This window comes from Xylophilus sp. PBN-3R, assembly GCF_057747805.1.
Map to the genome: position 1 here is coordinate 1340737 of NZ_CM173225.1, position 56057 is coordinate 1396793.

The following is a 56057-nucleotide window of genomic DNA, read 5'->3' on the forward strand; positions in this document are numbered from 1 at the left end:
GTGCCGGCCGGCATGGCGCTCAGGGCGACCTTGTGGCCCTGCGGCACACGTTCGTGCAGGACGGTGCCGTCCGGCAGCACCGCGCCGGCGTCCAGGCCGCCGTCGTTGGCGACGATGGCAACGTTGTCATTCGGATGCATGCTGATCGCATGCGGGGGGCGTGCAGGCTGTGCAGTGGTCATGTTTTTTTGAAAGCGTGGGGCAGGGGGGGCGGCGGTCGTGAAGGCCTGCCGAGGAAGGCGAATCGGTTTTTTTAGCGATATCGGGCGATACGCGGCCAGATTAAACCGGTGTATGAACCTCTGCCTTTAACGACGCTTCGTCTCCGTCTTCTTATGGGGGTTAGTCGTATGTTGTCGTACAACGTATTGGCGCATTATCATCAGGCCATGGTCAGCCCGTCAACCGTAATAACGCCATCCGCAGCCGGAGTGTCCGAGCCGGCGGTCCAGTCTTTCCTGCCGCCGGCCCGGCCGCGTTCGCGCAGCCTGGCGCACGGCCTGGTGGACGACCTCAGCGGCCGCATCCGGGGTCAACTGCTGAAGCCCGGCGACAAGCTGCCCACCGAGTCGGCCATCATGCAGAGCTATGGCGTCAGCCGCACCGTGGTGCGCGAGGCATTGTCCAAGCTGCAGGCGGCCGGGCTGGTCGAAACCCGGCACGGCATCGGCACCTTCGTGCTGGCCACCCGGGCCGGCGGCATCTTCCGGCTCGACCCGGCGGACATGACCAATTCCATCGACGCCATCGCGGTACTCGAGCTGCGCATCAGCCTCGAGACCGAGTCCGCCGGCCTCGCGGCCCATCGCCGAACGGACGCCGACCTGCTGGCCATGCGCGAATCGCTCACCGCATTCGCCGCCGCCTTCGCGGCCGGCACCGATACGGTCGCACCGGACTTCCGATTCCACCTGGCCATCGCCAAGGCCACCGGCAACCGCTATTTCGCCGACATCCTGGACCACCTCGGCGCGACCATCATTCCGCGCACCCGCATCACCGCCACACGCATCCCACGGGAAGACCAGTCGCATTACCTGCAACGGGTGAACCGGGAACACGACGAGATCCTCGAAGCGATTGCCCGCAGCGATGCCGAATCGGCCCGGGCCGCCATGCGTGTGCACCTGACCAACAGCCGCGAACGGCTGCTGCGTGCCCGCGAGGCGGCGCAGGCCGCGTCGGCGGCGACAGCAGTGGTTCCGTCCGAATCCGCCTGAACTCCGGGTTTCCGCGTAGTTCGCCAGTCTGGACATCCTTTGGCTTTTAGTTGTACGATGACTGATCTCTTAAGCAGAGCAAGCCGCTGATCGCGCCAACCAGAAGAGTGGAGACAAACCGCATGAACCCGATTTCGATCACCCGCAGCCGCCGCGCCGCCATCGCCATGGGCGTTGCCCTGGGTGCCACCCTTGCCGTCGGCTCTGTGCAGGCCGCCGACCCGTGGCCTTCGCGGCCGCTGAAGATCGTCGTGCCATACCCGCCGGGTGGTTCGTCGGACATCATCGCCCGCTCCATCAGCCAGCCGCTGTCCGAAGCGCTCAAGCAGCCGGTCATCGTGGAGAACCGCCCTGGTGCCAACGGCAACCTGGGTGCCGACCTGGTGGCAAAGGGACCGACCGACGGCTACACGGTGCTGCTGTGCGACGTCGGCGCGCTGTCCATCAGCCCGTCGGTCTACACCAAGCTGTCGTTCGACCCGTCGAAGGACCTGCGCGGCGTGACCATGCTGGCCTATTCCCCCCACCTGCTGGTGGTGCATCCGTCGGTCAAGGCCAACAACCTGCAGGAACTGGTGGCGCTGTCGAAGAAGGAAGACCTGAACTTCGCGGTGACCGCTTCGGGCAGCGCCCCGCACCTGGCTGGCGTGGCGCTGGAGCGTGCAGTGGGCGCCAAGTGGACCTACGTTCCCTACAAGGGCGGCTCGCAGTCCATCTCCGACACGGTCGCCGGCCAGACCCAGATCCTGATGAACGGCATGCTGGCCACGCTGCCTTTCGTGCAGAGCGGCAAGCTGAAGATCCTGGCCGTTTCGAAGGGCACCCGCATGCCGATGATCGGCGACGTGAAGACCATCGCCGAACAGGGTGTGCCCGGTTTCGAGTCCGGCACCTGGCAAGGCGTGATGGTCTCCCGCAATACCCCCGATGCGGTCGTCCAGAAACTCAACCAGGAACTGATCCGCGTGATCCGTTCCCCCGAGGTGCGTTCGCGCCTGGCAGGGCAGGGCGCCGAAGTGGTGACCATGGCCCCGACCGAACTCGAAGGTTTCTTCAACAAGGAACGTGCCCGTTGGGCCAAGGTCGTGAAGGAAGCCGATATCCGGCTCGACTGATCGACCCCGTCCTTGTTCTTTTATTCAATCAATCGCAACCCACTCTGACAAGACCATGAGCTTTTCGCCCCAAGAACTCAAGACCATCATGGGCTCCGGCCTGCTGTCCTTCCCCATCACCGACTTCAAGGCCGATGGCGATTTCGACAAGGCGAGCTACCAGAAGCGCCTCGAATGGCTGGCCCCCTACGGCGCCACCGCACTGTTCGCAGCCGGCGGCACCGGTGAATTCTTCTCGCTGACCGCCGAGGAATATCCGGAAATCATCAAGACCGCGGTGGACACCTGCCGTGGCACGGTGCCGATCATCGCCGGCGCCGGCGGCCCGACACGCCAGACCATCCAGTACGCACAGGCTGCCGAAAAGGCCGGCGCCCACGGCATCCTGCTGATGCCCCATTACCTGACCGAAGCCGGCCAGGAAGGCCTGTTCCAGCACGTCAAGGCCATCTGCGAAAGCGTCGATTTCGGCGTGATCATCTACAACCGCGCACAAGCCAGGTACAGCCCCGACACGCTCGCCCGCCTGGCCGACGCATGCCCGAACCTGGTCGGTTTCAAGGACGGCGTGGGCGACATCGAAGCCATGGTCTCGGTGTACCAGCGCATGGGCGACCGCTTCAGCTACCTGGGCGGACTGCCCACCGCCGAAGTCTATGCAGCCGCCTACAAGGCGCTGGGCACCCCGGTGTATTCGTCGGCCGTCTTCAACTTCATCCCCAAGACGGCGATGGAGTTCTATGAAGCGGTCCGCACCGACGACCTGGCCACCCAGCATCGCCTGCTGAAGGATTTCTTCATGCCTTACCTGGACATCCGCAACAAGTACCAGGGTTATGCGGTTTCCATCGTCAAGGCCGGCGCCACCATCGTCGGCCACAGCGGCGGCCCGGTGCGCCCACCGCTGAGCGATCTCAAACCCAATGAAGTCGAAGAACTGCGCGCCCTGATCGAAAAGCTCGGCCCGCAATAAGCAATACCGCCGCGAGGCGGTTTCCACGGGCCCTTCGGGGCCTTTTTCATGTCCCCAAAACCATTTCTACAGAGACAAGAACCATGATCCGCAAATCCGCACTCGTACTCGCCTGCGCCATCGCCCTGTCTGCCTGCTCGATGATGCCGCCCTCACCGGCCGGGACCACCGAATCAGCTGCCGCCGCCGCCGAAAAGCTGCGCCTGGCGATGGTCGACCCCGACCGCGCCGCGCTCGACGCGCTGGTCGCCGACGACCTGACTTACGGCCATTCCGGCGGCAAGGTCGACACCAAGTCCAGCTTCATCGCCGACTTGCTGAACGGCAATTCGGACTTCGTCACCATCACCATCAGCGACCAGTCGGTGAAAGTGGTGAAGGACATCGCCCTGGTGCGCCATACCCTGTCGGCTCAGACCAACGACGGCGGCAAGCCCGGCACCGTGACCATCAAGATCCTGCAGGTATGGCAGCAGCAGAACGGCCAGTGGCGCCTGCTGGCCCGACAGGCCGTGCGCGCCGCCTGAGTCAGCCCTGTGGCAGCGGGGGCCTGAACGGGTGTTAAGGTTTCGGCCCCTGAAACGACCCAGCCTCACTTTCTTTTCGCAAAAAAAAGAAAGTGACTGCCCCGGGCATAAGCGGTTCACCCCCGCGGATGGGTAGCAGAAAGGCAAGAAGGCAATCAGGTGCCCTCACCCGGATGATCAAAAAAAACCCCAACCCGATTAACGAACCGTGCGAGCCACCCGCCGCCGCGCAAACCGCACGACCGTCACCCCGGCCCGCGCCTGCCGAATGGAAGGCATCACCAGCACACAGTCGTCGTACGGCGTAACGATGGGCACCCCCGCGTCGTGGCCGATCACCGTACCGGCCTTGGCGATCACTTCCAGCCCCTGGTAGGGCTCGACAAACCGCACATCCCGCCCGGTGGCGACCACGCCGCCGGTGACTTCCAGCAGCCACTGCTGCGCTGCGTCCGGCAGGCGCCAGCCAGGCAGCAGGTCTTCCAGGGTCTTGCCGTTCACGATGCCGGACAGGGCCAGGAACCGGGCGCACTGGTCCTCGGCCACCGCACGGCTCGCGGGGTCGCCGTGGAAACCGCATTCCACCAGCACCGAACGCGCACCTGCGGCAATGCCTTCCTCGGTACCGAAGCGGCCGAAGTCGCGCATACGCACCCCGTCCTTGTGGCCGGCATCGGCCACGATGGTTTCCGGCGCAGCCATGGCGACCGCCAGCGCCTCGTTCAGTGGCGACAAACCGACCAGTGCCAGCGGCAGGCCGGGCTCGTGCATCGAATGCAGGTCGAGCAGCCAGTCGGCTTCGGACACGAAGGGCGACAGCGCCAGGGCGCGACGGCGTTCCAGCGTCTCGCCCGAAGTCATGCGTTCCACCGACCACTGCCGGTTCATGTCTTCCTCGACGAAACGCGACGGGTCGTGGTCCAGCGGGTCGAAGGTGGCGAATGCGTCGAGGTTGCAGAACATCAGCGTCAGTTTCCCGACTGCCGGTCGCACACCGGCTTCGAGCAGGCCCTTCAGCGCCCAGGCGCCGCACAGTTCGTTGCCGTGGACCAGCGCGGTGATGAGCACATGCCGGCCCGGCAACCCGGAGTCGAATTTCCACACGCCGCGTGTGCCGGTGTTGCCCTCGGCCAAGGCGCCGATTTCCGGTTTTTCCAGTTTGAATTCCATTGCTTTTCTCTCGGTGCTCACTCGTCGGTAATGTGGGCGAAATCGACGATCTTGCGGTACTTGGATGTTTCGCTGGCCATGAAGGCAGCCATGTCGGGCTGGGCCGCCGGCACCACCGAACCCGACGCTTCCATGCTCTTGCGGAAGTCCGAAGCCTTCAGGATGTCGTTCACCGCGGCCTTCAGTTTGGCCTGGATGGGTTCGGGCAGGCCGGCCGGGCCGAGCAGGGCGAACCACACGTTGATGTCCACATCCTTCAGCGCCGGGTTTTCCGACAGTGCGGGCACTTCGGGCGTGACCGGCGAACGTTTGTGTTCGGACGTGCCGATGGGAATGATCTTGCCGGCCTTGATGAGCGGCAGGGCGCTGGACAGCACATACACGCCGTATTCCAGGTTGCCGCCGATCAGGTCGTTGGTCAGCGGACCGGTGCCACGGTAAGGGATGTGGGTCATGAACAGGCCACCGCTCTGCTTGACCATTTCGCCGGTCATGTGCAGGGCGGTGCCCACGCCCGAGCTGCCGTACGAATACGCGCCCGGCTTGGCCTTGACTGCCTTCAGGAATTCGGCTGTGGTCTTGATGCCGGTGGCTGGAGAGGTCGTCAGCACCATCGGCTGGGTGGCCAGCAGCGACAGCGGCGTGAAGTTCTTCGACTGGTACTTCACCGATTTGCGCACCAGCGCGTTGATGGCGAGTTCGTTGTTGGCACCGACCAGCAGGGTGTAGCCATCCGGCTGGGCCAGGGCCACCTTCTGCGCGCCCAGCGAGCCGCCGGCGCCGCCGACGTTCTCGATGACCACCGGCTGGCCGAGGCGCGACGAAAGGTCGGTCGCCAGGGTGCGGGCCACCAGGTCGGTGCTGCCGCCCGCGGGGTAGCCGACGACCAGGGTGACAGGGCGTTGCGGCCACGCGCCAGCCTGGGCGTATGCACTGCCGACGGAGGCGGAAAGGCAGGCCAGGGCGCAGGCCGCCAGGGTGGCGCGGCGGGTGAAAGTGTTGCGGTTCATCGGGGTTCCTCGGTTGGCGTGAGCGGATTCTTGAACCTCGGCGATTTCCGACTGGTGCCGTATCGGCACAATGCACTGCTGTTTTGGCACATGGGCGGCACGTCATGCACTTGAAGTGGCTGGAAGATTTCATCGCGCTTGCCGAGACCGGCAATTTCAGCCGGGCCGCTGAACTGCGCCATGTCACCCATCCCGCTTTCGGGCGGCGCATCCAGCAGCTGGAGGAATGGGCGGGCACTCCGCTGGTCGAGCGCGGCAAGAGCCCGGCACGGCTCACCGCTGCGGGTTCGAGGCTGCTGGAAACAGCGCGGCAGATGGTGAGCGGGCTCGAGGGTTCGCGAATCGAGCTGCTGGGCGAGGCGGGACGGCAGGCCCGCACCGTGACCATCGCCACCGGGCGAACCCTGGCGCGTACCGTGCTGGCGGACTGGTTGGTGCGGCTGCAGCCCATCGTGCGGGACGCGCAGGTGCGGATCCTGACGCTGAGCACCGCCGATTCGGTCAAGGTGCTGGAGGGCAACGAGGCGGATTTTTCGCTGGTGTTCCACCATCCGGCGCTGGCGGTCCGGCTGGACGGGCGGCAGTACAGTTTCGTTTCGCTGGCGTCGGACAAGCTGGTGCCGGTTTCTCGCGCCGATGCGCGCGGGGAGCCTCTCTATCCCATCAAGTCCGGCAAGCCTGTGCCTTTGTTGAGTTACGGGCATTCCCTGGCGATGGGGCGTCTGCTGGAAGACCATCTGGCCCACAACCCGCATGCGCCGGCTGTCGTGCGGCGTATCGAGTGCGACTCTGCGGATGCGCTTCAGGAATACGTGCTGAAGGGCCTTGGGATTGCCTGGCTGCCCTGGTCGATGGTGCAGGCGGAGTGCAAGGCGGGGCGGATGGCGCTTGCCGGGGACCGGAAGATGGAAGTGCGGTTCGAGGTGCGGCTGAATCGGCCGAAGCGGCGGTTGCATGCCTTGGCCGAGGCGGTGTGGGCTTCTGCCGTGCCGCGCTGATATCCGTTCTTTTTCGTGGGCTCGTCCTTAGGCCATAACCACCAAAGATGCTTCCCATCGCCAGATAACAGCCACCGCCCGCAAGCCGCGCCGGACAATGCAGGCCGCATGCAGACCGACCCGAACCCAAACCAGAATCCAAAGCCTGAAGACGCCCACCAGCACTGGCGCGGCAACCTGATCGTCTGCATGTTCGGCTCCTTCACCACCATCGTGGCGATGACCTTGCTGCTCCCTTTCCTGCCTCTCTATGTAGAACAGCTAGGCGTAAGAGAGCACGCAGAAATAGTCCAGTGGTCCGGAATAGCCTTCGGCGCCACCTTCGCCAGTGCGGCACTCGTGGCTCCACTCTGGGGAAGACTGGCCGACCGCCACGGCCGCAAGCTGATGCTCATCCGCGCCAGCCTCGGCATGGCCGTGGCAATGGCCCTGATCGGCCTCGCACAGGACGTCTACCAGCTGGTGGGCCTGCGTCTGCTGGCGGGCCTGCTGGGCGGCTACGCCTCGGGCTCGATGGTGCTGGTCGCCACCCAGACGCCGAAGGACCGCACCGGCTGGGCGCTCGGCACCATGTCGTCGGCCATCATGGCCGGCAATCTGGTCGGCCCGCTGGTCGGCGGATTCCTGCCGCCGCTGATCGGCATCCGCTGGACTTTCTTCGGCGCCGGCGCGGCGATCTTCATCGCTTTTCTGGCGACGCTTTTCCTGATCCGCGAAGAACGCCGACCGACTGGCAAAGCCCAGGAAAAACAGCCGGGCGGCTGGGCCTGCGTGCCGGACAAACGGCCGCTCGTCGCCATGCTGTTCACCGGCATGCTGCTGATGCTGGCCAACATGTCCATCGAGCCGATCATCACGGTGTATGTCGCGCAACTGGTGGCCGATCCGGCGCGGGTGACGGTGATGGCCGGTTTCGTGATGTCGGCCGCCGCGCTGGGCAGTATCTTGTCGGCCGCCCGCCTGGGGCGGCTGGCAGACCGGGTGGGCCACTGGAACGTGATCATCGGCTGCCTGGCGGTGTCTGCGGTGTTGCTGATACCGCAGGCCTTCGTCACCGCAGGCTGGCAGCTGGTGGTGCTGCGCTTTCTCATGGGCCTGTCACTGGGCGGGCTGCTGCCCTGCATCGCGGCGGTCATCCGCCACAGCGTGCCCGCCGCAGTGGCGGGCAGCATGCTGGGTTATTCGATTTCGGCGCAGTACGTGGGCCAGGTCGCCGGCCCGGTGCTGGGCGGTTTTGTCGGCGGGCACTACGGCATGCGCAGCGTGTTCTTCGCCACCTGCGTGCTGATGGCGCTGGGCGCCGGCTGGAACCGGTGGGCGCAAAAGGTCAGGAAGACGGCGGAGACCCCAGCGGCGGCGCGCTAGGCTGGCCCGACAGGATCTGCGCCGGCCGCCGCAACGAGACGTCGAACGGATTGACCTTGAAGCCGATGGCCGAAGCCTCGCGTTTGAGCAGCTCGACGACGGTGGGCAGGCGCTCGGCGTTCAGGCGGTCGGCTATGGTGCCGACCGACAGCGCCGCAACGGCCCGGCCCTCGCGGTCGAGAACCGGCACCGCCACACCCGCCATGCCGTCCAGCATGCCGCTGCTGCGTCCGGCGAAACCGTTCAGGCGCACCCTGTCTATTTCGGTCCGCAGCTGTACCTCGTCGTAGACGCCGTATTCGCGCACACGCGGCAGGTTGAAGCGGATCACCTCGTCGCGCTCGACCTCGGGCAGAAAGGCCAGGATGGCCAGCGCGCCCTGGCCGGCACCCAGCGCCACCCGGCCGCCCACATCGCCGGTGAAGGTGCGGATCGGGAAAGGCCCTTCGCTGCGGTCCAGGCAGACGGCATCGAAGCCGGCGCGCGCGAGCAGGAAGATGCTGTCGCCCAGGCTGGCGCTCAGCCGCAGCAGCGCAGGGCGGCACAGCGTTCGCAGGTCGCCCGGATTGCCGGCCTGCGCCGCCAGCGCGAAGAAGTCGATGGCCAGGCGGTAGCGTTTGCTGCGTTCGTCCTGTTCGACCATGCCCTCGGCCGCCAATGACTGCAGCAAACGGTGCACGGTCGCCTGCGTCAGGCCGACGTCACGCGCCAATTGGGTGACCCGGCCGCCCTCGGATTGAACCCTGGTGAGCGCACGCATCACCAGGAACAGCCGTTGCACACCGCCGGCTGCTGCATTTGAATCGGTCAAGGTTCCAACTTCTGAAATTTATGAATTGATTCAACGCATGATATTTCATTCAATGAAATAAATGACAAAAACATTCCGATGTGCGGAAGACCCGGATCGAACGGGTCCGCTACTTGCAATAGATTCGAACGCATCGGGCACGGCAAGTGCCCCTCAGTCTTCATCTCTGGAAAGCGGGTCCGTCCATGTCATTTCTCCAGCTCACCGGCGTCACCAAGTTCTACGGCGACACCTGCGCCGTGGCCGACATGAACCTGACGGTCGAAAAAGGCGAGTTCGTGTCGCTGCTCGGCCCGTCGGGCTGCGGCAAGACCACCACGCTGCAGATGGTGGCCGGCTTCGAGGCGGTGACGCGGGGCCGCATCGAACTGGACGGCCGCGACATCACCCATGCCAAGGCCAACAGCCGCGGCCTGGGCATCGTCTTCCAGACCTATGCGCTGTTCCCGCACATGACGGTGAAGGACAACGTGAGTTTCGGCCTGGAAATGCGCAAGTGCCCCAAAGCCGAACGCGCCGAACGGGTGCGCGACGCGCTGGGGCTGGTGCATCTGGAAGCCCACGCGAACAAATATCCCCGCGAGCTTTCCGGCGGCCAGCGGCAGCGGGTGGCGCTGGCGCGGGCGCTGGTGATCGAGCCGCCGGTGCTGCTGCTGGACGAACCGCTGTCCAACCTCGACGCCAAGCTGCGCGAGGAGATGCAGTTCGAGTTGCGCCAGATCCAGCGCAAGGTCGGCACCACCACGGTGATGGTGACGCACGACCAGAGCGAGGCCATGTCGGTGAGCGACCGCGTGGTGGTGATGGAGGGCGGCCGGGCGACGCAGATCGACAAGCCCTATGAGGTGTACGAACATCCGCGCACCCGGTTCATCTCGACCTTCGTCGGCAAGGCCAATCTGCTGGAAGGCCGGGTCGAGGACGGTGGCGAGCAGCAGTTCGTGCGGGTCGGCGGCTTGACCGTGGCGCTGCGCGAGCCGGGTTTCCGGCCCGGCGCGGCGGTGCTGCTGACCATCCGGCCGGAAAAACTGCAGTTGGTGGCGGCCGGTACCGGCCGGCTGGACGGTGATGTGGTCGAGCGTTTCTTCCTGGGCAGCCAGTGGCTGTACCGCATGAAGACCTCGGTCGGCGAACTGACCGTGCTGTGCGCCAACGACGGCCGCCCCATGCTCGAGGAAGGCCAGTCGGCCGGCATCGACTGGCCAGACAGCTGCACCCGCGTGCTGGCGCTCGAACAGCCGGTGGCGGCATGAACCAGTCGTCTGCCCGCAAGGCGACGCCGTGGTGGCTGACAGGCCCCGCGCTGCTGCTGTTCACGCTGTTGCTGCTGGTGCCCCTGGCGCTGACGGCGGTGCTGTCCTTCAACGTCTACGACCCGGCGACCGGGCCGAAGGCGGGCGAGTTCACGCTGGAACATTACCGGCTGGTGTTCGGCGACAGCTATTACTACGCCATCTTCTGGCGCACCTTCTGGATATCGGCCGTGGTGGCGGCGATCTGCGTGGTGATCGGCACCGCCGAGGCCTACGTGCTGAGCCGCATGGGCAACCCGTGGCGCTCGATATTGCTGCTGGTGGTGCTGGCGCCGCTGCTGGTGTCGGTGGTGGTGCGGGCCTTCGGCTGGAGCATGCTGCTGGGGCCGGAAGGGTTGGTCAACGGGCTGTTGCAGGCGCTGGGAATGAGGCCCGTCAAGCTGCTCTACACCGAGACCGCCATCGTCATCGCGCTGGTGCATGTGATGCTGCCCTTCATGGTGATCCCGGTGTGGACCTCGCTGCAGAAGCTGGACCCGGGTGTGCAGAACGCTGCGCTCTCGCTGAGGGCTTCGCCGTTCACCACGCTGCGGCGCATCGTGCTGCCGCAGGTGATGCCCGGCATCCTGTCGGGCAGCCTGATCGTGTTCGGCCTGTCGGCCAGTTCGTTTGCCATCCCGGGCCTGCTCGGCGGGCGCCGCCTGAAGATGGTCGCGACGGTGGTCTACGACGAATACCTGCACGAGCTCAACTGGCCGCTGGGCGCCGCGGTGGCGCTGACCCTGCTGGTCGCCAACCTGCTGGTGATGCTCAGCTACAACCGGCTCGTAGAGGGCCGCTACAAGAAATCACTGGGTTGAAACCATGAGCCAGATGAGCAAGAACGGGCCGATTGCCCTGACCTTCAACGCGCTGGTGATCGCCTTCATGCTGGCGCCGCTGGTGGTGGTGTGTGTGGTCGCCTTCACACCCGAGAACACGCTGACGCTGCCGACCACCGAGTTTTCGCTGCGCTGGTTCCGGGCGGTGTTCGTGCATCCGGACTTCATGCAGTCGTTCTGGAACAGCCTGTGGCTGGCGCTGGCCTCGGCCACCATCGCAACCGTGATGGCGGTGCCGGCGGGGCTGGCCATCACCCGCTACAGGTTTCCGGGGCGCGACTTCCTCAATGCGCTGTTCCTGTCGCCGCTGATCATCCCGCACCTGGTGCTGGGCGTGGCGCTGCTGCGGCTGTTCGCGCTGGTCGGCGGAACCGGGAGTTTCGGGTTCCTGATCCTGGCGCATGCGCTGATCGTCACGCCGTACACCTTGCGGCTGGTGGTCGCGGCGCTGGTCGGTTTCGACCGCAGCGCAGAACATGCCGCGCTGTCGCTGGGCGCTTCGCAGTCGACCGTGTTCACCCGCATCACGCTGCCGATGATCCTGCCGGGCGTGACCGGCGGCTGGATGCTGGCCTTCATCAACAGCTTCGACGAGGTGACCATGTCGATCTTCGTCACCTCGCCCAGCACGGTGACGCTGCCGGTGCGGATGTACATGTACGCCACCGAGTCCATCGATCCGCTGATGGCGGCGGTGTCGGCGCTGATGGTGGCGGTGACCGCCTGCGCGATGGTGATCCTGGACCGGCTGTACGGCCTGGACCGCATCCTGGTGGGCAAACACTGATGCAACGCCTGGCCGAAACCGAACGCGCCAGCGTGCGTTTCACTGTCGACGGCCGGCCGGCCACCGCGCTGGTCGGCGACACGGTGCTGACCGCCGTGCTGACCCAGGGCGCTCAGCACGGCCACCTGCGCCACAACGAGTTCAGCGGCCAGCCGCGCGCCGGTTTCTGCCTGATGGGCGCCTGCCAGGACTGCTGGGTGCGCACCGCCGACGGTGCTGCGCTGCGGGCCTGTTCGACCTTCGTCACCGAAGGGCTTGCGGTGCTGACCGGCCCGGCGCTGCCATGACGAGTGCTCCTGTCATCGTCGGCGCCGGGCCGGCCGGCATCCGCGCCGCGCAGACCCTGGTGGCGTACGGGCTGCGACCGGTGCTGCTGGACGAAGCGGCGCGGTCGGGCGGGCAGATCTATCGCCGGCCACCGCTCAATTTCAAGCGTCCGGCCGATAAGCTGTACGGCACCGAAGCCGGCCGCGCGGTGTCCGTGCATGCGGCCATCGACGGTGTGATGGACCGTATCGACTACCGGCCCGACAGCCTGGTGTGGAACGCACAGGCGGGCAGCCTGGATGTATTGCACGCACCCACCGCCGTCACCCGGAGCGTGCCGTGGCAAAGGCTGATCGTGGCCACCGGCGCGACCGACCGCATCCTGCCGATCCCGGGGTGGACGCTGCCCGGCGTCTACAGCCTGGGCGGGTCGCAGGTGGCCTTGAAGTTCCAGGGTTGTGCCATCGGCTCCAAAGTCGTTTTCATGGGTAGCGGGCCCCTGCTGTACCTGGTGGCCTACCAGTACGCCAAGGCTGGCGCGGAGGTGGTCGCGGTGCTGGACACCTCCGGCCTGATCGACCAGGCCATCGCCTTGCCGGGGCTGCTCACCCAGCCGGCGACATTTGCCAAGGGCCTGTATTACCTGGGCTGGCTGCGAACGCATGGCGTACCGGTCCATCGGGCGGCCAAGCCGGTGCGGATGCTGGGCGAGCGACATGTCGAGGCCGTGGTGTTCGAGGACGGGCGCACTGAAAGAACGCTGGCCTGCGATGCCGTCGGCTTCGGCCATGCGCTGCGGTCTGAAACCCAGTTGGCCGATCTGCTGGACTGCCGCTTCGGTTATTCGCCGGTTCAGCGTGCCCATCTGCCCGAGCGCGATGCGGCAGGGCGCAGCAGCGTAGAGGGTGTGTACCTGGCGGGCGACGGCGCCGGCATCATGGGTGCGGACGCGGCGGAGTGGGCGGGCGAGCGTGCCGCGCTGGCGTTGCTGGCCGACGAAGGTATTGCCGTCGATACGGGCCGTGCTGCGCGACTCGAAAAGAAGCTGGCCGGGCTGATGCCGTTCCGGCGCGGCCTCGAAAAAGCCTTTCCTTTTCCGGTCGGATGGGCCGCACGGGCGCCGGACGACCTGGTGGTCTGCCGCTGCGAGAACATCACCGCCGGCGAGTTGCGCCAGGTGGTAAGGCAGACCGGCGCGCAGGAAATGAACCGTCTCAAGGCCCTTTCGCGCATCGGCATGGGCCGCTGCCAGGGCCGCATGTGCGGAGTGGCCGCGGCCGAGCTGCTCGCCCATGCCGCGCAGGTTCCCGTCGCGCAGGTCGGCAGGCTGCGGGGCCAGGCGCCAATCAAGCCGATCCCGATGGCCATGACGGTCTCCGCAGGAGACGAAACCGCATGAACAAGACGCTTCACGCGGATGTCGCCATCGTCGGCGGCGGCATCGTCGGCACATCGGCCGCACTGGCGCTGCGGCGCATGGGTTTCACCGTCGCCTTGCTGGAGCGAGACCTGTGTGGTTCGCGTTCCAGCGGCGTGAACTACGGCGGCGTACGCCGCCAGGGCCGGGCGCTGGGGCAGATGCCGCTGACGCAGCGGGCGCACGGCATCTGGGCACGGCTGCCGGAGCTGATCGGCATCGACGGCGAATACCTGCGCACCGGCCATTTCAAGATCGCCCGCAGCGAGGCCGACATGGCGGCGCTGGAACGCTACCGCGACATGACTCGCGATTTCGGCCTGGACATCGAACTGTGGTCACGTGAACGGCTGCGACGCGAATGTCCGTGGCTGGGCGAGCGGGCGGTCGGTGGTTCCCTGTGCCCGGAAGACGGCCAGGCCAATCCGCGCCTGGTGTCGCCCGCCTTCGGCCGCGCGGCGCGGGGCGCCGGGGCGCATATCTTCGAGAACTCGCCGGTCGACGAGGTGCAGTTCGACGGCATCCGTTTCTGCCTGCGTTCCGCCGACCGGCTGGAGGTGTTCGCGCCGCACCTGCTCAATTGCGCCGGCGCCTGGGCCGGCAGGCTGGCGGAACAGTTCGGCGAACCGGTGCCGTTGAGCTCCGGACATCCGGCGATGGCGGTGACCGCGCCCATGCCCTTCTTCATGAACTGGAGCCTGGGCGTGGAGGGCGGCGGCGTGTACGGCCGGCAAGTGGCGCGCGGCAATCTGGTGCTGGGCGGCGGCCCGGGCCTGGCGCTGGACGCCGACCGGGCGCGCTCCAGCCAGCAGGCCATCGTGTCGCTGACCGGGCAGGCGATCGAACTGATTCCGCAGCTGCGCAATGCCCAGATCATCCGCACCTGGAGCGGCACCGAAGGCTACCTGCCGGACCGCCAGCCGGTGCTGTCGCGCAGCGCCACCACGCCGGGGCTGCTGCACGGATTTGGTTTCTCAGGCGCGGGCTTCCAGATCGGGCCGGCCGCCGGCGAAGTGCTGGCCGAGCTGGTGCGGGACGGCGCCAGCAGCACGCCCATCGACACGTTTTCCATCGGGCGGTTCGCGCCCGTTCCTGCTTCTTCGATACCCGTATCAACCCAAGGATGAAACATGACCTTCGCTGATTTTTCCTTTCGCCGGAGCGGCGTCCGCCGCAGCCTGCTGGCCCTTGCCGCCGGCCTGAGCCTGTGCGGCGCGGCCGTCGCCCAGACCAAGACGCTCTACATCGGCATGAACGGCGGCACGATGGAGAAGGCGTACACGCAGTACGTGTTCCCGGCCTTCGAGAAGCAGAACAACGTCAAGGTGGTGGTGGTGCCGGGCACTTCGTCGGACATCCTGGCCAAGGCCACCGCCAACAAGGACAAGCCCCAGATGCATGTGATGTACCTGGACGACGGGGTGATGGTGCGCGCCATCGGCATGGGCCTTTGCCAGAAGCAGCTGCCCAACCCCAACCTGAAGGACCTGTATCCGGCCGCCCGCTTCAAGGACGACATGGCGAGTTCGATCAGCCTGGGCATGACCGGCCTGGCCTACAACAAGAAGATGTTCACCGAGAAGGGCTGGGCGCCACCGACCTCGTGGATGGACATGGCCGACCCCAAGTACAAGGGCAAGCTGGTGTTCCCGTCGATCACCTCGTCGTCTTTCGGCCTGCACGGCTTTCTGATGTTCAACCGCATCCAGGGTGGCACCGACACCAACGTCGAACCCGGCTTCAAGGCCTGGCCGACCACGGTGGGCCCGAACGTCCTGGAGTACATCCCGAGCGCGGCCAAGATCTCCGAGATGGTGCAGACCGGCGAGGCCGCCATGTTCCCGCTGACCCCGAGCGCGGTGGCGGCGCTGAAGCAGCGCGGCATTCCGGTCGAATACGCCCAGCCCAAGGAAGGCTCGGTGCTGCTGATGGTCGCCCAGTGTGTCATCGCCAACAACAGCGAACCCGAGCTGTCGCAGAAGCTGGCCGAGTTTCTGCTGAGCCCGCAGGCGCAGGCCAACATGCTCGAGCACGGCAACATCGTGCCTACCAACCCCAAGGCTCCGGTGGTGAAGGACGGCGTGGCGCAGGTCGCACAGATCACCGCCTGGCTGAAGAACGCGGTGACGGTCGATTGGGTGAGCATCAACGCCAATCGGCCGGCCTGGAACGCACGCTGGAATCGGACGATCGAGCGTTGATCGACGGCTGCCCCGGGACGTGATTTACCGGGGGCTACATGGGTTGGCTAAGCTAGCCGCCCATGACTTCCGACGTACCCACGAATCGCAGCCGCAAGGTCGCGCTGCTGGTGGCCTCGGCGTTCTTCATGGAGAACTTCGACGCCACCGTGATCGCCACCGCCGTGCCCGCCATGGCGGACAGTTTCGGGGTGGCGCCGGTGGCCTTGTCCGCCGGGGTCAGCGCCTATCTGCTGGCGTTGGCGGTGTTCATTCCGGTGAGCGGCTGGGTGGCCGACCGCTTCGGGCCGCGGCCAGTGTTTGCCACCGCGGTGCTGGTCTTCACGCTGGCGTCGGTGGCCTGCGGGTTGTCGCAAAGCCTGCCGATGTTCGTGGCGGCGCGCATCCTGCAAGGCATCGGCGGCGCGCTGATGGTGCCGGTGGGGCGCATGGTGGTGCTGCGGACCACACCCCGCGAAGGCATCGTGAAAGCCATCGCCACCATCACCTGGCCCGGGCTTGCGGCGCCGTTGCTGGGGCCGCCGCTGGGCGGCTGGATCGCCAGCACCTGGAGCTGGCACTGGATCTTCTTCATCAACCTGCCGCTGGGCCTGGCGGCCCTCGTGCTGGCTCTGCGATGGATCGACGGCGAGGCAGGCGGCAGGCGGCCGTTCGACTGGCTGGGTTTCGTGGCCAGCGGCACCGGGCTCGGCGCGGTGATGGTGGCGCTGGACCTGGTCGCGCAGCAGGCGCCGGATGCGTGGCTGGTGACATCGACGGCCGCCGCCGGGCTGTTGCTGATGACATTCGCCATATGGCATTTCCGGCGCTCGTCGCATCCCTTGCTGAACCTGTCGGTGTTCGGTGTGCCGACCTTTCGGGCGTCGGCGGTGGGCGGCAGCCTTTCGCGTATCTCCATCGGCAGCGCGCCGTTTCTGTTGCCCTTGATGTTCCAGCTGGGTTTCGGTTTCGGCATGGTGCAGTCCGGGCTCCTGATGCTGGCGCTGTTCGCCGGCAACCTGGGCATCAAGCCAGCCACCACCTGGGTGCTGAGGCGCTTCGGTTTCCGTTCGACGCTGCTGGGCAACGGCCTGCTGGCGACGCTGGGTTTCGTCGGTTGTGCCTTTTTGTCGGCCGACACACCGCTGCCGCTGATGGTGGTGGTACTGGTCTTCGGCGGCATGACCCGTTCGATGCAGTTCACCGCCGTGGGCACCCTGGCGTTTGCCGATACCTCGAAGGATCAGGCGGGCGGGGCCAGCACCCTGTTCAGCATGTTCCAGCAACTGAGCGCCGGCCTGGGCATTGCGCTGGGAGCGCTGGCGCTGCGTTTCGGGGAAGTACTCACCGGCCATTCCGGCATGCCGGGCGCCACCGACTTCCGGGTGGCGCTGCTGGTGATGGCCTTGCTGACCTTGCTGTCGCTGGTCGACGCGTGGCGCCTGCCGGCGGATGCCGGGCAGCGGGTGAGCGGGCACAAGCCGGCCTGAAAGCAAAAAGCCCCTGGCGTTGAAAACGCGCCAGGGGCTTCTGCAAGATTCAGCAGAGGGCTGGATCAGCGACCGAAACGGCCGCCGCCGCTACGGCCGCCACCGCCGCCGCCGAAACCACCGCCACCGCCGCCGCCGCCGCCGGAGCGACGGCCGTAACCGCCACCACCGCCGCCGTTACCGCCGCCGCCACCCGGACGACGGCCGCGACCGGCCATGCTGTCCACGCTGGTGCGCAGGGGATCGGGCTGGCCAGCCATGCCCACGTTGCCAAGCGATTCGGCGCGGCGATGGGCCAGTTGATCGGCTTGCGACGGGCTGATGGCGTTGCCGTGATGGCGCGGCTGGCGTTCTTCACGCGGGACCGGGGGCTGGCTGTCGAAATCGCGATCGACACGCGGACCACGGTTCTGGCCGTTGAAGCCGCCACCGTTGTTGCCGAAGTTGCCGCCACCGAAACCGCCGCCCTGACCCTGTCGAGGACCGCCCTGGCGCGGACCCTGGCCCTGGCGAGGACCCTGTCCGCCGCCACCGTTGCCGCCGCCACGGCGGGGGCCGGGCTGGCCGCCACCGTTTCCGCCGCCATTGCCACCAGCGCCGCCAGCACCCTGGCCGGCCTTGTTGTCGCGGATGCGCTGCATCATTTCGGTACGGGCAGCCTTGGCCGCAGCGGCCATGACCTCACGGCTCGGCGGCTTGCCGGCGCCACCCCAGATGGTCTGGCGACCCATGGCGATGGGTTCGGCGCGTTCGCCTTCTTCAGGGCCGAAACCGTCGACCACTTCGACCGCGATCTTCTGCTTGCTGAAGCGTTCGATCTCGTACATGAAACCTTCTTCGTCCATGCAGACCAGGCTGACGGCGGCACCGTCGTTGCCGGCACGGCCGGTACGGCCGATGCGGTGCACGTAGTCTTCCGGGACGTTGGGGATTTCGTAGTTGACGACGTGCGGCAGTTCGTCGATGTCGATGCCGCGGGCAGCGATGTCGGTGGCAACCAGCGCGCGGATGTCGCCGCTCTTGAAGCCCGCCAGCGCCTGGGTACGGGCCGACTGGCTCTTGTTGCCGTGCAACGCCATCGCGGTGATGCCGTTCTTCTCGAGGAACTCGGCTACGTTGTTGGCGCCGAACTTGGTGCGGGTGAACACCAGCACCTGGCTCCAGTTGTGCAGGTTGATGATGTGCGCCAGCAGAGCCTTCTTCTTGCCGCGGCCGACCGGGTGGATCACTTGCGTGATGCGCTGCACGGTGGTGTTGGAAGGCGTGACCTGGATGCTTTGCGGGTTCTTCAGCAGGCCGTTGGCCAGTTCGCGGATCTCGTCGCTGAAGGTGGCCGAGAACAGCAGGCTCTGCTTTTCCTTGGGCACCAGGGCCAGGATCTTCTTGACGTCGTGGATGAAACCCATGTCGAGCATGCGGTCGGCTTCGTCGAGGATCAGAACCTGGACGGTGGACAGGTCGAGGTGCCCCTGCTGCTGCAGGTCGAGCAGGCGGCCGGGGGTGGCCACCAGGATGTCGACACCGCTGCGGATGCGGTCGATCTGGGGGTTCATGCCCACGCCGCCGAAGATGACGGTGGAGCTGAGCTTGAGGTATTTGCCGTAGGTGCGGACGGATTCCTCGACCTGCGCCGCGAGTTCGCGGGTGGGGGTGAGCACCAGTGCGCGCACGCCCTTGTTGCCGTGGCGGTTCTTGGCGGGTTCGCCGTCGGCCAGGCGCTGCAGCAAGGGCAGCGTGAAGGCGGCGGTCTTGCCGGTGCCGGTCTGTGCGCCGGCCAGCAGGTCGTGGCCTTGCAGCACGACAGGAATGGCTTGCGCCTGAATAGGGGTGGGCGTGGTGTAGCCCTGCTCGGCCACGGCTTGGAGAATTGCCGGGGCCAGGTTCAGTTCGTCAAAGGTCATGTTGTGGTGCCCCAACCAGGGCACGAGGACATCGGCCTGCCACGATGCTGAAGTAAGCAAGGGGCCAGTATTAGGCTGATGTGTCTTCGAGAGTGGGAGCCGGAAGGCGATTGCGGCCCCTGTCTGGGTCCGCTGCCTTCGTCATCCCCGGCAGGTTGCCGGCGCCGTGGGTAACTGTGCCCGGCGGCGAACCGGCATTGTCGCATGAACTCCGGGCCTGCCAGCGATGGAATTGGTCCGTTCGCACGCACGGGCCGGACCTTGCCGCCGCGACGGACGCATGCGGTCATTCGGCTCCGAGCGATTCGAGCATCCGGCGGTCGAGCCGCCGCCACCTTTCCGCGCCGAGCACACCCCCTGCCGCAGTGTCTGCAGCCCGCAGCTGCGCCTGGCGACGTTTCAGGTCGTTGCGCCACTCCGACAGTGTTTGGCGGTCCACGAGGCTGTTGCCGGACAGGTCGGCGAAAGCCGCGCATCCGAGCTGGTTGACTGCCGCCAGATGTGTCAGCACGTGCCGCGCCACGGCGGGCGGCAGGCGGGGAAGCACGCCACACAGCGCGGTCTGCACGATGTCGAACGACTTGCGGTCGCTCCAATGAGGCCCGATGGCGGCTGCCAGCACCACCAGTTCCTGCACATGGCGGTCGCGCGCCGCGTTGTCCCGGAATGCACGTTGTAGTACCACCACCGCATGCCGGACCAGCCGTGTGCCGTGCTGGTGGCGGGCACTCGGCTGGAATGCAGCGGACAGATGCGCCCGGGCGGTCGGCACTGCAAAGTTGCACAGATGGGAGTCGACACGGGTCATCGCATGTTTGTCGCGCAAGTCCGCCAGCGCATGGATGCGGGCCCACAGCTCGGCCGGCAGCAATTGGTCAGAGGCGACCGGCGGACCCTTCAACAGCGCATCGGAACGGCTCTGGCTGGCTGCGGAGGCGGCGGACGCGCCGGTCTGCAAAGCGGCTGGGAACATGAGGTTGATTCCTTTTTCGAGAATGTGACAAGGCTGGCGGTACCGGCGGTCGGCGGTACTGTCGGATCGGCATCATTCGGCTTTCGCTAGGGCCGCGCCGGTCCGGTGCACGAACGCATGGGAGGATGGCCGAAATTCGATTCAAAGCCTGTGCATGGCCGTGGCCGTGTCGATGACGCAGCCGCCCGTGAGAAAATGCCGGCATGGCCGCAATGGCCGTCACGCAACCGTCAACCGCTGCCCAGCCAGCCGCAAGAAACACCCAAATCACATGGCCCAGTACGTCTACACCATGAACCATGTCAGCAAGACCGTGCCGCCCAAGCGGCAGATCTTGAAGGACATATCCCTTTCGTTCTTCCCCGGCGCCAAGATCGGCGTGCTGGGCCTGAATGGCTCCGGCAAGTCGACGCTGCTGAAGATCATGGCCGGCATCGACAAGGAAATCGAAGGCGAGGCATTGCCGATGCCCGGCCTGTCGATCGGCTACCTGCCGCAGGAACCCAAGCTCGACCCCACCCATACCGTGCGCCAGGCGGTCGAGGAAGCCATGGGCGAAGTCAATGCCGCCAAGGCACGACTCGAAGAAATCTACGCGCTCTACGCCGAGGAAGACGCCGACTTCGACGCCCTCGCCACCGAGCAGGGCCAGCTCGAGGCGGTGATCGCCGCGGCCGGAACCGACTCCGAGCATCAGCTCGAAATCGCGGCCGACGCGTTGCGCCTGCCGCCCTGGGACGCCAACATCGGCGTGCTGTCCGGCGGTGAAAAGCGCCGCGTTGCGCTTTGCAAGCTGCTGCTGTCCAAGCCCGACATGCTGCTGCTCGACGAACCGACCAACCACCTGGACGCCGAATCGGTCGACTGGCTGGAAGTGTTCCTGCAGCGCTTCAGCGGCACCGTCGTCGCCATCACCCACGATCGCTACTTCCTCGACAACGCCGCTGAATGGATCCTGGAACTCGACCGCGGCCGCGGCATTCCGTACAAGGGCAACTACACCAACTGGCTGGAGCAGAAGAACGCCCGCCTGGAAGGCGAGCAGAAGAGCGAAGAGGCCCATGCCAAGGCCATGAAGAAAGAGCTGGAGTGGGTACGCCAGAACGCCAAGGGCCGCCAGGCCAAGAGCAAGGCGCGTATCGCCCGCTTCGAAGAACTGTCCGACTACGAATACCAGAAGCGCAACGAAACGCAGGAAATCTTCATTCCTGTGGCCGACCGCCTGGGCAGCCAGGTGATCGAGTTCCACAACGTCAGCAAGAGCTTCGGGGACCGCGTGCTGATCGACAACCTGAGCTTCACCGTTCCGGCTGGCGCCATCGTCGGCATCATCGGGCCGAACGGTGCAGGTAAATCGACGCTGTTCAAGCTGATCGCCGGCAAGGAAACCCCGGATTCGGGTGAGGTCGTCAAGGGTTCGACGGTCAAGATGGCGTTCGTCGACCAGCATCGCGACGAACTGGCCAACGACAAGACCGTCTGGGAAGACATCTCCGGCGGGCTCGACATGATCAACATCGGCAAGTTCCAGATGGCCAGCCGCGCCTATGCCGGCCGGTTCAACTTCAACGGCAGCGACCAGCAGAAGAAGGTCGGCAGCCTGTCCGGCGGGGAGCGTGGTCGCTTGCACCTGGCCAAGACGCTGATCGCCGGCGGCAACGTGCTGATGCTCGACGAACCATCGAACGACCTGGACGTTGAAACACTGCGCGCGCTGGAAGACGCGTTGCTGGAGTTCGCTGGAACCGTCATGGTCATCAGCCATGACCGCTGGTTCCTGGACCGCATCGCCACCCACATCCTGGCCGCCGAAGGCGACAGCCAGTGGACCTTCTTCGATGGTAACTATCAGGAATACGAAGCTGACAAAAAGAAGCGTCTTGGTGAGGAAGGCGCCAAGCCCAAACGGGTGCGGTTCAAGGCCCTGGGCTGATATAAACAAAACAGGTTGTCCAGATTCTGCCGGCGGCCCAGAAAAAACCATCCATGAGTCAGCCCTACGCATCCTCGGTCACCCGCAACCCGCTGGACATCTGCATCGACGATGCGGTGTCGCACAGCGGGGTCCTGATGGCCGAACTCGTTGCACGCGCTCGTAAGAGCCTGTATGAGCTGGCGCACCGCAGCGGCCAGGGCGACGTGGTGGCAGCCATCGCCAGCCAGGCGCGGCAACTGCTGGCAGAGAAATCCGATTTCTTCGAAGGCGAGTTCCCGGCTGCCTTGCTGGCGGCGATGCGTCAGCGGCAATTGCAGCTGGATCGATCGGACGAAACACCCGTGGTGGTGCCGGCATTCGAAGCCTGGCAAGACCCCTTGCGGGAGTTCGCGGCCCTCGCATCGGGTGCGCTGGGTTTTCGCGAGCCGCGTCTGGATGCCAGTCCGTTGACGCCGGAAACGGTTGCGCGGGCGGTACGGTCGGTGGCCGAGCGAGCGGGTGTGAACGAGGCCGTGCGCAGTCTCTGGATGGAGCATTTCAGCATGGCCCTCGGGCCCGAGCTGGCATCCGAATACCGACGATTGTCGCGCCTGCTGCGCCAGGCCGGGGTGACTCCTTCTGAGCCCGACGCGCTTCCAGCGGCCGTGCCGCCCGTGTTTCCCGTGCCGGCGGCCAGCCCTCACCAAAACAGCGCATTGCAAGCCGGCGAAGCGCAGCGCATCGCCGCCGAGATCGCGTCCTGGCCCGAGATCGAAGGTGTGCCCGCGTCGGTGCGCGAATTCGTCATGGGTCCCTGGTCGGAAGTCATTGCCCAGGCGCAGACCCATTCGGGTATGGGCGGGGCCAACGATCCCGACGGGTATTTCGCCTTGGTCAAACCCCTTTTCTGGAGCTCTCAGCCGACGCTTGGAAAGGCCGATGTCCAGCGTCTGCTGGTGACCATGCCCTCGCTGCTGTCGCGCTTGCGCTCGGGGCTGCAAAGTATTGGTTATCCGGCGGATCAGGCCAGTGCTTTTTTTCGCACCCTGGAGGAACTGCACGGCACGGCAGTGGGAGGGGCCGGTGGATCTTTTGCCACCCGCCGCGAACCGCGCCAGATGGAGGCCTCGATCGGCGGTAGCCTGCCGGCACCGATGGAGGCGACTGCCGTTGCATTCGACGAAAACGCGTTTCCGGCGTCGGCGCGTGTATCGGCCGCGGCGGCTTCGCTGGTACTGATGCCGGGCGTTCGCCTGGCAGCCTGGCAGGCAGGCCGCTGGGAGCAGTGGGAACTGACCTGGAGCAGCCCCAAGGGCCGCCTGCTGCTGTTCAGCACCGAGGACGGTAGCAGCGAGTCTATGAGCCGGGCCGGATGCATCCGCCGCATCATCGAGCAGCGCATGCATCTGATCCCGGACTTCACTTTCTGAACATCTTCTACGCCAGGGCCTTGGCGTGGTGGGCCAGGTGGTCTGCCATGAAACTCTGCACGAAATAGTAGCCGTGGTCGTATCCGGCGTGGCGGCGCAATGTCAGGGGCTGCCCGATGTGCTGGCAGGCTTCTTCGAGTGCGCCTGGGAACAATTGCTCGGACAGGAACTTGTCATCCAGGCCCTGGTCGACCAGTATGCCGGCTGGATAGGGCACGTTTGCCTGTGCGCGCATGAGCGCGCTGGCGTCATGCTTCAACCAGCGCTCGCGATCCGGGCCGAGGTAGCCACCGAACGCTTTTTCTCCCCATGGGCACTGGCTGGGTGCGCATATTGGGGCGAAAGCCGATACCGACCTGAAAACACCCGGATGGCGCAGGGCCAGCGTCAGCGCGCCGTGCCCGCCCATCGAATGGCCGAACACGCCCAGGCGACCGGCCTTCAAAGGCAACTGTGCCGACAGCAACGGCAGCAGTTCGGCCATCAGATAGCTTTCCATGCGCCAGTTCGTGGCCCACGGTGCTTCGGTGGCGTCGAGGTAGAACCCGGCACCGATGCCGAAATCCCAGCTGGCGTCCTGTCCCGCGACGTCGGTCCCGCGTGGACTGGTGTCAGGCGCGATCAGGGCAAGACCCAGCTCTGCCGCCATGCGCTGGGCGCCAGCCTTCACCATGAAGGTCTCTTCGGTGCAGGTCAGCCCGGCCAGGTACATCACGGCCGGCACCGGGCCTTGCTGGGCTTGCGGCGGCAGATAGACGGAGAACTTCATCGGCAGGCCGATTTCATGCGAATCGTGCCGATAGAAAAGCTGCTCGCCGCCGAAGCAGCCGTGGCTGGCGAGCCTTTCGATGGAGGAGGGCGTGGACATGTCGTGCCGGTCCTCAGGCAGCGAACTTGACGACCGAGCGGATCGACTTGCCTTCGTGCATCAGGTCGAAGGCTTCGTTGATGCCTTCCAGGCCCATGGTATGGGTGACGAAGGGTTCGAGCTGGATGCGGCCGGCCATCGCGTCTTCCACCATGCCGGGCAGTTCGCTGCGGCCCTTGACGCCGCCGAAGGCGGAACCCAGCCACTTGCGGCCGGTGACCAGCTGGAAGGGCCGGGTGGAGATCTCCTGACCCGAACCGGCCACACCGATGATGACCGACTGGCCCCAGCCGCGGTGCGCGCATTCGAGTGCGGCCCGCATCACATTGACGTTGCCGATGCATTCGAAGCTGTGGTCGACACCCCAACCGGTCATTTCGACGATGACTTGCTGGATGGGCTTGTCGAAGTCGTTCGGGTTGATGCAGTCGGTGGCACCGAAGGTCCTGGCCAGTTCGAACTTGGAAGGGTTGAGGTCGATCGCGATGATGCGGCCCGCCTTTGCCAGTTGTGCGCCCTGGATCACCGCCAGGCCGATGCCGCCCAGACCGAATACGGCCACGGTGTCGCCCTCCTGAACCTTGGCAGTGTTCTTGACGGCGCCCAGCCCGGTGGTCACCCCGCAGCCCAGCAGGCAGACCTGTTCCGGGTTGGCGTCCGGGTTGATTTTGGCCAGCGAGACCTCGGCCACGACCGTGTATTCGCTGAAGGTCGAACAACCCATGTAGTGGTAGAGCGGCTGGCCGTTGTACGAGAAGCGGGTGGTGCCGTCGGGCATCACTCCCTTGCCCTGGGTTGCCCGCACGGCCACACACAGATTGGTCTTGCCGCTCTTGCAGAACAGGCATTCGCCGCATTCGGCGGTGTACAGCGGAATGACGTGGTCACCCGGCTTCACGCTGGTCACGCCCTCGCCAACCTCCACCACGATGCCGGCGCCTTCATGGCCCAGCACCACCGGGAACAGACCTTCCGGGTCGTCGCCGCTGAGGGTGAAGGCATCGGTGTGGCACACGCCGCTGTCTGTGATGCGCACCAGCACCTCACCCTTCCTGGGTGGAGCCACGTCGATTTCGACGATTTGCAGGGGTTCTCCGGCCTTGAAGGCCACGGCAGCTTTGGATTTGATGGTCATGGTGTCGAGTCTAAAAGAGGGAGGATGGCCGGCGCTTCGAGTCGGGCTCCAAAAAGGGTGTTATCGAGCAGATGGAGGGGTGACAATGGGCGCATTAGAAATTCCAGGCTGTAACGCGGCCAGTTCAGGCCCATGAGCGTCCAGCTTCGCAACAACGTCCATACCACGGGCACCGGACCTGCAACACTCTTCTTTGCGCATGGTTTTGGATGCGACCAAAACATGTGGCGCCTGCTGAAGCCCGCCTTTGTCGAACGTTTCAAGACGGTCTTTTTCGACCTGGTGGGGGCGGGCAACTCGGACCACGCCAGCTTCGACCGCCGGAAGTACGGAACGCTGCAAGGCCATGCAGACGACCTGCTCGAGATCGTGAAGGAGTATGCGGAAGGCCCGGCAATCGTCGTGGGACATTCGGTAAGCGCCATGATAGGCATGCTGGCTGACCTCAAGGAGCCTGGCCATATCTCGGGCCACGCGATGATCGCCCCGTCACCGTGTTACGTGAACGACGGTACCTACGTTGGCGGTTTCTCGCGCAAGGACATCGATTCGCTGCTCGACACCCTGGGAAACAACTATCTTGGCTGGTCTAGCGCGATGGCTCCGGCCATCATGGGCTCGCCCGAGCAGCCCGACCTGGGACAAGAACTGACCAACAGTTTCTGCCGCACCGACCCGGAAATCGCAAAGCACTTCGCCAGGGTCACATTCTTGTCCGACCATCGTGCGGACCTTTCCCGGCTGCACACACCGTCGTTGATCGTTCAGTGCGACGAGGACTTCATCGCGCCAGTGGCGGTCGGGGAGTACATGGTCGACCAGATGCCGAATGCGATGTTGGAAGTCGTCGAGAACGTGGGTCATTGCCCGCACATGAGCCGACCCGTCGAGACCGCTGCGGCCATCGACAAATTCTTGAGGACCCAGGGGCTGTAGGCGGATGACCGACGGAAGGATTGATGCGATGGCGCCATCGCCCGACGACGCGGCTTGCGGATTGGCGCGCACGGATGGCAAAGGGGGCATCCTTTGGGCGAATCGACTCTTCTGCCAGTGGCTGGGATTCGAGCCTGAGCAACTGGTGGGAAAGAAGAAACTGCAGGAACTCATGACCATCGGGGGCCGCATCTTTCATCAGACTCACTGGCAACCCCTGTTGCAGCTGCAGAACTCGGTGGCCGAAATCAAACTCGATTTCGAGGCGGCCAATGGGGCAATCGTCCCCATGCTGGCCAATGCATTGCGGCGTGAACGGGATGGACAAATCATCCATGACGTGGCGTTTTTTGTTGCCCGGGACCGCCACAAGTATGAGCAGGAGCTTCTGAACACTCAAACGAAGCTTCAAGGTCTCATTGCAGAGGCAACGCGACTCGAAGCGTTGGCCAATGACCGCGCAGCCTTTGCCGAGCAGATGATCGGAATCGTCAGTCACGACCTGCGTAACCCATTGTCGGCAATACATATCGGGGTCCACGGGCTCGGGCGGACAAATCTGAACGAACAGCAGAGGCGCATGAACGACCGGATCGTTCGGTCTACCGATCGTGCGAACAGGTTGGTGGCCGATCTGCTCGACTTCACCACGGCGCGCATCGGCTCCGGCATCCCGGTGACACCGCGAGCGGGCGATCTCGATGCAACTGTCTGTGACGCGGTTGCCGAATTGGCGCCGTCATACCCGGAGCGTGAATTCAGCCATCGTTGCGAAGGAGTTCACCACCTGCTTTTCGACAGTGACCGCATCACACAAGCGATCGGGAACATGGTCGGCAACGCCATGGCTTATGGTGACGCCAGCAAACCCGTGTCGGTTCGCACAGGCGTCGATGGCGATCAAGTCTTTTTGGCGGTTCACAATTTTGGTGAGCCCATTCCCGAAGACGTCATCCCCGGGCTCTTCAGTCCCATGGTGCGTGGCACGGACGCGGGCGCGGATCGCAGCGTGGGTCTGGGCCTCTATATCGTTTCGGAAATTGCCAAAGCGCACGGCGGGCAGGTGCGAGTCACATCCTCTCGGGAGCAGGGCACGGAATTCATGGTTCTGCTGCCCCGTCTGGCACCCCGCGATACGCTGTAATAACTGCGCGTCTTTACGTCCTGCGGTCGACGACCCCAAAAAAAAGCCCGCCTGGCGGCGGGCTTTGTCGCGTGGGCGACGTGGGGCGATCAGCGATCGGCGATCGGCTTCACGTCACGACGCTCGGAACCGACGAACAGCTGGCGCGGACGGCCGATCTTGTACTCCGGGTCGGCGATCATTTCGTTCAGCTGTGCGATCCAGCCGACAGTGCGCGCCAGGGCGAACACGGCGGTGAACAGCGGCACGGGAATGCCGATGGCGCGCTGGACGATGCCGGAATAGAAGTCGACGTTCGGGTACAGCTTGCGCGACACGAAGTATTCGTCTTCCAGTGCGATCTTTTCCAGGGCGACGGCGATCTTCAGCAACGGGTCGTTTTCGAGTCCCAGCTCGGCCAGGACTTCCTTGCAGGTTTCCTGCATCAGCTTGGCACGTGGGTCGTAGTTCTTGTAGACACGGTGACCGAAGCCCATCAGCTTCACGCCGGAGGTCTTGTCCTTCACCTTGGCGATGAAGTCACCGATCTTGTCCACGCCGCCCATGTCCTGGATCTCCTGCAGCATGTTCAGGCAGGCTTCGTTGGCGCCGCCGTGGGCCGGACCCCACAGGCAGGCAACACCTGCCGCGATGGCGGCGAACGGGTTGGTGCCGGAAGAACCGCACAGCCGAACAGTGGAGGTCGAAGCGTTCTGTTCGTGGTCGGCGTGCAGGATGAAGATGCGGTCCAGGGCGCGTTCCAGCACCGGGCTCACCACATAGGGCTCGCACGGGGTGGCGAACATCATGTGCAGGAAGTTGCCGGCGTAGCTCAGCTCGTTCTTGGGGTACATGAAGGGCTGGCCGATGCTGTACTTGTAGGCCATGGCGACCAGCGTCGGCATCTTGGCAATCAGGCGGATCGCGGCGATTTCGCGGTGCTCCGGATTGTTGATGTCGGTGCTGTCGTGATAGAAGGCCGACAGGCCGCCGACCAGGCCGGTCATGACCGCCATCGGATGCGCGTCGCGGCGGAAGCCGCGCAGGAAGAACTGCATCTGCTCGTTGACCATCGTGTGATGGGTGACGAGGTCGTTGAATTCGGCCTTCTTCTTGGCGTCCGGCAGTTCACCGTACAGCAGCAGGTGGCAGGTTTCGAGGTAGTCGCAGTTGGTGGCCAGCTGCTCGATGGGGTAGCCGCGGTACAGCAGTTCGCCCTTGTCGCCGTCGATGTAGGTGATGCCCGACTGGCATGCCGCGGTGGACAGGAAGCCCGGGTCATAGGTGAACATGCCCGTTTGCGCGTACAGCTTGCGGATGTCGATCACGTCCGGGCCGATGTTGCCGGCGTAGACCGGCAGCTCGACGCTGGGACTGCCGTTCGCGAACGACAGAGTGGCTTTATTGTCTGCTAGCTTCATGTGCTTCCTTGGGTTAATGCCTCGTCTCCGGTGTCCCGGTTGGGGGCTGTTCTTTCATGAAAACCTCGGGGGGCCTGCGTTGCCTGCACGGCGTCTCCTCAGGCCCTCAACATCTTCAGTACATCGACCGCCTCGGGCGTGTCGGTTTCGCCGGAAGGCTGGTTGCGACCCATCAGCAGGTCCATCAGGTCGTGGTCCGACAGATCCATCAGCTGGGTCATGCCGCGCGCCTCGCGCACCGTCAGCGTCGCGGCGTGGCGTGCAAAGAAACGTTCGATGAAGAGATCGTTTTCCAACAGGCCGCGCCGGCAGCGCCAGCGCAACTTGCTGAGCGAGCGCTCGTCGACGAGCTCGTTTTCCTGCACGTTTTGCATACCTTCGTCAGACCGCGCGGCGGACCATCAGTTCCTTGATCTTGCCGATGGCCTTGGTCGGGTTGAGACCCTTCGGGCAGACGTCGACACAGTTCATGATGGTGTGGCAGCGGAACAGGCGGTACGGGTCTTCGAGGTTGTCCAGGCGCTCGCCGGTGGCCTTGTCGCGGCTGTCCGCGATGAAGCGGTAGGCCTGCAGCAGGCCGGCCGGGCCGACGAACTTGTCCGGGTTCCACCAGAAGCTGGGGCAGCTGGTCGAGCAGCTGGCGCACAGGATGCACTCGTACAGGCCGTCGAGCTCCTCGCGTTCCTCGGGGCTCTGCAGACGCTCCTTTTCAGGCGGCGTATCGGTGTTGACCAGGTACGGCTTGATGGAGTGGTACTGATTGAAGAAGTGCGTCATGTCGACAATCATGTCGCGGATGACGGGCAGGCCCGGCAGCGGCTTGATGACGATGGGGTCCTTCAGAGTCCGCAGGTTGGTCAGGCAGGCCAGACCGTTCTTGCCGTTGATGTTCATGGCGTCGGAGCCACACACACCTTCGCGGCACGAGCGGCGGAAGGCGATGGTGGGGTCGACGGCCTTGAGCTTGATCAGGGCATCCAGCAGCATGCGTTCGTTGCCTTCGAGTTCGATCTCGATGGTCTGCATGTACGGCTTGGCATCTTTGTCCGGGTCGTAGCGGTAGATCTTGAATGTGCGCTTTTGCATGATGTTCCTTCGCGGGGTGGCCGGACTGTTTTTAGAAGGTCCGGACCTTGGGCGGCACGGTGGCGACGGTCAGCGGCTTCATGCGGACCGGCTTGTAGGCCAGGCTGTTGGTGGCGCTGTACCAGAGGGTGTGTTTCATCCACTCCTTGTCATTGCGGCCCAGCGGGAATTCGGCGTCGTCGGCAGGGCGTTCGTAGTCGTCCACGGTGTGGGCACCACGGCATTCCTTGCGGGCTGCGGCCGAGACCATGGTGGCCTGCGCCACCTCGATCAGGTTGTCGACCTCGAGTGCTTCGATACGGGCGGTGTTGAACACCCGCGACTTGTCCTTCAGCGTGATGCCGGCGACACGTTGGCGGATTGCGGCGATCTGTTTCACGCCTTCGTCCATCACGGCCTGCTGGCGGAACACGGCGGCGTGTGTCTGCATGGTCGCGCGGATGTCTGCCGCCACGTCCTGGGCATATTCGCCGGACTGAGAGTCCTCGAGTTCGTTCAGGCGCTTCAGGGTGCGTTCGGCGGCGTTGGCCGGCAGTTCCTTGTGTTCCTTCAGCTTGTCGTTGTATTGGACGATGTGGTTGCCGGCAGCACGGCCGAACACCAGCAGGTCGAGCAGCGAGTTGGTGCCCAGGCGGTTGGCGCCGTGCACCGACACACAGGAACATTCGCCGACCGCGTACAGGCCCTTCACGACCACCGACTCGTTGGCTTCGTTCTGGGTGACGACCTGGCCGTTGATGTTGGTGGGGATGCCGCCCATTTGGTAATGGATGGTCGGCACGACCGGAATGGGTTCACGCGTGATGTCGACGTTGGCGAAGTTGTGGCCGATCTCTTCGACCGACGGCAGGCGCTTGCGGATGGTGTCCGCGCCCAGGTGGTCGAGCTTCAGCAGGATGTGGTCCTTGTTGGGTCCGCAGCCACGGCCTTCCTTGATTTCCTGGTCCATGCAGCGGGACACGAAGTCGCGCGGTGCCAGATCCTTCAGGGTGGGCGCATAACGTTCCATGAAACGTTCGCCGTTGGCGTTGAGCAGGATCGCGCCTTCGCCGCGGCAGCCTTCGGTCAGCAGCACGCCGGCACCGAACACGCCCGTCGGGTGGAACTGCCAGAACTCCATGTCCTGCAGCGGGATGCCGGCACGAGCCGCCATGCCCAGGCCGTCGCCGGTGTTGATGAAGGCATTGGTCGACGCCTGGAAGATGCGGCCCGCGCCGCCGGTGGCCAGCAGCACGGTCTTGGCCTGCAGGATGTGCAGGTCGCCGGTTTCCATCTCGAGCGCGGTGACGCCGACGACATCGCCTTCGTCGTCGCGGATCAGGTCGAGGGCCATCCATTCGACGAAGAACTGGGTGCGCGATTCGACGTTCTTCTGGTACAGCGTGTGCAGCATGGCGTGGCCGGTGCGGTCGGCTGCGGCGCAGGCGCGTTGAACCGGCTTTTCGCCGTAGTTGGCGGTGTGGCCGCCGAACGGACGCTGGTAGATGGTGCCGTCCGGGTTGCGGTCGAAAGGCATGCCGAAGTGTTCGAGTTCGTACACGACCTTCGGTGCTTCACGGCACATGAACTCGATGGCATCCTGGTCGCCCAGCCAGTCCGAGCCCTTGATGGTGTCGTAGAAGTGGTAGTGCCAGTTGTCTTCGCTCATGTTGCCGAGCGAGGCGCCGACGCCGCCCTGCGCCGCAACGGTGTGCGAGCGGGTGGGGAAGACCTTCGACAGGACGGCGACGTTCAGGCCGGCGCGGGCCAGCTGCAACGAGGCACGCATGCCCGAACCGCCGGCGCCGATGATGACGACGTCGAATTTGCGTTTGGTGATGTCAGACGTGGAATAAGTCATTTTTTTAGAGCCTCCACAGCACTTGCACGGTGTAGCCGACACAGCCGACCAACCAGAAGATGGAGACGATTTGCAGGATCAGGCGGACGACCACCGGCTGGACGTAATCCATCCAGATGTCGCGCATGCCGACCCAGGCGTGATAGCCCAGGGCGACGATGGTGACGAGCGTGAGGACCTTCATCCATTGCGCGGAGAAGATGCCCGACCAGGTGTCGTAACCGATGGGCCCATGCGAGAAGATGACTTGCGCCAGCAGCACGATGGTGAAGACTGCCATGAGCAGCGCGGTGCCACGCTGGGCGATCCAGTCGCGCAGGCCGTAGTGAGCGCCGACGACGACGCGTTTGGAACCGTAATTGACGGACATGCTGTGTGTGCTCCGGTCTTTTTTCTATCGTGGGGGATCAGGGGATCAGTAGAGGCCGAACAGCTTGGCTGCCAGGATGACGGTGAGCGTGATGCTCAGGACCAGTACGCCACGGGCGGTGTTGGCTCCGACCTTCTTTTCGACGGCATGGTGGTTCACGTCCATCCACAGGTGACGCAGGCCGGCGATGAAGTGGTGCAGGTAGGCCCAGATCAGGGCCAGGCAGAACAGCTTCAGGACGACGCCGCCGACTCCCACATTGAAGATGCTGTTGAAACGGGCGAACGAGATTTCGGATGTGACCGTCATGTCGAACATCCAGATCACCAGCGGCAGCAGGAAGGCCATCATCAGGCCGCTGATGCGGTGCAGGATCGAGACGATGCCGGCTGCTGGTAATCGATAGGACGGAAGGTCCGTGAAAGCGTTGATATTGCGGAACTCGGGCCGCTTTTTCTTGACGGAGGCTGTCATGGGGATTTTTTGCTTTCTGGATGTAACTATCGGCTGATCGGGTTGCAAACCCCAAAATTCTATTGCAGGTGGCTCGCCGGTGCGGGTCAAACCTGATGGGCGTGCTCAGTTCAACTGGTTGTGGTAGTGGTGGGAGTCGGTGCGGTAGAACCCGCGGCGTAGTTCCATCGGCGCGTCGTTGTAGGTATAGGACAGGCGTTCCACGCTCAGCAGCGGGTCGCCTGCGGATACGGCCAGCAGTGCGGCCTGTTCGGGTGTGGCGGCCACCGCACGCAGTTTTTCTTCTGCCCGCACCATGCGTACGCCGAATTCCAGTTCGAACATCGCGTACGTCGGGCCCTTGTAGCCGAGCATCTGTTCGGCGGTGAGTCCCTTGAAAGTCTGGCCGGGCAGCCAGATGTCTTCGAGGATTCGGGGTACGTCGGCGAACACCAATGCGCGACGCACCAGCAACACCGCCTCGCCGCTTCGCAGATTGAGCGCACGGGCCACATCGGCGGATGCCCGGGTGCGTTTGCATTCCATCACCCGGCGTTCGGAGGTCTCGTATTCGCCGCCGTCGTTGCGCAGTTTGAGGAAGCGGTATTGAACGTGGCGTTCGGAGTGGGTCGCGACGAAGGTGCCCTTGCCCTGGCGGCGGATCAGCAGGTTGTCGCCCGCCAGTTCGTCGATGGCCTTGCGCACCGTGCCCTGGCTGACCCTGAAACGCAGGGCCAGGTCGGTTTCGCTGGGGATCGCCTCGCCCGGTTTCCAGTCGCCGGCTTCCAGGCGCTGCAGGATCAAGGTCTTGATCTGCTGGTACAGCGGACTGAAGGCGGGGGCCGCCCCGTCGTCTACCGCAGGGTCGGCGGTGACGGGATCGGCAGCTGACGGGGCGGGGGGCATCGTGGTGCGGCCTGTTGGTGGGTACTTCCGAAAACGCGGCCGATCATATCTTATATAAGACATAAGACAAGTTGACCAGGCCGAAAAATCAGCAGTACACTCCCGCGCTGTCCGCCCAGCCAGGACTGAATTCCAGAATTCCTGTTTCGAATTCAGCCGAGTCCAGGCGATGCCGGCACTCGAAAAAGAATTGCGGCATGCGGCGGGCGAACATTCCTCATTACCCATCCCTGGAGTCCTTCCCATGAGCAAGAAGCCCGTCCGCGTCGCCGTTACCGGCGCCGCCGGCCAAATCGGTTACGCCCTGCTGTTCCGCATCGCCTCGGGCGAAATGCTGGGCAAGGACCAGCCCGTCATCCTGCAGTTGCTCGAAGTGCCGGTCGAAGGCCCGCAAAAAGCCCTGAAGGGCGTGATGATGGAACTGGACGACTGCGCGTTCCCGCTGCTGGTCGAAATGACCGCGCACAGCGACCCGATGACTGCCTTCAAGGACGCCGACTACGCACTGCTGGTCGGTTCGCGCCCCCGCGGTCCGGGCATGGAACGTGCCGAACTGCTGGCCGTCAACGGCGCCATCTTCACCGCGCAAGGCGCTGCACTGAACGCCGTCGCCAGCCGCGACGTCAAGGTTCTGGTGGTCGGCAACCCCGCCAACACCAACGCCTACATTGCCATGAAAAGCGCGCCGGACCTGCCGCGTGAAAACTTCACCGCCATGCTGCGCCTGGACCACAACCGTGCCGCCAGCCAGATCGCCGCCAAGACCGGCAAGGCCGTCGCCGACATCGAGAAGCTGACCGTCTGGGGCAACCATTCGCCGACGATGTACGCCGACTACCGCTTCGCCACCATCAACGGTGAAAGCGTCGCCAAGACCATCAACGACCAGGAATGGAACGCCAACACCTTCCTGCCGACCGTCGGCAAGCGTGGCGCTGCGATCATCGAAGCGCGTGGCTCGTCGTCGGCTGCCTCGGCCGCCAACGCCGCCATCGATCACATGCGTGACTGGGCCCTGGGCTCGCAAGGCAAGTGGGTCACCATGGGCGTGCCTTCCAACGGCGAATACGGCATTCCGAAGGATGTGGTGTTCGGCTTCCCGGTCACCACCGAAGGCGGCAAGTACAAGATCGTCGAAGGCCTCGAGATCGACGCCTTCAGCCAGGAACGCATCAACAAGACCCTGGAAGAGCTGCAGGGCGAGCAAGCCGGCGTGGCTCACCTGGTCAAGTAAATCCGACCGATCGAAAGCACGAGCATGGCCGACTGGAACCCCAGCCTCTACAGCCGTTTCGAGGACGAGCGCACACGCCCGTCCCGGGAACTGCTGGCGCGGGTTCCGTTGGCCACCCCTGCCCGTGCGATCGACCTGGGCTGCGGCCCCGGCAACTCCACCGAGTTGCTGGTGGCGCGGTTCCCTGGTGCCGAAGTCGTGGGCACCGACAACTCGAAGCCCATGCTCGATAGTGCTGCCAAGCGCCTGCCGAACGTGCGTTTCGACTTGTCCGATATTGCAGCCTGGACGCCTGAAAAAGCGCCAGATCTGATCTACGCCAACGCATCCCTGCAATGGGTGCCCGGCCATGAAACCCTGGTTCCCCGCCTGTTCGCCAGCCTCGCCCCCGGCGGCGTGCTGGCGGTGCAGATGCCCGACAACCGACAGGAAGCCACGCACCGTTCGATGCGTGAGGTGGGTGCCATGTCGCCCTGGGCCGAGCAGATCGGCGATCTCGAAAAATTGCGCACTGCGATCTTGCCGCTGACGCATTACTACGACCTGCTGGCGCCCACCGCGGACCAGGTGGATGTGTGGCATACGGTGTACCAGCATCCGATGGAGTCGCCGCAGGCCATCGTCGACTGGGTGAGCGGCACCGGCCTGAAGCCCTTCGTGGAGCGTCTCGACCCCGAGAGCAAGGCGAGCTACCTGGCCGAATACCTTCGCCGCATCACCGCGGCCTACCCGGTGCGCGCAGACGGCAAGCTGTTGCTGGCGTTCCCTCGGATGTTCATCGTGGCGCAACGCAAGGCATGAGCGACCTGGGCGTCCGACACCTCCAGCACCCCCGCCAAGCCCTGCTGGGTGCGCAGGCCGGCGCCGTGGTGTTGCCGGTGTGCGACCACTACAGCGGCGTCGAGGTGCGCATGCGCAAGAGCCTGCAACTGCAGGCCGAGATGACCGAGGAATTCGGCACCTGTGTCTTCGACGTCACGCTCGATTGCGAGGACGGCGCCGCCAGCGGTGCCGAGGCCGAACACGCTGCGCTGGTCACCGAACTGGCTCTGGCCGCGGCGCCCGCCGCCCGGGTGGCGGTTCGGGTGCATGCGGTCGACCATGCTGCATTCGAAGCCGACGTCGCAGCCATCGTCGGAAAGGCCGGCCACCGCCTGTGCCATGTGATGGTGCCCAAGGTCGAGACCGTAGCCGATGTCGAGCGCGCCGTGCGTGTGCTCGACGCCGCAGGTGCTACGGAACTCCCGCTGCAGGTCCTCATCGAATCGCCCGGCGCGGTGCATCGCGCCTTCGATATCGCGTCGCATCCCCGGGTGCAGTCGCTGTCGTTCGGACTGATGGATTTCGTATCGGCCCACGCCGGTGCCATCCCGGCAGCCGGCATGGGCGTGGCCGGCCAGTTCAGCCATCCGCTGGTGGTGCGGGCAAAGCTGGCCGTCGCCTCGGCGGCGCATGCTTCCGGCAAGGTCCCGTCGCACTGTGTCGTCACCGAATTTTCCGACCGCGAAGCGATTACCCAGGCAGCCCGCCGGGCGGCCCGCGAGTTCGGCTATACCCGCATGTGGAGCATCCACCCGGCGCAGATCCGCCCGGTGCTGGAAGCCTTCGCACCCGATCCGTCCGAGGTCGATACCGCCGCCAGCATCGTCGCCGCCGCTCAGGCCGCCGACTGGGCGCCGATCGCCTTCGCCGGACACCTTCACGACCGCGCCAGCTACCGCCACTATTGGCAAGTGCTCGAGCGCGCGCACCGTACCGGCCGACCGTTGCCGCCACAGGCGCGCGCCTGGTTCAAACCCGGCGCCACCTGAATCCCGTTTCAGCCGCTCCCAGCGCAACATCCGAACACCAGGTCACCCCATGAAAAAGCTGCTTCTCGCCACACTGATTGCCTGCGCCATCCCGATGGCCGCCATGGCCCAGGAACCCGTCAAGGCCAAGACGGCCGCGGCCGCCAAACCGGCCGCCAAGGCCGCTGCCAAACCCGCCGGCAAGTCGACCACCGCACGCGCCACCGAACACCGCAAGACGCCGGCCAAGATCACCCGCTCTGCCGCCAAGGCCGTCGAGGAAGTCACGCCGATCGACCCCGACACCGACGTCACCCTGTCGCCGGAGGACCTGGAAATCGCCGGCCGTGTGTACACCGGCGCTATCCGCTGCGAACTGGGCGCCAACGTGCAGGTCACTGCCGACGAAAAACGCCCCGGCTTCTTCAACGTGCAGATCCAGCGCATCCGCTACCGCATGCATCCCGTGGCCAGCCGCACAGGCGCCATCCGTCTGGAAGATCCGCGCGCCGGCGCGCTCTGGCTGCAACTCGGCAACAAGTCGATGCTGATGAACCAGAAGCTGGGCGAGCGCCTGGCCGACGAATGCCAGAGCCCGCAGCAGACCGCCATGGCCGAAGAAATCAAGAAGAACCCGCCGAAGAGCCTGTTCGAAGCGGCCGACCCGGTGCTCAAGAACACGCCCTGAGCCTCTTACCCATCCCACCCCGAATTCCCCACGATCCCAGACGGAGAACGATGATGTTGCAAGCCTACGTTGAACATGTCGCCGAGCGCGCAGCCCTCGGCATCCCGCCACTGCCACTGACGGCCAAACAGACAGCCGAGCTGATCGAGCTGCTGAAGAACCCGCCCGCAGGCTCGGCCGAGTTCCTGCTGAACCTCATCACCCACCGTGTCCCGGCCGGCGTCGACGACGCGGCCAAGGTCAAGGCCAGCTACCTGGCCGCCGTCGCCCTGGGCACCGAGAAGAACGAACTCATCAGCCGCGCCAAGGCCACGGAACTCTTGGGCACCATGCTCGGCGGCTACAACATCAGCCCGCTGATCCAGCTGCTGGATGACTCCGAAGTCGGCGGCGTGGCCGCAGAAGCCCTGAAGAAGACGCTGCTGATGTTCGACCAGTTCCACGATGTGAACGAAAAGGCGCATGCAGGCAATGCCAACGCCAAGGCCGTGATCCAGAGCTGGGCCGACGCCGAGTGGTTCACCAGCCGTCCCGAAGTGCCGGAAAGCATCAAGCTGTCGGTCTTCAAGGTCACCGGCGAAACAAATACCGACGACCTTTCGCCCGCCCCGGACGCCTGGAGCCGCCCGGACATTCCGCTGCATGCCCTGGCCATGCTGAAGAACAAGCGCGACGGCATCACCCCCGAAGAAGACGGCAAGCGCGGCCCCATCAAGTTCATCGAAGAGCTGCGAGCCCAGGGCAACCTGGTGGCCTATGTCGGCGACGTCGTCGGCACCGGTTCGAGCCGCAAGTCGGCCACCAACAGCGTGCTGTGGTTCACCGGCGAAGACATCCCGTTCGTGCCGAACAAGCGTTTCGGCGGCGTCTGCCTGGGCGCCAAGATCGCTCCCATCTTCTACAACACCATGGAAGATGCCGGCGCACTGCCGATCGAACTGGACGTGAGCCAGATGAACATGGGCGACACCGTCGAGCTGCGCCCCTACGAAGGCAAGGCCCTGAAAGACGGCCAGGTCATCGCCGAATTCACCGTCAAGAGCGATGTGCTGTTCGACGAAGTCCGCGCCGGCGGCCGCATTCCGCTGATCGTCGGCCGCGGCCTGACCGCCAAGGCCCGTGAAGCCCTGGGCCTGCCCGCATCCACGCTGTTCCGTCTGCCGGTCGAGCCCGGCGACACCGGCAAGGGCTATACCCTGGCGCAGAAGATGGTAGGCCGTGCCTGCGGCGCGCCTGAAGGCAAGGGCATCCGCCCGGGCACTTACTGCGAACCCCGCATGACCTCGGTCGGCTCGCAGGACACCACCGGCCCGATGACCCGCGACGAACTGAAGGACCTGGCCTGCCTGGGCTTCTCGGCCGACCTGGTGATGCAGTCGTTCTGCCACACCGCGGCCTACCCGAAGCCGGTCGACGTCAAGACCCACCACGAACTGCCTGAGTTCATCAGCACCCGCGGCGGAATTTCGCTGAAGCCGGGCGACGGCGTGATCCACAGCTGGCTCAACCGTTTCCTGCTGCCCGACACCGTCGGCACCGGCGGCGACAGCCACACCCGTTTCCCGATCGGCATCTCGTTCCCGGCCGGTTCCGGCCTGGTGGCTTTCGCGGCCGCCACCGGTGTCATGCCGCTGGACATGCCCGAGTCGGTGCTGGTGCGTTTCAAGGGCGAGAAGATGATGCCCGGCGTCACCCTGCGTGACCTGGTCAACGCCATTCCGCTGTACGCGATCAAGGCCGGCCTGCTGACCGTCGACAAGAAGGGCAAGAAGAACATCTTCTCCGGCCGCATTCTCGAAATCGAGGGCCTGCCGAACCTGAAGGTCGAGCAAGCCTTCGAGCTGTCCGACGCGTCGGCCGAACGTTCGGCTGCCGGCTGCACCGTCAAGCTCAACAAGGAACCGATGATCGAGTACATCAACAGCAACATCACCCTGATGCGCTGGATGATCTCGGAAGGTTATGCCGACGCCCGTACCCTGGGTCGCCGCATCGCCGCACAGGAAGCCTGGCTGAAGAACCCGCAGCTGCTCGAAGGCGACGCCGACGCCGAATACGCAGCCGTCATCGAGATCGACCTGAACGACATCCACGAACCCATCGTGGCCTGCCCGAACGATCCGGACGACGTCAAGACCTTGTCGGAAGTGTCCGGCGCCAAGATCGACGAAGTGTTCATCGGTTCGTGCATGACCAACATCGGCCACTTCCGCGCAGCCTCCAAGCTGCTCGAAGGTAAACGCGACATGCCGGTCAAGCTGTGGATCGCACCGCCGACCAAGATGGATGCCGCGCAACTGACCGAAGAAGGCCACTACGGTGTCTTCGGTTCGGCCGGTGCGCGCACCGAAATGCCGGGCTGCTCGCTGTGCATGGGCAACCAGGCGCAGGTGCGAGAGGGCGCGACCGTGATGTCGACTTCCACCCGCAACTTCCCGAACCGCCTGGGCAAGAACACCTTCGTCTACCTGGGTTCGGCCGAGCTGGCCGCCATCTGCTCGCGCCTGGGTCGCATCCCGACCAAGGCCGAATACATGGACGGCGTCGGTGTGCTGGATGCCAGCAGCGACAAGATCTACCAGTACCTGAACTTCGACAAGATCGAGTCATTCACCGAGGCGGCAGCCAAGGTTCCTGCCTGAGTCTTCCGGGCTCCCTGAAAAAACGCGCTTCGGCGCGTTTTTTTATGCCTGCCTCGCAGCTGCCAGTCCGCTGCGTACCGCACCCTCCAGTGTGGCCGGGTAGGGGCCTTCGATGTAGTCGCCGCAGGCCAACAGCCCTGGTGCGATCTGTCCGGCGGGGCGCCGCAGACCGGGCGTGCAGGCGAACGTCGCACGTTTGTCGATGAAGGTGGCAAAAGGGCGCACTTCCATTCCCAGTTGCTGGCGGGCCTGTTTCCGGACGCTCGCTTCCAGGGTTTCACGTTCGTCCCGCGATGCGCTGACCACAAAAGCCAGTATCCCTGCCGGGCCGCCCAGGCGTCCCCGGTCGAACACGAATTGCGCCGGCGCGTCGGGTGTGCAGCGCAATGCCAGCATGGCTTGCGCCAGGCCCTGGGCGGCTTCGGCGTAGACGGTGGCGATGGCTTCGAAGCGCAATTCGCGGCAGGCAGCAGGCCAGTCGATGTTGCGGGGTGCAGCCATCGTGGCGAGCCGGGCGGCCTCGCCGGGCGGACAGGCCAGGACGATGCGGTCGAAAGACTGGCCGTCGACCTTCCAGCCCGCGCCTTCAGCCTCCAGCGCCATGGCGCGGTGCGCGAACTGCATGGTGACGCCGCGGGCCTTCAGCCATGCAGTCGCGGGAGCGGGAAGAAGGGCGTCGAGATCGGAGCGCGGCAGCAGCAGGTCGCTGCCGCCGGTAGTGCCCAGCAAGGCGTCACGCAGCACCCGCAGGAACACTTCGGCACTCGCTGCTTCGATGGGTGTGTTCAGCGCCGACACGCACAACGGCTCGACGAGTTCTTCTATCACCCGGGCCGGTAGTCCGCGGCAGAGTACGGCCACCGTCAGGCCAGGGTTGCAGCGGAATCCGCGCAGACGCCAGCCGATGGCGATACGAAGCAGGGCGCTTTTGTCGGCCCACGACCAGCCCCCCGCACCCACGATGCCCCGCAAGAGGGCCGGCAGCGCCCGGCCAGGTTTCAACGACAGTCCTCCGCCGTCCGCGAACCGCAACGAGAGCGGCTGGCGTTGCAGCAGCGTGTCGGGGTCGGCACCCACCTTGCGCATCAGCGCGAGCGTCTCGACATAGGCGCCGATGAGGATGTGCTGGCCGTTGTCGAGCAGGGGCTCGCTTCCGGCCACGCTGCGGGCGCGGCCGCCGGGGCCGCGGGCCGACTCGAAAACCGTGACCGAATCACCACGCGAAACCGCCTCCACCGCGCAGGCCAGGCCGGCCCAGCCAGCGCCGACCACCCCCAGCCGGCGCATCAGACGATACCCAGCGCCTGCACCTTCCAGGCCAGCCAGAACTTGCGCAGCGGTGTCAGGCTGACGCGCTGGTTCAGCACCTGGAATTTGTCGTGTTCGATTTCATCGAGCAGCGTGCGGTAGATGCTCGCCATCATCAGCCCGGGTTTCTGGGTCTGTTTGTCGGCGGCTGGCAGCATGGCCAGCGCTTCGGCATACAGACCGCGCGCCCGCTCTGCCTGGAAGCGCATCAGGGCGACGAAACGGTCGGAATACGTGCGGCTGATGATCTCGTGGGCCTTCACGTCGAACTGCTGCAATTCGTTCACCGGCAGGTAGATGCGGCCCCGCATGGCGTCTTCCCCGACGTCGCGGATGATGTTGGTCAGCTGGAACGCCAGTCCCAGCTGGTGGGCGTAGGCGGTGGTCTGTTCGGTGGTCTGCCCGAAGATGCGCGCAGCGACTTCACCCACCACGCCCGCCACCAGGTGGCAGTAGCGCTGCAGGGCGGGGAAGTCCAGGTAACGCGTCTGTTCCAGGTCCATCCGGCAACCCTGGATCACCGCCTGTAGCTGGCGCTCTTCCAGGCCGTAGACCGGTATGTGGGGCATCAGGGCCTTCATCACCGGGTGGCTCGGCCTTCCGGCGAAGGCACTGGACACTTCGCCCTGCCACCAGGCGAGTTTGGTGGCCGCAACCTGTGGATCGACCATGTCGTCGACGACATCGTCCACCTCGCGGCAGTAGGCGTAGAAAGCGGTGATCGCGGCCCTGCGCTCGCGCGGCAGGAACAAAAAAGCGTAATAGAAGCTGCTGCCCGAGGCGGCTGCTTTTTGCTGGACGTAGTCTTCTGGATTCATGTGTCGGCGCGGATTGTCCCATTGGCCGGGGCTCGCATGCGCAACGCCCGCCAGAGCATCGTCAAAACATCGGACTTGCCGAGCCTGGGTCGGTTTGCCAGCGTGGCGTGATCGAGCATGGCGATGCGGTCGAGGATGCGTAGCCCTCCCTGCACCACCAGGCGCAGTTCCCAGCCGGTGCGGCCCGGGACACGCAAGGCCAGCGGTGCGCCTTGCAGCAGCAGGCGGCGTGCCCAGTCGGTGGCATCGGCCACCAGCGCGCGGGTGGCCGGGGTATCGCGGCCCTCCTGGAGCGTCCGGCGGTGCAGGCCGAAACGCAGCAGGTCGGCGTCGCAGACGTAATGCCGTTCGCGGGGCAGATCCACCGAGAGGTCCTGCCAGAAATTCGCGAGTTGGAGGCCGGTGCAGACGGCGTCGCTCTGTGCGAGCGATGTGGCATCGTCGATGCCGTACAGGTGCAGCAACAGGCGGCCGACCGGGTTGGCCGAGCGGCGGCAGTAGCCCAGCAGGGCGCCCCGGTCGGCGTAGCAGGTGCCATCGCGGGTCATTTGGACGTCCTGCACGAATGCGTCCAGCAGGTCGTCCAGCAACTGGACCGGAAGTTTCCATTGGCGGATCTGGCCTGCCAGCGGCGTGAAGACTTCCGGCCAACGCCCGGTGCCCGGCTGCGTATCCGCTGCCGCCCGCAGGTCGGCCCGAAAATCTGCAAGGTCACGCAGTCGGCGGGCCGCCGGTGCGTCGCCTTCGTCGGCGATGTCATCCGCGGTCCGGGCAAAGGCATAGATGGCGGCGATGGGCGGGCGCAAGCGAGGGGGGCACAACCACGAGGCCACGGGGAAGTTTTCGTAGTGGTCGGAAGCCGCCGCAGAGGTGTTTGTGGAGGGCGTGGAATGAGTCACGCGGCGCATTGTCCACGTGACGCATCTGCCGTGCGCAAAACAGGGGTCGCGGGCAGGTTAAAATCCTCGGTTGACCAATTTGCCGCGGTGATTCGCTCCTGGCGAGCCACCGACAAGATTTCCGGTCGCGCGGGTGGCGAAATTGGTAGACGCACCAGGTTTAGGTCCTGACGCCAGCAATGGTGTGGGGGTTCGAGTCCCCCCCCGCGCACCACTCCGATTAGCCAAGACGCTAAGTTAAAAAACGCCTAGCAACGAAAAGAGAGCTCCCATGGCCGTGAACGTTGAAACCCTCGAAAAGCTCGAACGCAAGATCACGCTGACCCTGCCCGTTTCGGTCATTCAGTCCGAAGTCGATGTGCGCCTGAAGCGCCTGGCCCGCACCGTCAAGATGGACGGTTTCCGTCCCGGCAAGGTGCCGATGAGCGTGGTGCAGCAGCGCTATGGCTACTCGGTACAGTACGACGTGATGAACGACAAGGTCGGTCAGGCCTTCTCGGTCGCCGCCAACGAAGCCAACCTGCGGATCGCCGGCCAGCCCACCATCACCGAAAAAGACGGCGCTCCTGAAGGCGAACTGGCCTTCGACGCGGTCTTCGAGGTGTACCCGGAAGTGAAGATCGGCGACATCGCCGAAGCGCAGGTCGAGAAGCTGACCGCCGATGTCGACGACGCAGCCATCGACCGCACCCTGGACATCCTGCGCAAGCAGCGCCAGACCTTCTCGCAGCGCCCGGCCGACCAGGCGGCCGTCGACGGCGATCGTGTCACCGTGGACTTCGAAGGCAAGATCGACGGCGAGACCTTCTCCGGCGGCAAGGCCGAAGACTTCCAGTACTCGGTCGGCGAAGGCCAGATGCTGAAGGAATTCGAAGAAGCCGTGCGCGGCATGAAGATCGGCGAAAGCAAGACCTTCCCGCTTGATTTCCCCGCTGACTACCACGGCAAGGACGTGGCCGGCAAACAGGCCGACTTCATGGTCACCGTGAAGAAGATCGAGCAAGCCAACCTGCCCGAAGTCAACGAGATGTTCGCCAAGTCGCTCGGCATTGCCGACGCCACCGTCGAAGGCCTGCGCGCCGACATCCGCAAGAACCTCGAGCGCGAAGTCAAGTTCCGCGTGCTGGCCCGCAACAAGCAGGCCGCGATGGATGCGCTGGTTTCCAAGGCCGAACTCGACCTGCCGCGCGCTGCCGTGCAGGCCGAACTCGACCGTATGGTCGCCGACGCCCGCACCGAGCTGAAGAACCGCGGCATGAAGGACGCCGACAAGGCCCCGATCCCCGACGACATGTTCCGTCCGCAAGCCGAGCGCCGCGTGCGTGTCGGCCTGACCGTGGCCGAACTCGTTCGCGCCAACGGCCTGGAAGCCAAGCCCGAGCAGATCAAGTCGCAGATCGATGAACTGGCTTCCAGCTACGAAAAACCGGCCGATGTGGTTCGCTGGTACCAGAGCGATCGTCAACGCCTCGGCGAAGTCGAAGCCATGGTCATCGAGAATAACGTGACCGATTTTGTGCTGTCCAAGGCACAAGTCACCGAGAAGGCCGTCACCTTCGAAGAGCTGATGGCCCAGCAAGGTCAGCAGCAAGGCTGAAAAAAGGGCCGGGTCTTTTGAAGGCCCGCCGCATGTGGGGCTTGTGCTTCGCGGCGCAGGCCCCATTTCTTTTTTCGATACAGTCAGTCGTCCCTTTCCTGGAGAAAACATGAGTGCACTCGAAACCCAAGGCCTCGGCATGGTGCCTATCGTGGTCGAGCAATCGGGCCGCGGCGAGCGTTCCTACGATATCTATTCACGTCTGCTGCGTGAGCGCGTGATTTTCCTGGTGGGTCCGGTCAACGACCAGACCGCCAACCTGGTGGTGGCCCAGTTGCTGTTTCTGGAGAGCGAAAACCCCGACAAGGACATTTCGTTCTACATCAACTCTCCCGGCGGCTCCGTCAGCGCCGGCATGGCCATCTTCGACACGATGAATTTCATCAAGCCGGACGTGTCCACGCTGTGCACGGGCATGGCCGCAAGCATGGGTGCGTTCCTGCTGGCAGCAGGCGCCAAGGGCAAACGCTTTGCCTTGCCGAACAGCAAGGTCATGATCCACCAGCCGCTCGGCGGAATGCAGGGCCAGGCTACGGATATCGAGATCCATGCCCGCGACATCCTGAAAACCCGCGCGCAACTCAACCGCATCCTGGCAGAACGCACCGGCCAGCCGCTCGAGAAGATCGAACGTGACACGGAACGCGATTATTTCCTCGAAGCCGACGAAGCCAAGACCTACGGTCTGGTCGACCAGGTGATTTCCAAGCGGGCCTGAGCCGCCATTCGGTAGCGAAAGCGGCGTTTTTCCCTATGGGAAACGCCGTTTTTTATTTCGCTATCATGTTCGTATTCACCTCCTGAGGCATTCACTCCCATGGCCGAGAAAAAAGGCTCTTCCAGCGAAAAGACCCTGTATTGCTCCTTCTGCGGAAAGAGCCAGCATGAGGTCAAGAAACTGATCGCAGGCCCGTCGGTCTTCATCTGCGACGAGTGCATCGATCTGTGCAACGAAATCATCCGGGACGAACTCCCGGACGGTGCCACGCCGAAAGAGCCGCGCAGCGACCTGCCCACGCCAGCGGAAATCAAGGCCAACCTCGACAACTACGTCATTGGCCAGGATATCGCCAAACGCACGCTCGCCGTGGCGGTCTACAACCACTACAAGCGTCTGCGCCACAAGGAAAAGTCCAAGAAGGACGATGTCGAACTGGCCAAGAGCAACATCCTGCTGATCGGTCCTACCGGCTCCGGCAAGACCCTGTTGGCCCAGACCCTGGCTCGCATGCTCGACGTTCCTTTCGTGATGGCCGACGCGACCACCCTGACCGAAGCCGGTTATGTCGGCGAAGACGTCGAGAACATCGTCCAGAAGTTGCTGCAGAGTTGCAACTACGAAGTCGAACGGGCCCAGCGCGGCATCGTCTACATCGACGAGATCGACAAGATCTCGCGCAAGTCCGACAACCCGTCCATCACACGCGACGTGTCGGGCGAGGGCGTGCAACAGGCCTTGCTCAAGCTGATCGAAGGCACCATGGCCAGCATTCCGCCGCAGGGCGGGCGCAAGCATCCGAACCAGGATTTCCTGCAGGTCGACACGACGAACATCCTTTTCATTTGCGGCGGCGCTTTCGCCGGCCTGGAAAAGGTCATCGAGTCCCGTACCGACGCATCGGGCATCGGTTTCGGCGCCACGGTACGTGGCAAGCAGACCCGCACCCTCACCGAGGTGTTCGACGCCATCGAGCCGGAAGACCTGATCAAGTTCGGCATCATTCCCGAACTGGTCGGCCGTATGCCTGTGGTCACTACGCTGACCGAACTCAGCGAAGACGCGCTGGTGCAAATCCTGACCGAGCCCAAGAACGCGCTGGTGAAGCAATATGCCCGCCTGCTGGCCATGGAAGGCGTCGACCTGGAGATTCGTCCGGGCGCGCTCAAGTCCATCGCCAAGAAGGCGCTGGCCCGCAAGACCGGTGCACGTGGACTTCGCTCCATCCTGGAGCACGCCCTCATCGACACCATGTTCGAACTGCCGAACGCCACCAACGTCGACAAGGTGGTGGTCGACGAAAGCACGATCGAGGAGAACAAGGCTCCTCTCCTGCTCTATCGCGAAGCCGCCAAGAAAGCCTGACGGCAGTGGCGCCTTGTCGCGCCCTGTTGCAGGCTCGAGGCGCGTCTCGACTTATTCTTAGCTGCAGTCTTCTTGGTGTGACCGGCATAGCCGGGCATGCCGACGAACTGGTTCAGCGCCCAGGCTTGAAATGGCGTGGGCGCGAACCACATGCAGCAGGTTCTTACTAGGATTTCCATGTCCGGCCACACACCTCTCCCCGCCGATCCGATCGACCTCCCGCTGCTGCCGCTGCGCGATGTCGTCGTCTTCCCCCACATGGTGATCCCGCTTTTTGTCGGGCGTCCCAAAAGCATCAAGGCGCTCGAACTGGCGATGGAAGCAGAGCGCCGCATCATGCTGGTCGCGCAGAAAACCGCTGCAAAAGACGAGCCGGCTGTCGACGACATGTTCGCTGTCGGCTGCGTCTCGACCATCCTGCAGATGCTCAAGCTGCCCGACGGTACGGTCAAGGTTCTGGTCGAGGGCCAGCAGCGCGCTGCCGTCGAAAAGATCACGGATGCCGAAACCCATTTTGTCGCTACCGTGAAGCCGGTGGCCGAGAACGAGGCCGATCGCCAGAGCAGCGAGGTCGAAGCCCTGCGCCGTGCGGTGATGCAGCAGTTCGACCAGTACGTCAAACTGAACAAGAAGATTCCGCCGGAAATCCTGACATCGATCTCCAGCATCGACGACCCGGGTCGGCTCGCCGACACCATCGCAGCCCATCTGCCATTGAAGGTCGACAGCAAACAGACCGTGCTGGACCTGGACGATATCCGCGCCCGCCTTGAAAACCTGTTCGAGCAACTAGAACGTGAAGTCGACATCCTGAATGTCGACAAGAAGATCCGCGGCCGTGTGAAGCGGCAGATGGAGAAGAATCAGCGCGATTTCTACCTGAACGAACAGGTCAAGGCCATTCAGAAGGAACTCGGCGAAGGCGAAGAGGGCGCCGACATCGAGGAGATCGAGAAGAAGATCAAGCTCGCCAAGATGCCCAAGGAAGCGTTGAAGAAGGCCGAAGGCGAGTTGAAGAAACTCAAGCTGATGTCGCCGATGTCCGCAGAGGCCACGGTCGTGCGCAACTACATCGACGTGCTGACCGGCCTGCCCTGGAGCAAGAAGACCAAGATCAAGCACGATTTGACCAATGCCGAGAATGTCCTCAACGAAGACCATTACGGCCTGGACAAGGTCAAGGATCGCATCCTCGAATATCTCGCGGTGCAGCAGCGTGTCGAGAAGGTCAAGGCGCCTATCCTTTGCCTGGTAGGCCCTCCGGGCGTCGGCAAGACCTCGCTCGGCCAGTCGATCGCCAAGGCGACCGGCCGTAAATATGTGCGGATGGCGCTGGGCGGCATGCGTGACGAAGCCGAGATCCGTGGCCATCGCCGTACCTATATCGGTGCCTTGCCCGGCAAGGTTCTGCAGAGTCTGAACAAGGCTGCCACGCGCAATCCACTGTTCCTGCTCGACGAAATCGACAAGCTGGGCACGGATTTCCGGGGCGACCCCTCGAGTGCGCTGCTGGAAGTGCTGGATCCCGAGCAGAACCACACCTTCGGCGACCATTACGTCGAAGTCGATTTCGACCTGTCCGATGTGATGTTCGTGGCAACTTCCAATTCGATGAACATCCCACCGGCATTGCTGGACCGGATGGAAGTCATTCGCCTGTCGGGATATACCGAAGACGAGAAGACCAACATCGCCATGAAGTACCTGTTGCCCAAGCAGATGGGCAACAACGGGGTGAAGGACGAAGAACTCCGGATCACCGAAGACGCCGTTCGGGATGTGGTGCGCTACTACACGCGGGAAGCCGGCGTACGTTCGCTGGAGCGTGAGCTTTCGAAGATCTGCCGCAAGGTGGTCAAGGGCCTGTTGCTCAAGAACATGGCGCCGCAGGTGATCGTCGATGCTGCCAACCTGCACGAGTTCCTGGGGGTGCGCAAGTACAACTACGGCCGGGCAGAGCAGCAGAACCAGGTCGGACAGGTTGTTGGCCTGGCCTGGACCGAAGTCGGCGGCGACCTGCTGACCATCGAGGCTGCCATCACGCCCGGCAAGGGTGTCATTACCCGGACGGGTTCGCTAGGGGACGTGATGAAGGAATCCGTCGAGGCCGCTCGTACGGTGGTGCGCAGCCGTGCCCGGCGCCTTGGTATCCGGGACGATGTCTTCGAGAAGAAAGACATCCATATTCATGTGCCCGACGGCGCTACGCCAAAGGACGGTCCAAGCGCCGGTGCGGCGATGTGCACCGCTTTCGTTTCGGCGCTCACCGGTATTCCGGTTCGGGCCGACGTTGCGATGACGGGCGAGATCACGCTGCGTGGCGAAGTCACCGGCATCGGCGGGTTGAAGGAGAAACTGCTGGCTGCCCTGCGTGGCGGTATCAAGACGGTGCTGATTCCCGAAGAGAACGTGAAGGACCTGCAGGAGATTCCGGAGAACGTGAAGGATGGGCTCGAAATAGTGCCGGTACGATGGATCGATGCTGTGCTGGAAGTGGCGCTGGAGCGAGTGCCACAGGCGTTGACGGAGGAAGAAGCGTCTACGCCACCGGCCACCCCGGCGGTGCCGGCAGCGGGCGGTACCCCTGCGTCCGTCCAGCACTGAAAATTCTTCGAATTTTTTCAGGCTGCTTGAAAAGGTCTGAAAAACTGCGCTAGAATTCGAGGCGTTGCAGCAAACGATGTTTAAAAACAAAGCTTGCAAAATGCAGCAAACGCGGGAGTAGCTCAGTTGGTAGAGCGCAACCTTGCCAAGGTTGAGGTCGAGAGTTCGAGACTCTTCTCCCGCTCCACATTTCGAAAGGGAAGCCCAGGCTTCCCTTTTTCGTCAGGGGGTCGTCAAGGCCGTTCTGGTGGTGATGAATCAGATGGCGCGATAGCAAAGCGGTTATGCCCCGGATTGCAAATCCGGTTAGTCCAGTTCGACTCTGGATCGCGCCTCCAAACAAAGCCCCTCGACTTAAGGTTGCGGGGCTTTCTGGTTTCTGGTCAGGTGATTTTTGCAGCTTGCCTCGATGGTGGAATAGGTAGACACAGCGGACTTAAAATCCGCCGCTTTCCTTGATCGGAGCGTACCGGTTCGATTCCGGTTCGAGGCACCACGCTATATCCATGCGGCTTCGCGGGTGAGTGAGCGCGTCTTCCCGCAGCACAGTTGTTCCGCAATTAATTGGCACTGTTCCGCAAATCAGCGAAGCGGCCGTACCTTTTTGCCGGCTTTGTGCCTGATGTAGTCGGCCGTCATGGCCTCAGTCGTGTGACCCAAAAGCGCTTGTGCGCGCCGGATCCCATCGGCATCGTCGGCCTCGGTAGCCGCACGGGCGCGAAGGTCGCGGAACTGGAAATCCTTCTTCGCGATGCCGGCTGCCTCACGCGCATCATCGAACCGGCTGCGTAGCATGCTGACTGTCAGCGGCTTTCCATCCTCGTTGACCAGCAGCTGCATGGCATGAACGCCAAGCGATGCTTTGTAGGCCTTGATTTCGGCCAGTAGTGCCTTGAACTCGCCCTCGATCACCATCCGCATCTTGCTGTCGGTCTTGCCCTGCTGAACATGCATCACGCCGTCGAGCAGATGCTTCTCGCTCATCCCGCGCACATCGGCGGGGCGCTGGCCTGTCAACTCTGCCAGGCGCACGGCGAAGCGCAACGGCGGGCCAGCATGCTTGAGCAGCTTGGCCAGCAGTTCGTCGCCGACGTAGGTGTCCCGGCCTGATTCCTTGAACTTCGCGATACCGGTGCAGGGGTTTGGTCGGTTGGTATAACCCTCTGACCGCGCGAAATTCCACATATGCGAGAACAGAGCAGTTTCTCGATTGGAGCGCACTTGGCCGAGTTTCGGATCGATTGGCAAAGCTGCCCGACCGGCTTTGATTCGATTCACATTGCGCGCCTCTTCAGCCAGTCGAGCCTCTTTAACTCGCCACGTTTTATATTGGCGAATATGACTGGCCTCGATTTCTTCGAGTGGTGCTGGCGGATTACCGAAGAACTTCAGCAACCAGATAATCTCTTTCTCGTTGTCCTTCTGCGTGCGCGGACTTTTGGAAGGCAGGACCTCTTTCCAGTACGCTTCCTTCAAATGGACGAACGTGCCCTCGGCCGCCGCCGGCTTGGTCGCCGAGGTGAGCTCACCCCACTTCTGAACCGCCAGCACGTAGTCGCTGCCCAAAGGGATCTCGCGCCGCGGCTTGGCGCCGGTGTCGAGGTAGTAGAAGATCTTCTTTCCTCGCGGCCGGGCGCGCATGCCGCGGGGCAGGTTGGTCCAGCGCGTCGGCTTCCTTCCCATCCTCAAGCTCCTGCAATGACGCGAGGCGTCCAACCGGTGCGCATTGGCCCAACCTGGTTGGCGGCGGTGTCGATGGCGCTGCGCGTCACCACCGGGTGGCCGGTGGCGGACACCCGGAACGGAATGGCTTGCTTGCGTAGCCAGGCGATCTGGTGCGACTTGAAGCGCCGGCCGGTGAGCTTCACCAGTTCGTCGTTTTCGAGGAAGAGGGCGGACATCGATGGCCTCCTTTCTTGTGCTTCAGCCATAGGGCATTCCATCCTCACCCGGAGCCCGGTCGTGCTTGGAATATTGTGAGACGTCAGTAGCGGTGGGGGAGGGTGCCGACACCGCAATGGCGAACACCTCGACCGGATCCGGGCCGAAGAACTCGTGGGTGATGGTGGTGAGCCGGCAGCCGCGCCAGGGCAGTTCAATGCGGCGCGACGTGTTGGCGGCAGGCGGGTAGCCCTTGGTCAGCACAATGCTGTCGAAGGTGCGGCCTGCCAGGCGCTTGCGCCAGTACGGCGTCGCCAGCCGGAATTCCTCCGGCTTCGTGCCGGCGGCGATCTGGTCGAAGTAGGCGGCCTTCAGGGCCAAATTGAGCGTGGTCATGCGTCCTCCGCGCTGAAAAGCAGCGGTTGCACCGCACCGTTCTGGTAGATCGTCTCCATGACGGTGTCGGCGGCAGGCTCGTCGCCCTCCCAGCCGTCAGGCCAGGTGCCCGCAGCGATCAGCTCCCGGATCCGGAATTCCTCGGCCAAGTTGATGAGGCTGATGGTCGGCCGGCGCTGCGCGGCTGCTGCGGCGTTGCACTCGGCCTGAATCGCCAACACGCGGTTGAGTGCCATCAGCCGGGCTTCCAGGGTGATCGGCCCCATACGCTGCGGGTTCTTGGCAATGCTGCCATCCTTAAGCCGCTCGATGCCCGCCTTCTTGATGCGATGCCGCGGTTCACGCAGTTCGCGCCACAGAGGCTTGATGCCCGTGAGCGGCGCAAGGTATGCCCAGGCCGGATTGCGCAGCACGGTGTTGAGCGCAGTGTCTTCCTGCGCCAGCGGGCAGCCGATGCAGCCGGTGCGGGCATTGATTTCCTCTGCCTCGTCGCCGCCATAGGCGTCCGCGATGGCGGCTGTGCTCCAGTCCCCGAATTCGGCTGTGGGCGCCCAGTGTTTCAACCACTCCCAGACGTGACAAACGCGCCAGTGCAGCAGCGGCGCCAGCGTCGCGATGCGGCCGCGCAGGCCCTTCGCCTGCGGCAGCACCTGCTGATACCAGCCCTGGCCGCATTCGGCGCCGTCTTTGCCGCAGCTCATTTCGATGCGTGCGTCGCGGATGGCGCTCTCTCCCTGACGAACGCCGGTGATCATCAGGAAGTTACCGGGCATATCGGCCAGACGCTCTTCGATAGCGGCCTGCATGGGGTCGATCTTGATCTGCCTAGTGCACCACCGCAGCGTGTTGTTGTTGGGCGGTGGAACGCCACGGCCAAGGATGTAGACCATGAAGCGCTTATCCATGGGCGCGGTCACGATCTCGACGCGGATACCGCGCTCGCGCAACTCATCGATGATCTGCATGGCGGCCGCCCACAGCGGGGGCAATTCCTGCCGGGTATCCGCAAGGAAAACGGTGAGGGAGCGCGGCCGCTGGATCTTGCCGGCGTCGATCAGCCAGACGATCAGGGTCAGCGTGGCGGTGGAATCCTTGCCACCCGACCAGGCGATGCCCCAGTCGGCGTGGTCCGGGCCGTAAGCCTGCAGCGACTGGATGGTGAGCTCGATAGAGTCGGTCATCTGCAGGCGCTTGCTGCCGTCGAAAAACGAGTGCTGATGGGCTTTCATGCAGCCTCCCTTTCCAGGCTGAACAGATCCGGCATCGACACCTCGCGCTCGGCGGCGCGCAGGTAGTGCAGCTGATCCTTGAAGTAGGCCGGGCTCAATTCGGAGCCGCGGGCATATCGGCCCTTCTTGATGGCCCGCACGCCCACCGTGCCGATGCCATGGAAAGGGTCGTAGACCACGTCACCCGGGTTGCTGTACCGCTCGATCACCCGGTCCACGATGTCGAACTGCAGCGGGCAGACGTGCTTTTCGACAGCCCGGCTGGACTGCTCGTTGTTGAGCGTCAGCATCCGGTTGACGTCGTGCCACACGGCCGGGTCGGCGCTGCCCGGCGCCAGGGACATGAAGGTCGCCGGCAGGGCGCCGCGCTCCTGCAAGCGCTCGCCGACCTCGCAGTGGTATTCGAAGTCGTAGACGTTGGCCAAGCTGAATTCGGTGAACGTCTTCACCAGATCGCCGGGCTTCAGCCGCGCCATTTCCTCCGCCGACATGAGACGGTTGCCGCTGGAGCGCCAGAAGGCATGCGCGTCGACCTGCCAGCGGGCCAGGCTGTAGTCAGCCCGGGTCTTGGCAATGCGGTTGTCCGCATAGCCCTTCGTCCGGTCGGTCTGCGGCTTGTGGAACAGCAGGATGTATTCCGGCGAGCCCACGCCCATCTTCGAGCCGTCCTTCAGCATTTCCGAGTAGCTCAGCCGGTAGGTCTGATTGTTCTCGCGCACCACGTCCGTCACCACCGTCACCATGCCCAGGTAGTCGAAGCCGTGCTTTATGCCGTGCATGGTCGCCTCGCAGTGGAACGGGCTGCTGGTCGGCAGGCCGAAGCCGGTCACGTTGCCGAAGTTGATCCGGTCCTTGACGTGGCAGGCGTAGATGCGGCCCGGCTGCAGGATCCGCAGCAGTTCCGGCGTGAGGTGGTCCATCTGCGCCCAGAAGTGTTCGTTGCCCTCGGTGTGGCCGAAGTCTTCGTAGCTGGGCGTGTATTCGTAGTGGTTGGCGAACGGAATGCTGGTGACGATCAGGCCCACCGAGTTTTCGGGCTGCAGGCGGGCTTCACGCACACAGTCGTTGTTCGCCACGGTGAAGCGTTCGCTTTTCACTTCGACGCGCTGCAGGCCGATGGTCCTGGCCAGGGTCTCCTGCATGGCCAACTGGCTCAGGCCGAACTTGCGGATGATTTCGGTCATCTTCTTTCCCATTTCTTCGTGTTGCGCCCACTTCGCCAGCAGGGTGCGCAGCACCTCCCGCTCGCTCTCGGTGTGCACGATGTCGATACGCACCGGCTTCGTCTGGCCGAACCGGTGCACCCGGTGGACGGCCTGAATGAAGTCGTTGAACTTGAAGCCGACGCCCGCGAAGATCTCGCGGTGGCAATGCCGCTGGAAGTTGCAGCCGCTGCCGGCGATCACCGGCTTGGTGGAGAGCACGCGATGCAGGCCGTTGCCGAAGTCCACGATCAGCTGCTCGCGGGCGTCCAGGTCCTGGGTGCCCCACACGCTCACCGCGTCCGGTACCGCCGCCTGGATGGCGCGGCGTTCATCCTCGAGGTCGTGCCAAATCACGAAGTGGTCATCCGGATCCGCGGCCACCAGCTCGGCGGCCTTCGCCACCCGGGCGTCCAGGCTGTCCCGCTTTTCGGTGGCAGCGGCCGACAGGCCCATGGCCAAGTCGGGGATCAGCAGGCCCTGGCCGTTCTTCTCAACGCCGGCCGCTTCATAGTTGCTGGGGATCTCGTGGTACCGGACATCGAGCGCCGGCAGGTCGTAGCCGACATCGCTGTGGCCCAGGTCGCTCGGCCGCTGGATGAACACCGCCCAGCTCGCCACCCACAGCCAGAACTCTTCTTCCTTGTGCGGGTAGAGCGTCAAGTTGCCGGCCTTCTCGCTGTCGCGCTGGAAGAAGCGGGTCAGCGCCTGGCCAGTGTCCATCACGCCCAGGTAGCCGGCGTAGTGGATCAGTTCCTTGAAGCGGTTCGGGCTCGGCGTAGCCGTGCCGACGAACTTGAACTCGACCGGCGCGAAGGCCGGCAGGAACTCCTGATAGGTTTTGCTGCCATAGCTGCGCAACACGCTGGCCTCATCGAGGTTGGTGGCGCGGAACAGGCCCGGCGTGACCTTGCCTTCGCGCACCGATTCGTAGTTGGTCAGGTAGATCGTCGCCGGGTCATCGATCTCGCTGTCCTTGCGGATGAAACGCACATCGATGGCGAACTCGCCGTGGAAGTGCTCCACGGCCTGGCCGGTGAATTCCTGGCGCACACCCAGCGGGCAGACGTTCAGGCGCAGGCCCGGCCGGTGGATGCCGATCAGTCGCAGGATCTCCAGCGCGGTGACAGTCTTGTGCAGGCCGAACGACGCGAAGACCGCCCGGTTGCCGCCCTGGACGGCCCAACGCACCACGTCGCGGGTGTGAGGCTTCAGCCGGGGGTTTACCTCGGCTTCGGCCACATCGAAGCCCTTGAAGTTGGCCAGCTTGATCTTCTGGCGCAGGAAGGTTTCGTAGGCGTCGTTCATGCGGCGACTCCCGGATAGCCGTCGTGCGTGCGGCCATCGAGCAGACGCCCGGCGGCTTTCTTTCCGACGTGGATCGGCACATCGCTCGCGTTGATAATTTGCTGGGGCACGGCCGGGTTACCGTCCTGCATGGCCGGGAGCCAGTCGCCCCACTGCTTGAAAAGCAGGGGAACGCCGGCTGCCGCGCAGGTATCGCGCAGCGTGCGCGCCCAGTCGGGATGCATCGGCCGCGCGCCGGGGCCGCTTTCTCCGCCGACGATTACCCAGTCCAGACCATCCGGGTTCATCCGCTGGCTGGTCGACTCGAACGCGCCGGCCGTCTGGTTCCACCAGATGCCCAAGGTTTCGCACAGGTCGATGCGGCCAAGTAGCGGCTCGATGGACAGGAAGCGGACTGCAGCCGGCAACGCCAGCAGCTTCGGGATGTCCCGGTCAGCCTCGGCCTGGTTCACCACCGTCGCGCCGATCCAGACGTTGGGCCAGTCGGACGCCCACCATCCGCCACCGATCGCCTTTTCCAGCATGCCTTTTACGTTGCCGATGCGCTTCGTGAGCAG

Annotated in this window: 51 protein-coding genes and 4 tRNA genes (2 of these 55 only partly in view); 31 read left to right on the top strand and 24 right to left on the bottom strand. The window is 64.4% G+C overall.

Translation table 11 applies throughout. From position 1 onward, the window contains the following. Positions 1 to 182 carry the beginning of a galactarate dehydratase gene (gene garD, locus AC3ANW_RS06055; protein ID WP_488344296.1) on the bottom strand. It extends 1423 nt beyond the left edge of the window, so 182 of the gene's 1605 nt are visible here — the first part of the coding sequence; it begins with the start codon at positions 180 to 182; its stop codon lies beyond the left edge, outside the window. Positions 183 to 389: 207 nt separating this feature from the next. On the opposite strand from garD, the gene AC3ANW_RS06060 reads away from it, so the two are divergent. The 4 genes from AC3ANW_RS06060 to AC3ANW_RS06075 all read left to right on the top strand — a co-directional run bounded on the left by AC3ANW_RS06060 (position 390) and on the right by AC3ANW_RS06075 (position 3835). After that, the gene (locus tag AC3ANW_RS06060) at positions 390 to 1220 is read left to right on the top strand and encodes a FadR/GntR family transcriptional regulator (protein WP_488344297.1); all 831 of its coding nucleotides are present in this window, start codon (positions 390 to 392) and stop codon (positions 1218 to 1220) included. Between the two features lie 167 nt (positions 1221 to 1387). Beyond that, positions 1388 to 2335: a Bug family tripartite tricarboxylate transporter substrate binding protein gene (locus tag AC3ANW_RS06065; protein WP_488345366.1), complete on the top strand. Its 948-nt coding sequence runs from the start codon at positions 1388 to 1390 to the stop codon at positions 2333 to 2335. 55 nt (positions 2336 to 2390) lie between these two features. After that, complete coding sequence (gene kdgD / locus AC3ANW_RS06070; protein WP_488344298.1) at positions 2391 to 3308, top strand: 5-dehydro-4-deoxyglucarate dehydratase; 918 nt, start codon at positions 2391 to 2393, stop codon at positions 3306 to 3308. Positions 3309 to 3391: 83 nt separating this feature from the next. Next, positions 3392 to 3835, top strand: coding sequence for a nuclear transport factor 2 family protein (locus AC3ANW_RS06075; protein ID WP_488344299.1), 444 nt, complete (start codon positions 3392 to 3394; stop codon positions 3833 to 3835). 198 nt (positions 3836 to 4033) lie between these two features. Here the strand turns inward: AC3ANW_RS06075 and AC3ANW_RS06080 are convergent, their stop codons facing one another. Both AC3ANW_RS06080 and AC3ANW_RS06085 read right to left on the bottom strand, forming a co-directional pair. After that, positions 4034 to 5005, bottom strand: a complete 972-nt coding sequence (locus tag AC3ANW_RS06080) for a M14 family metallopeptidase (protein WP_488344300.1) — start codon at positions 5003 to 5005, stop codon at positions 4034 to 4036. Positions 5006 to 5022: 17 nt separating this feature from the next. Then, positions 5023 to 6015 (bottom strand): Bug family tripartite tricarboxylate transporter substrate binding protein, encoded by a 993-nt coding sequence (locus tag AC3ANW_RS06085; protein ID WP_488344301.1) that lies wholly within the window; start codon positions 6013 to 6015, stop codon positions 5023 to 5025. 104 nt (positions 6016 to 6119) lie between these two features. On the opposite strand from AC3ANW_RS06085, the gene AC3ANW_RS06090 reads away from it, so the two are divergent. Next, complete coding sequence (locus AC3ANW_RS06090; RefSeq protein ID WP_488344302.1) at positions 6120 to 7013, top strand: LysR family transcriptional regulator; 894 nt, start codon at positions 6120 to 6122, stop codon at positions 7011 to 7013. Between the two features lie 108 nt (positions 7014 to 7121). After that, a complete protein-coding gene (locus tag AC3ANW_RS06095) occupies positions 7122 to 8378 on the top strand; it encodes an MFS transporter (protein WP_488344303.1) in 1257 nt (418 codons plus the stop codon). Here the strand turns inward: AC3ANW_RS06095 and AC3ANW_RS06100 are convergent. Then, on the bottom strand, positions 8341 to 9138 hold the full coding sequence (locus AC3ANW_RS06100; RefSeq protein WP_488345367.1) for an IclR family transcriptional regulator: 798 nt from the start codon (positions 9136 to 9138) through the stop codon (positions 8341 to 8343). The genes AC3ANW_RS06095 and AC3ANW_RS06100 overlap by 38 nt on opposite strands. Positions 9139 to 9374: 236 nt before the next feature. Between AC3ANW_RS06100 and AC3ANW_RS06105 the strand changes: the two genes are divergently transcribed. The 8 genes from AC3ANW_RS06105 to AC3ANW_RS06140 all read left to right on the top strand — a co-directional run bounded on the left by AC3ANW_RS06105 (position 9375) and on the right by AC3ANW_RS06140 (position 17464). Next, positions 9375 to 10442, top strand: a complete 1068-nt coding sequence (locus tag AC3ANW_RS06105) for an ABC transporter ATP-binding protein (RefSeq protein ID WP_488344304.1) — start codon at positions 9375 to 9377, stop codon at positions 10440 to 10442. Next, the gene (locus AC3ANW_RS06110) at positions 10439 to 11302 is read left to right on the top strand and encodes an ABC transporter permease (RefSeq protein ID WP_488344305.1); all 864 of its coding nucleotides are present in this window, start codon (positions 10439 to 10441) and stop codon (positions 11300 to 11302) included. Before AC3ANW_RS06105 ends, AC3ANW_RS06110 begins: the two co-directional genes overlap by 4 nt. A 13-nt stretch (positions 11303 to 11315) precedes the next feature. Further along, the gene (locus AC3ANW_RS06115; RefSeq protein ID WP_488345368.1) at positions 11316 to 12110 is read left to right on the top strand and encodes an ABC transporter permease; all 795 of its coding nucleotides are present in this window, start codon (positions 11316 to 11318) and stop codon (positions 12108 to 12110) included. Then, positions 12110 to 12397, top strand: a complete 288-nt coding sequence (locus AC3ANW_RS06120) for a (2Fe-2S)-binding protein (RefSeq protein ID WP_488344306.1) — start codon at positions 12110 to 12112, stop codon at positions 12395 to 12397. Before AC3ANW_RS06115 ends, AC3ANW_RS06120 begins: the two co-directional genes overlap by 1 nt. Next, a complete protein-coding gene (locus tag AC3ANW_RS06125; protein ID WP_488344307.1) occupies positions 12394 to 13776 on the top strand; it encodes an FAD/NAD(P)-dependent oxidoreductase in 1383 nt (460 codons plus the stop codon). The genes AC3ANW_RS06120 and AC3ANW_RS06125 overlap by 4 nt, the downstream gene beginning before the upstream one ends. Continuing rightward, a complete protein-coding gene (locus AC3ANW_RS06130; protein WP_488344308.1) occupies positions 13773 to 14921 on the top strand; it encodes an NAD(P)/FAD-dependent oxidoreductase in 1149 nt (382 codons plus the stop codon). Before AC3ANW_RS06125 ends, AC3ANW_RS06130 begins: the two co-directional genes overlap by 4 nt. A 3-nt stretch (positions 14922 to 14924) precedes the next feature. Continuing rightward, positions 14925 to 15995 (top strand): ABC transporter substrate-binding protein, encoded by a 1071-nt coding sequence (locus tag AC3ANW_RS06135; RefSeq protein WP_488344309.1) that lies wholly within the window; start codon positions 14925 to 14927, stop codon positions 15993 to 15995. A gap of 62 nt (positions 15996 to 16057) precedes the next feature. Further along, a complete protein-coding gene (locus tag AC3ANW_RS06140; RefSeq protein WP_488344310.1) occupies positions 16058 to 17464 on the top strand; it encodes an MFS transporter in 1407 nt (468 codons plus the stop codon). A gap of 65 nt (positions 17465 to 17529) precedes the next feature. Here the strand turns inward: AC3ANW_RS06140 and AC3ANW_RS06145 are convergent, their stop codons facing one another. Next, positions 17530 to 19365, bottom strand: a complete 1836-nt coding sequence (locus AC3ANW_RS06145; RefSeq protein WP_488344311.1) for a DEAD/DEAH box helicase — start codon at positions 19363 to 19365, stop codon at positions 17530 to 17532. 286 nt (positions 19366 to 19651) lie between these two features. Further along, positions 19652 to 20338 carry a hypothetical protein gene (locus AC3ANW_RS06150; RefSeq protein ID WP_488344312.1) on the bottom strand — a complete coding sequence of 229 codons (687 nt, stop codon included), beginning with the start codon at positions 20336 to 20338 and terminating at the stop codon, positions 19652 to 19654. Between the two features lie 271 nt (positions 20339 to 20609). Between AC3ANW_RS06150 and ettA the strand changes: the two genes are divergently transcribed. Next, on the top strand, positions 20610 to 22271 hold the full coding sequence (gene ettA / locus AC3ANW_RS06155; protein ID WP_488344313.1) for an energy-dependent translational throttle protein EttA: 1662 nt from the start codon (positions 20610 to 20612) through the stop codon (positions 22269 to 22271). 53 nt (positions 22272 to 22324) lie between these two features. Continuing rightward, positions 22325 to 23683 carry a hypothetical protein gene (locus tag AC3ANW_RS06160; protein ID WP_488344314.1) on the top strand — a complete coding sequence of 453 codons (1359 nt, stop codon included), beginning with the start codon at positions 22325 to 22327 and terminating at the stop codon, positions 23681 to 23683. Positions 23684 to 23690: 7 nt separating this feature from the next. Here AC3ANW_RS06160 and fghA read toward each other — a convergent pair whose 3' ends face one another. Continuing rightward, on the bottom strand, positions 23691 to 24551 hold the full coding sequence (gene fghA / locus AC3ANW_RS06165; RefSeq protein WP_488344315.1) for an S-formylglutathione hydrolase: 861 nt from the start codon (positions 24549 to 24551) through the stop codon (positions 23691 to 23693). Between the two features lie 13 nt (positions 24552 to 24564). After that, on the bottom strand, positions 24565 to 25680 hold the full coding sequence (locus AC3ANW_RS06170) for an S-(hydroxymethyl)glutathione dehydrogenase/class III alcohol dehydrogenase (protein ID WP_488345369.1): 1116 nt from the start codon (positions 25678 to 25680) through the stop codon (positions 24565 to 24567). Between the two features lie 138 nt (positions 25681 to 25818). On the opposite strand from AC3ANW_RS06170, the gene AC3ANW_RS06175 reads away from it, so the two are divergent. Together AC3ANW_RS06175 and AC3ANW_RS06180 are read left to right on the top strand one after the other, a co-directional pair. Beyond that, complete coding sequence (locus AC3ANW_RS06175) at positions 25819 to 26622, top strand: alpha/beta fold hydrolase (RefSeq protein ID WP_488344316.1); 804 nt, start codon at positions 25819 to 25821, stop codon at positions 26620 to 26622. 28 nt (positions 26623 to 26650) lie between these two features. Further along, positions 26651 to 27766: a sensor histidine kinase gene (locus AC3ANW_RS06180; protein WP_488344317.1), complete on the top strand. Its 1116-nt coding sequence runs from the start codon at positions 26651 to 26653 to the stop codon at positions 27764 to 27766. Positions 27767 to 27855: 89 nt separating this feature from the next. On the opposite strand, the gene AC3ANW_RS06185 is transcribed toward AC3ANW_RS06180, so the two are convergent. The 7 genes from AC3ANW_RS06185 to AC3ANW_RS06215 form a co-directional block, all read right to left on the bottom strand. Continuing rightward, positions 27856 to 29166, bottom strand: a complete 1311-nt coding sequence (locus AC3ANW_RS06185; protein WP_488344318.1) for a citrate synthase — start codon at positions 29164 to 29166, stop codon at positions 27856 to 27858. Positions 29167 to 29264: 98 nt separating this feature from the next. Further along, positions 29265 to 29540 carry an FAD assembly factor SdhE gene (locus tag AC3ANW_RS06190; RefSeq protein ID WP_488344319.1) on the bottom strand — a complete coding sequence of 92 codons (276 nt, stop codon included), beginning with the start codon at positions 29538 to 29540 and terminating at the stop codon, positions 29265 to 29267. Between the two features lie 7 nt (positions 29541 to 29547). Then, positions 29548 to 30252 carry a succinate dehydrogenase iron-sulfur subunit gene (locus tag AC3ANW_RS06195; RefSeq protein ID WP_488344320.1) on the bottom strand — a complete coding sequence of 235 codons (705 nt, stop codon included), beginning with the start codon at positions 30250 to 30252 and terminating at the stop codon, positions 29548 to 29550. A 31-nt stretch (positions 30253 to 30283) separates the two neighbouring features. Then, the gene (sdhA, locus tag AC3ANW_RS06200; protein WP_488344321.1) at positions 30284 to 32092 is read right to left on the bottom strand and encodes a succinate dehydrogenase flavoprotein subunit; all 1809 of its coding nucleotides are present in this window, start codon (positions 32090 to 32092) and stop codon (positions 30284 to 30286) included. 4 nt (positions 32093 to 32096) lie between these two features. Further along, positions 32097 to 32462, bottom strand: a complete 366-nt coding sequence (sdhD, locus tag AC3ANW_RS06205) for a succinate dehydrogenase, hydrophobic membrane anchor protein (RefSeq protein ID WP_488344322.1) — start codon at positions 32460 to 32462, stop codon at positions 32097 to 32099. 45 nt (positions 32463 to 32507) lie between these two features. Beyond that, positions 32508 to 32936, bottom strand: a complete 429-nt coding sequence (sdhC, locus tag AC3ANW_RS06210; RefSeq protein ID WP_488344323.1) for a succinate dehydrogenase, cytochrome b556 subunit — start codon at positions 32934 to 32936, stop codon at positions 32508 to 32510. Positions 32937 to 33041: 105 nt separating this feature from the next. Further along, positions 33042 to 33821, bottom strand: a complete 780-nt coding sequence (locus tag AC3ANW_RS06215; RefSeq protein ID WP_488344324.1) for a GntR family transcriptional regulator — start codon at positions 33819 to 33821, stop codon at positions 33042 to 33044. Between the two features lie 244 nt (positions 33822 to 34065). Here AC3ANW_RS06215 and AC3ANW_RS06220 point away from each other — a divergent pair, with 244 nt between their 5' ends. From AC3ANW_RS06220 to acnB, 5 genes are read left to right on the top strand one after another with little or no spacing between them, the layout of a single operon-like run. After that, complete coding sequence (locus AC3ANW_RS06220) at positions 34066 to 35055, top strand: malate dehydrogenase (RefSeq protein WP_488344325.1); 990 nt, start codon at positions 34066 to 34068, stop codon at positions 35053 to 35055. Between the two features lie 24 nt (positions 35056 to 35079). Next, on the top strand, positions 35080 to 35856 hold the full coding sequence (gene tam / locus AC3ANW_RS06225) for a trans-aconitate 2-methyltransferase (RefSeq protein WP_488344326.1): 777 nt from the start codon (positions 35080 to 35082) through the stop codon (positions 35854 to 35856). Next, positions 35853 to 36866 carry an HpcH/HpaI aldolase/citrate lyase family protein gene (locus AC3ANW_RS06230; RefSeq protein ID WP_488344327.1) on the top strand — a complete coding sequence of 338 codons (1014 nt, stop codon included), beginning with the start codon at positions 35853 to 35855 and terminating at the stop codon, positions 36864 to 36866. The genes tam and AC3ANW_RS06230 overlap by 4 nt, the downstream gene beginning before the upstream one ends. Positions 36867 to 36915: 49 nt before the next feature. Continuing rightward, positions 36916 to 37533: a hypothetical protein gene (locus tag AC3ANW_RS06235; RefSeq protein WP_488344328.1), complete on the top strand. Its 618-nt coding sequence runs from the start codon at positions 36916 to 36918 to the stop codon at positions 37531 to 37533. A 53-nt stretch (positions 37534 to 37586) separates the two neighbouring features. Next, on the top strand, positions 37587 to 40175 hold the full coding sequence (acnB, locus tag AC3ANW_RS06240; RefSeq protein ID WP_488344329.1) for a bifunctional aconitate hydratase 2/2-methylisocitrate dehydratase: 2589 nt from the start codon (positions 37587 to 37589) through the stop codon (positions 40173 to 40175). Positions 40176 to 40217: 42 nt separating this feature from the next. Here acnB and hpnE read toward each other — a convergent pair whose 3' ends face one another. Genes hpnE through hpnC form a run of 3 tightly spaced genes read right to left on the bottom strand, consistent with a single transcriptional unit; the run spans position 40218 to position 43209 of the window. Next, on the bottom strand, positions 40218 to 41462 hold the full coding sequence (gene hpnE / locus AC3ANW_RS06245) for a hydroxysqualene dehydroxylase HpnE (protein ID WP_488344330.1): 1245 nt from the start codon (positions 41460 to 41462) through the stop codon (positions 40218 to 40220). Beyond that, positions 41462 to 42301: a presqualene diphosphate synthase HpnD gene (gene hpnD, locus AC3ANW_RS06250; protein WP_488344331.1), complete on the bottom strand. Its 840-nt coding sequence runs from the start codon at positions 42299 to 42301 to the stop codon at positions 41462 to 41464. Before hpnD ends, hpnE begins: the two co-directional genes overlap by 1 nt. After that, positions 42298 to 43209 carry a squalene synthase HpnC gene (gene hpnC / locus AC3ANW_RS06255; protein ID WP_488344332.1) on the bottom strand — a complete coding sequence of 304 codons (912 nt, stop codon included), beginning with the start codon at positions 43207 to 43209 and terminating at the stop codon, positions 42298 to 42300. The genes hpnD and hpnC overlap by 4 nt, the downstream gene beginning before the upstream one ends. A 118-nt stretch (positions 43210 to 43327) precedes the next feature. Between hpnC and AC3ANW_RS06260 the strand changes: the two genes are divergently transcribed. From AC3ANW_RS06260 to AC3ANW_RS06295, 8 genes are all read left to right on the top strand, one after another. Beyond that, positions 43328 to 43414: transfer RNA gene (locus AC3ANW_RS06260), tRNA-Leu, on the top strand. 57 nt (positions 43415 to 43471) lie between these two features. After that, positions 43472 to 44797 carry a trigger factor gene (gene tig, locus AC3ANW_RS06265; protein WP_488344333.1) on the top strand — a complete coding sequence of 442 codons (1326 nt, stop codon included), beginning with the start codon at positions 43472 to 43474 and terminating at the stop codon, positions 44795 to 44797. Positions 44798 to 44906: 109 nt separating this feature from the next. After that, entirely contained in the window at positions 44907 to 45515 is a 609-nt protein-coding gene (gene clpP / locus AC3ANW_RS06270; protein ID WP_488344334.1) for an ATP-dependent Clp endopeptidase proteolytic subunit ClpP, read from the top strand. Between the two features lie 99 nt (positions 45516 to 45614). Continuing rightward, entirely contained in the window at positions 45615 to 46880 is a 1266-nt protein-coding gene (gene clpX, locus AC3ANW_RS06275) for an ATP-dependent Clp protease ATP-binding subunit ClpX (RefSeq protein WP_488344335.1), read from the top strand. Positions 46881 to 47057: 177 nt separating this feature from the next. Beyond that, positions 47058 to 49484, top strand: coding sequence for an endopeptidase La (gene lon, locus AC3ANW_RS06280; protein ID WP_488345370.1), 2427 nt, complete (start codon positions 47058 to 47060; stop codon positions 49482 to 49484). A gap of 111 nt (positions 49485 to 49595) precedes the next feature. Next, positions 49596 to 49671: transfer RNA gene (locus AC3ANW_RS06285), tRNA-Gly, on the top strand. A gap of 77 nt (positions 49672 to 49748) precedes the next feature. Next, positions 49749 to 49822: transfer RNA gene (locus AC3ANW_RS06290), tRNA-Cys, on the top strand. Between the two features lie 65 nt (positions 49823 to 49887). Then, positions 49888 to 49980: transfer RNA gene (locus tag AC3ANW_RS06295), tRNA-Leu, on the top strand. Between the two features lie 86 nt (positions 49981 to 50066). Here AC3ANW_RS06295 and AC3ANW_RS06300 read toward each other — a convergent pair. The 6 genes in view from AC3ANW_RS06300 to AC3ANW_RS06325 are tightly spaced (at most 22 nt apart) and all read right to left on the bottom strand, a layout consistent with a single transcriptional unit that may run on beyond the window. Next, positions 50067 to 51167 carry a tyrosine-type recombinase/integrase gene (locus tag AC3ANW_RS06300; protein WP_488344336.1) on the bottom strand — a complete coding sequence of 367 codons (1101 nt, stop codon included), beginning with the start codon at positions 51165 to 51167 and terminating at the stop codon, positions 50067 to 50069. Positions 51168 to 51169: 2 nt separating this feature from the next. Then, positions 51170 to 51385, bottom strand: a complete 216-nt coding sequence (locus AC3ANW_RS06305; RefSeq protein ID WP_488344337.1) for a DUF4224 domain-containing protein — start codon at positions 51383 to 51385, stop codon at positions 51170 to 51172. 22 nt (positions 51386 to 51407) lie between these two features. Beyond that, on the bottom strand, positions 51408 to 51761 hold the full coding sequence (locus tag AC3ANW_RS06310; protein WP_488344338.1) for an ASCH domain-containing protein: 354 nt from the start codon (positions 51759 to 51761) through the stop codon (positions 51408 to 51410). Further along, positions 51758 to 52990: a phosphoadenosine phosphosulfate reductase domain-containing protein gene (locus AC3ANW_RS06315; protein WP_488344339.1), complete on the bottom strand. Its 1233-nt coding sequence runs from the start codon at positions 52988 to 52990 to the stop codon at positions 51758 to 51760. The genes AC3ANW_RS06310 and AC3ANW_RS06315 overlap by 4 nt, the downstream gene beginning before the upstream one ends. After that, positions 52987 to 55500: a DNA methyltransferase gene (locus tag AC3ANW_RS06320; RefSeq protein WP_488344340.1), complete on the bottom strand. Its 2514-nt coding sequence runs from the start codon at positions 55498 to 55500 to the stop codon at positions 52987 to 52989. Before AC3ANW_RS06320 ends, AC3ANW_RS06315 begins: the two co-directional genes overlap by 4 nt. After that, on the bottom strand, positions 55497 to 56057 hold the 3' portion of the coding sequence (locus AC3ANW_RS06325; RefSeq protein ID WP_488344341.1) for a phage Gp37/Gp68 family protein. Its footprint extends 354 nt past the window's final position; only the last 561 of its 915 coding nucleotides appear in the window; the start codon falls outside the window, past its right edge — the gene reads right to left on this strand; it ends in the stop codon at positions 55497 to 55499. Before AC3ANW_RS06325 ends, AC3ANW_RS06320 begins: the two co-directional genes overlap by 4 nt.

Coding starts and splice junctions, on each gene's coding strand:
- AC3ANW_RS06160 (WP_488344314.1), top strand. CDS start 22,325: ATGAGTCAGCCCTACGCATCCTCGGTCACCCGCAACCCGCTGGACATC.
- tam (WP_488344326.1), top strand. CDS start 35,080: ATGGCCGACTGGAACCCCAGCCTCTACAGCCGTTTCGAGGACGAGCGC.
- AC3ANW_RS06125 (WP_488344307.1), top strand. CDS start 12,394: ATGACGAGTGCTCCTGTCATCGTCGGCGCCGGGCCGGCCGGCATCCGC.
- hpnE (WP_488344330.1), bottom strand. CDS start 41,462: ATGCGCCGGCTGGGGGTGGTCGGCGCTGGCTGGGCCGGCCTGGCCTGC.
- AC3ANW_RS06235 (WP_488344328.1), top strand. CDS start 36,916: ATGAAAAAGCTGCTTCTCGCCACACTGATTGCCTGCGCCATCCCGATG.
- AC3ANW_RS06310 (WP_488344338.1), bottom strand. CDS start 51,761: ATGACCACGCTCAATTTGGCCCTGAAGGCCGCCTACTTCGACCAGATC.
- AC3ANW_RS06130 (WP_488344308.1), top strand. CDS start 13,773: ATGAACAAGACGCTTCACGCGGATGTCGCCATCGTCGGCGGCGGCATC.
- AC3ANW_RS06110 (WP_488344305.1), top strand. CDS start 10,439: ATGAACCAGTCGTCTGCCCGCAAGGCGACGCCGTGGTGGCTGACAGGC.
- AC3ANW_RS06060 (WP_488344297.1), top strand. CDS start 390: ATGGTCAGCCCGTCAACCGTAATAACGCCATCCGCAGCCGGAGTGTCC.
- kdgD (WP_488344298.1), top strand. CDS start 2,391: ATGAGCTTTTCGCCCCAAGAACTCAAGACCATCATGGGCTCCGGCCTG.
- AC3ANW_RS06140 (WP_488344310.1), top strand. CDS start 16,058: ATGACTTCCGACGTACCCACGAATCGCAGCCGCAAGGTCGCGCTGCTG.
- AC3ANW_RS06115 (WP_488345368.1), top strand. CDS start 11,316: ATGAGCAAGAACGGGCCGATTGCCCTGACCTTCAACGCGCTGGTGATC.
- AC3ANW_RS06085 (WP_488344301.1), bottom strand. CDS start 6,015: ATGAACCGCAACACTTTCACCCGCCGCGCCACCCTGGCGGCCTGCGCC.
- hpnC (WP_488344332.1), bottom strand. CDS start 43,209: ATGCGCCGCGTGACTCATTCCACGCCCTCCACAAACACCTCTGCGGCG.
- AC3ANW_RS06145 (WP_488344311.1), bottom strand. CDS start 19,365: ATGACCTTTGACGAACTGAACCTGGCCCCGGCAATTCTCCAAGCCGTG.
- sdhD (WP_488344322.1), bottom strand. CDS start 32,462: ATGTCCGTCAATTACGGTTCCAAACGCGTCGTCGTCGGCGCTCACTAC.
- tig (WP_488344333.1), top strand. CDS start 43,472: ATGGCCGTGAACGTTGAAACCCTCGAAAAGCTCGAACGCAAGATCACG.
- AC3ANW_RS06065 (WP_488345366.1), top strand. CDS start 1,388: ATGGGCGTTGCCCTGGGTGCCACCCTTGCCGTCGGCTCTGTGCAGGCC.
- AC3ANW_RS06105 (WP_488344304.1), top strand. CDS start 9,375: ATGTCATTTCTCCAGCTCACCGGCGTCACCAAGTTCTACGGCGACACC.
- sdhC (WP_488344323.1), bottom strand. CDS start 32,936: ATGACAGCCTCCGTCAAGAAAAAGCGGCCCGAGTTCCGCAATATCAAC.
- AC3ANW_RS06185 (WP_488344318.1), bottom strand. CDS start 29,166: ATGAAGCTAGCAGACAATAAAGCCACTCTGTCGTTCGCGAACGGCAGT.
- AC3ANW_RS06305 (WP_488344337.1), bottom strand. CDS start 51,385: ATGTCCGCCCTCTTCCTCGAAAACGACGAACTGGTGAAGCTCACCGGC.
- AC3ANW_RS06100 (WP_488345367.1), bottom strand. CDS start 9,138: ATGCGTGCGCTCACCAGGGTTCAATCCGAGGGCGGCCGGGTCACCCAA.
- AC3ANW_RS06220 (WP_488344325.1), top strand. CDS start 34,066: ATGAGCAAGAAGCCCGTCCGCGTCGCCGTTACCGGCGCCGCCGGCCAA.
- clpP (WP_488344334.1), top strand. CDS start 44,907: ATGAGTGCACTCGAAACCCAAGGCCTCGGCATGGTGCCTATCGTGGTC.
- AC3ANW_RS06180 (WP_488344317.1), top strand. CDS start 26,651: ATGGCGCCATCGCCCGACGACGCGGCTTGCGGATTGGCGCGCACGGAT.
- AC3ANW_RS06175 (WP_488344316.1), top strand. CDS start 25,819: ATGAGCGTCCAGCTTCGCAACAACGTCCATACCACGGGCACCGGACCT.
- hpnD (WP_488344331.1), bottom strand. CDS start 42,301: ATGAATCCAGAAGACTACGTCCAGCAAAAAGCAGCCGCCTCGGGCAGC.
- AC3ANW_RS06300 (WP_488344336.1), bottom strand. CDS start 51,167: ATGGGAAGGAAGCCGACGCGCTGGACCAACCTGCCCCGCGGCATGCGC.
- lon (WP_488345370.1), top strand. CDS start 47,058: ATGTCCGGCCACACACCTCTCCCCGCCGATCCGATCGACCTCCCGCTG.
- AC3ANW_RS06090 (WP_488344302.1), top strand. CDS start 6,120: ATGCACTTGAAGTGGCTGGAAGATTTCATCGCGCTTGCCGAGACCGGC.
- AC3ANW_RS06190 (WP_488344319.1), bottom strand. CDS start 29,540: ATGCAAAACGTGCAGGAAAACGAGCTCGTCGACGAGCGCTCGCTCAGC.
- AC3ANW_RS06230 (WP_488344327.1), top strand. CDS start 35,853: ATGAGCGACCTGGGCGTCCGACACCTCCAGCACCCCCGCCAAGCCCTG.
- AC3ANW_RS06315 (WP_488344339.1), bottom strand. CDS start 52,990: ATGAAAGCCCATCAGCACTCGTTTTTCGACGGCAGCAAGCGCCTGCAG.
- clpX (WP_488344335.1), top strand. CDS start 45,615: ATGGCCGAGAAAAAAGGCTCTTCCAGCGAAAAGACCCTGTATTGCTCC.
- AC3ANW_RS06080 (WP_488344300.1), bottom strand. CDS start 5,005: ATGGAATTCAAACTGGAAAAACCGGAAATCGGCGCCTTGGCCGAGGGC.
- AC3ANW_RS06195 (WP_488344320.1), bottom strand. CDS start 30,252: ATGCAAAAGCGCACATTCAAGATCTACCGCTACGACCCGGACAAAGAT.
- sdhA (WP_488344321.1), bottom strand. CDS start 32,092: ATGACTTATTCCACGTCTGACATCACCAAACGCAAATTCGACGTCGTC.
- AC3ANW_RS06320 (WP_488344340.1), bottom strand. CDS start 55,500: ATGAACGACGCCTACGAAACCTTCCTGCGCCAGAAGATCAAGCTGGCC.
- AC3ANW_RS06135 (WP_488344309.1), top strand. CDS start 14,925: ATGACCTTCGCTGATTTTTCCTTTCGCCGGAGCGGCGTCCGCCGCAGC.
- acnB (WP_488344329.1), top strand. CDS start 37,587: ATGTTGCAAGCCTACGTTGAACATGTCGCCGAGCGCGCAGCCCTCGGC.
- AC3ANW_RS06075 (WP_488344299.1), top strand. CDS start 3,392: ATGATCCGCAAATCCGCACTCGTACTCGCCTGCGCCATCGCCCTGTCT.
- AC3ANW_RS06150 (WP_488344312.1), bottom strand. CDS start 20,338: ATGTTCCCAGCCGCTTTGCAGACCGGCGCGTCCGCCGCCTCCGCAGCC.
- ettA (WP_488344313.1), top strand. CDS start 20,610: ATGGCCCAGTACGTCTACACCATGAACCATGTCAGCAAGACCGTGCCG.
- AC3ANW_RS06215 (WP_488344324.1), bottom strand. CDS start 33,821: ATGCCCCCCGCCCCGTCAGCTGCCGATCCCGTCACCGCCGACCCTGCG.
- AC3ANW_RS06120 (WP_488344306.1), top strand. CDS start 12,110: ATGCAACGCCTGGCCGAAACCGAACGCGCCAGCGTGCGTTTCACTGTC.
- fghA (WP_488344315.1), bottom strand. CDS start 24,551: ATGTCCACGCCCTCCTCCATCGAAAGGCTCGCCAGCCACGGCTGCTTC.
- AC3ANW_RS06095 (WP_488344303.1), top strand. CDS start 7,122: ATGCAGACCGACCCGAACCCAAACCAGAATCCAAAGCCTGAAGACGCC.